This window comes from Bradyrhizobium sp., assembly GCF_027307225.1.
GTDB lineage: Bacteria > Pseudomonadota > Alphaproteobacteria > Rhizobiales > Xanthobacteraceae > Bradyrhizobium.
In genome coordinates this window covers 114,043-168,411 of the sequence record NZ_DAHUXJ010000015.1, presented here as the reverse complement: position 1 = coordinate 168,411, position 54,369 = coordinate 114,043, and the positions used below count along the sequence as shown (strand labels likewise).

The following is a 54,369-nucleotide window of genomic DNA, read 5'->3' as shown; positions in this document are numbered from 1 at the left end:
CGTGAGCTACGATGAAGTCGATCTCGCCGAGACTCTCGAAAGCCAGCTTGAGGAAGCCTGTGCCGTCGCCGCCGTAGTCCGATGGCCTGATCTCGAACTCGAAATCATGCAGTTTGGGATCGAGAAAGGGCAGGAGCTGCGCATCGGGCAGAAAGATATCGACGTCGTGGCTCTCGCGATGACCAATTTGCAGCATCATCGCCGTGCCGCCGCCGAACGACCATGTATCGATGATGAGCTGCTCGGAGTTGACCTGACGTATCAGCGAGCAGGCGATGCGAAAAAGACGCGCCCAGTCTGGTCCGTCTGCGCTCACGCGGCGAGTGGATAGGATTCGCCGGAGAATTGCGCGAATGTCTTTGCGGCGGTGACGAGCTCTGCTTCGCTGATGTGAAATGCGCCCGCAAAAGCCTTCTGCAACTCCGGGGCGACTTCGCCGAAAAACGCCGACATCTGCCCGGGCCAGGCCTTGGCGGCCTCAGGATGCGTCAGACAATGGGCAAGCGTCGGCGCGTCCAGCTTCTTGCTGTACGGCGCATTCACGGTCGTCAGAACCGACGCGGGAAACATGCCCATTACCTTCACCGTCTTAAAATACGTCCAAGCTGCAGCTCACACCTTAAAGATGGCTCGGCGCGGAACCAAGTCAACAGCTTGGCGGCTCGCCGTCAATAAAGCCTGAACCATTTGGCTTCTGGGGCTTGCGGGCTATAACGAATTGATTTGTAACGTGTAATTTGGCCGAAGGAAAAGCCAAAGCCGGCGGCAGCATGGGGAACCTGAACAAACCCCGGTGCCGCCTGGTGGTCCGGAAGGTTGGGCGTCTCCCTCCGGGACCGGGCCGTCGGCTGCGCTGAAACTCCGGCTTACGCCGGGTTTTCCCCCTTTCGGGCTCCATCCCTGACGCGGTGTTTGCGGCTTCGCTCGACCGCTTCGTAACCCGTCGTGGGCGCTGAGGCAGCGCTGAGCGAGAGGAAGAGTGCAGGCCGGGTTGGTCATGACGGGTCGAGGACCGGAGGAGAGTCTTCCGGTGCCCGTCATGGAGATTGCTCTCATGAACATGCAGAGTCTTGATGCCAGCCGCGACGCCAGCGGCGGTTACAGGGTGGACGTGAGCCGCGGCGAGCGCGTCGGTCGGGTATCCTCCGAGTGGTTTTCTCGGCCGGCGGACGAGCGCTATCTGTCGCTCAACGAGTTGGCGCGCACCGTGCGTGATCGCACGGACCGCAGCCGCACGCGCGTGATCGAAAGTGCGCTCATTCATGTCGAGGCGAGCCGCACCGATCCCGAGCGCTTGGCCCTGATGCTGCCCGGCTCGGACACGCCCGTCGCGCCGACCCACTGGAGCTTCGGCCAGCTCGCAAGCCATGTCGGTGCTCCGGCCGCTTACCTGCGGCAGCTCCCTGCGGCACTCGCCGGGATCAACCTGCAATATGGCCTGACCGCCAATCGCGCCGAACAGATCAAAACGCTCGAAACCGACGATGGTCGCGTTGAGCTTCGCGCCGTCACCAGCCCGGACTATGGCCGGATATTTGACCACGAACTGGTTGAGGCCGTGCAGCGCATCGCCGGCAACGGCACGGGCGATACGCGATGGAAGGTACCGGGCGTGCTCGACTGGTCGACCGGCATCTACAATCCCCGTGTCGACATCTCCAAGGACACGACGACCCTCTATGCATCCGACAGGGACGTTTTCCTTTTCCTGGTCGACGACCTGAACCCGATCGAAGCTGGCCGTCTCCGGGACGGCTCGCCCGACCTCTATTTCCGCGGCTTCTATTGCTGGAACTCGGAAGTAGGCGCCAAGACGCTTGGCATGGCGAGCTTCTACCTCCGCGCAGTTTGCCAAAATCGCAATCTGTGGGGCGTGGAAGATTTCGAGGAGATCATCATTCGCCATTCGAAATACGCGGCCTCCCGCTTTGCGCACGAGGCGGCCCCAGCGCTGCTGAACTTCGCCAACTCGTCACCCATGCCCTTCGTCAATGGCATCAAGGCCGCGCGCGAGCGGATCGTGGCGCATAGCGACGAGGATCGCACTGAGTTTCTGCGTCGCCGCGGCTTCTCCAAGGCCGAGACAGCCAAGGTGATTGACACGGTGCTGGCGGAGGAGGGGCGGCCGCCTGAAAGCATCTTTGATTTCGTGCAGGGCATCACCGCCGTCGCACGCGACAAGCCGCATCAGGATGCTCGCCTCGACATGGAGGCCAAGGCGAAGAAGCTGTTGGATCGCGCCGCCTGACCCCGCGAAGCCAGGACGATCTTTCGTGCCTTGGCTTCTTTCTTCACGCCTCCCGGTTCGTCCCCTGTGGCGCTGCCCTCTTGGAGTAAGAGGGCGGCGCTTCGCTCCGTGAACGGCTTGGAGGTCGAGAGAAAGGCTTTCGGCCGGCCGTTCTGGAGAAACTGACATGGCAAGTGCCGTTCAGAAGATCAAGCTATCGCCGTCGCGCGATATTCCGTTCAACAAGCTGGTGCTCTCGCAATCGAATGTCCGCCGCACCAAGGCCGGCATTTCGATCGAGGATCTCGCCGAGGACATCGCACACCGGAAGCTACTACAGAGCCTCAATGTTCGGGCCATTCTCGATGCCGATGGCCAGGAAACCAGCATGTGGGAAGTGCCTGCCGGAGGCCGACGCTACCGCGCACTTGAGCTTCTGGTGAAGCAGAAGCGTCTGGCGAAGACCGCTCCGGTTCCGTGCATCGTCAGCGACAGCACCGAGATCACCGCGGAGGAGGACTCGCTTGCCGAAAACGTGCATCGCGTCGCGCTCCATCCCCTCGACCAGTTTCGGGCATTTCAGACGTTGCGCGAGCAAGGCCGTTCCGAGGAGGAGATCGCGGCCATCTTCTTCGTCTCCGTCAATGTCGTGAAGCAGCGGCTCCGTCTCGCGGCCGTCTCACTGAGGCTGCTCGACGTCTATGCCGACGACGGCATGTCGCTCGACCAGCTGATGGCGTTCACCGTTACGGCCGATCATGTCCGCCAGGAACAGGTCTGGGGGAGCGTCAACAAGTCGGGCTACGACGAGCCGTACCAGATCAGGCGACTTCTGACCGAGCGCGCGGTGCGGGCCTCCGACAAGCGCGCGCGCTTTGTCGGTCTCGCAGCCTATGAGGCGGCCGGCGGCAACGTGCTGCGCGATCTCTTCGAGGAGGATGGCGGCGGCTGGCTCGAGGATGTCGCTTTGCTCGAACGTCTTGTCGCCGACAAGCTGCGGGCGGAAGCAGAAATCGTAGCCGCCGAAGGCTGGAAGTGGCTGGATGTCGCCGCCAGCTTTCCCTACGGCCATGATCACGGTCACCGCCGGCTCGAGGGAACGCCGCCTGATCTGACCTCCGAGGAGCAGGCGAGCTTCGATGCCCTTCAGGCGGAGTATGACACACTTCAGGCCAAATATGAAGACGCGGATGAATTGCCGGACGAGGTGGATGCTCGTCTTGGCGAACTCGAGGAAGCGCTCGAAGCCTTTGCTAATCGGCCGGACGTCTTCAAGCCTGCCGAGATCGTCCATGCCGGCGCCTTCGTCAGCATCGATGGCGAAGGCGGCTTGCAGGTCGAGCGGGGCTATGTTCGTCGCGAGGACGAAGCCGCCTTCGTTGCAGCGACGACCGAGCCTGATCCTGAACTGCGCCCAGCAACGTCCAGCTCCGATGGCGATGACGGTGGCGCGCCACCGGTCCAGCGCGCCACGATCACGGTCGAGGGGCAGACGGGCGCAGTCGAGGAGGAAGACGACGATGCCATCCGGCCGTTGCCCGACCGGCTCGTGACGGAGCTGACCGCGCATCGCACGCTGGCACTGCGCGATGCCGTCGCGTGCCATCCGCAGGTCGCGATGACAGCGTTGCTGCACAAGCTCTGTGTGGACGCCTTCTACCAGACCTATACGCCGGGATGTCTTGAAGCCGGCGTGCGCCACGTTCAGCTTCCCGGTCAAACGCCGGATCTGAAGGAAAGTGCGTACGCCAAATCCATCGCGGATCGGCACGCGGCTTGGCAGGCCGACATGCCGACCGACGAACAGGCGTTGTGGAACCGGCTCGCCGCGCTCGACGATGCCAGCCGGCTGGCGCTTCTCGCCCATTGTGCGTCCTTCGGCCTCAACGCGCTGTTCGAGAAGGTCGACCGCTATGGCGGCTCCGGCGTGACCGCCAATGGCCTGCAGCGTCGCCTCGACCAGGCGGATCGCCTGGTGCGTGCGGTCGATCTCGACATGGCAGAGGTTGGCTGGCGGCCGACGGTCGACAACTATCTCGGCCGCGTCACCAAGAGCCGGATCCTCGAAGCGGTTCGCGAGGCCAAGGGCGAGGGAGCCGCGCAGCTCATCGACCACCTCAAGAAGAGCGAGATGGCCAAGGAAGCCGAGCGTCTGCTCGCGGATACCCGCTGGCTCCCCGAGCCGCTACGGCTCGCCGAGTTGGCTTCGCCGTCGGACGCCAACGATGGTTCGTCAGAGCCGCTGCCGGAATTCCTGTCCGGCGACGAGGAACAGGCGAACGACGCTGGCGAGAATGAGCCGACACACGCCGTCGCCGCCGAATGACCCACTCCTGCGGGGCGGCAGATGCCGCCCCGCAGCCTCTCGCCACATCCTCTCATCTCTCACGCCCGGCCATCGCGCCAGGCTTCTTTTTTACAGGAGCACACTCATGACCGACGACAGCTCAACGCCGGGATCGGGTTTCGATTCTGCCTCCTGGCTCGCGCGAGACCAGGAATTCGTCAAACTCTGCAGATCGGTACTTGCAGAAAACAAGTCCGCGTTGTTCGACGTCCTCGCCGCCGCGCGTATCGACAGCGTGGAGATCACGTTCAACGGCTATGCCGACGAGGGACAGATCGACGGCGCGGTCGCGGACGGAGAGGGGAGTGATACGGATTTCCATTGCATCCATGTCGAGATTGGACGGGTTGAATGGGGCAACCAGATTGTCACGCGCCAAACCCTTTCCGTGAGGGACGCGATTGAGAAGCTGGTCCACGACCTCCTCGAACAGACCTATTCCGGATGGGAGAACAACCAGGGGGCCTACGGCGACTTCCTCTTCGACGTCGGCGAGCGAACGATCACGCTCAACTTCAATGAACGGATCGAGACCTCCGAATACACTCAGTATGTGTTTTGAGGGAGGAAGCAATGGCACATCCCTATCATCACTCGCTCTCCTCGATGAAGAAGTGGGGCGGGAAGGTCGACGATTACCTGGCGATCCATAACTGGTTCGACGCCAGCAAGCAGATCACCGCGGATTTCCGGCACCGCGCGCTTCGCCATCACGCCGAGGGTATCTTCATGGCCGAGACCATCTTCGGTGCGACCATCACATTGTCCTCCGGCCGCGTGATTCCGACGCGCTGGGTCGGTGAGCAGCACGTAATCGAGGATCTCGGATACATCCCGTCCTTCGCCGAGTGGGTGAGGTGCATCCGTCCCGAACCCTGGATGACCCGCACGCGGCGCCTCGCTGACGAGATCGAACCGCCGCTCTTGCCGAACACAGTTGCGGAAGGAGACTGACATGTATGGCACCTATCTACGCCTCGACATTACCGTGCATGACGGTTGGCGGGCCGTCATTCGTGCGGCATCCCGCAAGCTCGCCCGGCAAGCGCGACGCGATCCGAAGCGTCGGGCCGCACGCAAGCGCTTCTATCGCGAGATGCTCGACTATCACCGGCAGGAGCAAGCCATCGTGCGGATCTGGCGGCTCTGACACGTTCGTTGTCGGACGCTCTTTCTTATTTCATCTCATCCCGGCCCTGCACTTTGCGACGAAGTGTCGGGCCGTCGCAGTTCAGGAGAACCGACATGGCCGACTACTACAGCCCAACCGTGATTCAGCAGACGATATCTGAAGCGGACATGACCCCGCTTGAACGGCTGCTGTTGTCCCACATCTTTGACAGCCAGCGCGACGGAGAAGGTTGGTATTTCTTCTCCGAGGTCGCACCGGTCGACATGACAGCGATTGGGCGAGGGGCACTCGAGGCCGCGCTCGCCGCGTCCGAACCGGATGTAGATAGTACAGCCAACGTCTTTGCGAGGAAGCTGCTGGCCGGCCTGAAGGGCGAAGAGCTTCAGGACGAGACCTTGGCTCTCGATTTCAGCGAGACCTCCTGGGAGTCCATCTTGCAAGACATCGTGCGGCGTTCGCCGATGCTCAGATATGTGTCGGTGGTGTCGTCCTTCACGTGTTCGCGCATGCGAGCCGATGGCTTCGGTGGCGCCGTCGTCGTGATCTCGGCCGACGCCATCCTTGGCAAGTCCACCACCGATCTTCTCGAGGAGTTCATCGATCAGGTCGTACCTTGGAGCGATGGCTGACCATTCCCACGACGAGCGGGGCGGAGTTCGCTGTCGGCCAGGATCTTCGGATCAGCACAATATGCACCGCGACCCGACACACGGCGTCCACCTGCCGCCCGCGTGATACTTATTCCGAACCTCACACATCCTATTCGCCTCCCGATACGCGTTGCGTCGCGTCCTGTCTGGGCGCGGCGCATCTGATGTCAACGGGCAAGCCGTTCCCGCTTCGGCGAAAAGCGCCTCGCGTGACATCCGATGCTCAACCACGCCCCGCCCTCGGTCCGCCGCAACGCTAGGGATCAGGAGGCAAAGGGCGATGTGCAAGGTTCTGAACAAGCATCACGCGGGAGTTCCGGCCGGCGCCATCTACATCGGTCGCGGCAGCCAATGGGGCAATCCGTTCCGGATCGGCCAGGACGGCGACCGCGTGGCCGTCATCGCGAAGTACGAGCGGTGGCTGGCCGACCAGCACCACTTGCTGCGCGCGCTCGACGAATTGCGCGGACGCGATCTCGTGTGTTTCTGTTCACCGCGCGCCTGCCATGGCGATCTCTTGCTGCGGCTCGCCAACGCCACGCGCGACGAGCGCATCGCGTGGTGGCGAGCCATCAAGGCCGCGGCATGAAACCGAGACGGGCTCAGTCCTGACGCCTCGATGTCTGCAACCCTGACCTTCATCCAGTCAGAAGGTGTCGCCGCCGCCGCCGAAACGGGGTCACAGCGCTAGCTGTCGCCGCAGAGAAGGAGTATCGCAGCCAGCACGTCCGTGCACCGCGCCGCAATCGCGACGACCCATGTTACCCCTGGTTCTTTATGCATGAGCCCGTGGGAACCGAAAGTCAGTTACTTCAGATATCCCATCGTACCATGCTGGACCAGACCGCCTCGAGCACGAGCGGTACCCCCAAAATGCTGCGCATTTTGGCTCCCCCACTCGCCGGCTCCGCCGGTCGCCTCCGGCGATCCTCGACCCGATCTGGTCCAGCATCGTGCACGTCTCTCGTCTTCAAACAGAGGAGAGACACATGCTTACCATCTACGACGAAATCCAACAGTTACGCGCCGAGCTCACGGCCTGCATCTTCACACGTAGTGAACGCCGGGCAGCTCGAGCGAAACTCGAAAAGCTCCTCGCAGAGCAGGCGGCAATCGATCGAAAGTTCGACGCGATGGCCATCGAGAAGGAGCCGCCCGAATGAGGACTTCTTCTCACAAGCAGTCTGACGTCGACCTAAGCGCGCTATCCCAATTGTCAGCCGCCGCCTTGCAGATCGTCGTCAGAGATCGGCTCGCCGCCTTCGGCGATCCCTGGCCGCCCGCCTGTCGCGGCGATCTCTTGCTGCGGCTCGCCAACGCCACGCGCGACGCGCGCATCGTCTGGTGGCGGGCCATCAAGGCCGCGGCGTGAAGCCGAGATGAGAGGAAGAGGCGGGCCGGAAGCGGGCGAGCCCGGTGGCGGCGAGAGCGAGCCGCCGGGATGGTTCGCTCGCTCTCGGAGCCTCCCACATGTCCAGGACATCCAACGCCTTCGATTTTCGCAAGTCAGTCGCCTACGACACTGAGGCCAAGCGCCTCTTCCACAGCCGTGCGAGATCTCAGCTCCGCCGTATTGCCATAGCGCTGGGTCTTAAGGCCGATGCCTACGACCTCCGCTCCAACCAGGCCGGCATTGCCGTGTCCGGCGAAATTACCCTCCACGGCGATCATCTTTACGTGCAGGTCTCCCAATCGGCGATGGGTTACCACAGCGGCGTTTTGTTTCGGACCTGCAAGGGCCGGAAGGACTATGTCGGCGGCCCGAACAATTTCGCATCGCTCGACTTGCTCAACCGGCCCGACGAGCTCGCGCATTGGATCCGCGAGGTCTGCCATGTTTGACATTATTCGCCACATTGCTCGCATCCTCGGATCGCGGGCGCGCGTTCGCTGCTACCGCGCTTGCTATCGTCTTTCACGATGGCGACGAGGCTGGCGCTACGCGGCCGGTCGCCTCTCGGCCGATGAGGCCCAGCGCATCATGCTCGATTGCCGATATCCGGCAGGCTGGCATCCGCTGCTTGTCCTCACCGTTGAGGATGCCCTCGAACAGGCGCGCGAAGAGATCGCCGATCATCCCGATCTGGCGCGCCTGGTCGCGGACGGCTGCGCGCGCGTTGGCGATAAGTGGGAACCCTACTACGGCGAACTGTTGGAGGCGCGATGCTGGGCGATCAACCTCGCCAAGAATTACGCCGTCGACGAAGGCATCACATTCGTTCTGCTCAATGATGAGCTCGACTCCAACAAGTGATCGCCGCTTCGGATCATTCGCTCGAAGGGTCCGGCGCTGCATGCCGGACCCTTTTCTTTTTTGGCGGAGCTCAAGAGGGAGAGGCGGGCCGGGAAGGGTTCGAGCCGGCGGTTTCAGGAGAGTGCCGGGCGGCTCGATCCCTTCCGCTCTCCCGAGAAATCCTGCCATGACCGAATCTCTTGTCGGCGGCTCCGCCGTGCCGCTTCCGATCCGTGCGACCGCAATTGTTGTCTCCGGCGTCATCAAGGCTGCGCGACAGCTTTTCACCGATCTTGAACGAGGTCGGCGTATCGACGCCGCTGTCCTCCGCAACGCCATGGAGGCAGCGTTTGCCGCCTCCGATGCGACCGGCGCCTGGAACTGGAAGACGGCCTATGACGCCTGCGAGGCGGCGACCGTGCTGTTCCTTCGACGGTATGGCGCCGCCATGCGCGCCAAGGCGGCGTCGCCGGCCGCCATGCTGCCGATGCTGCTGAGGATTGCAAGCCTTCTTCCGACGCAGACACGGCGGTCAGAGGAAAGTGAATCCCTTCAGCAGTTCTCCACGCCGATTGGGCTGGCATACGTTGCCAGCATCGCTGCAGCGATCACCCCTGCTGACGTCGTTCTGGAGCCGTCGGCCGGCACCGGCCTTCTTGCCGTCCTCGCTGAACTCGCCGGCGCCTCGCTCATTCTCAACGAGTTCGCCGAGAGCCGTGCCGACATCTTGGCGCAGCTTTTTCCCGCGGTCTCGACGACCAGGTTTAACGCCGCGCACATCAACGACCACCTCGATGCCGGCATCGTGCCGAGTGTCGCGCTGATGAACCCGCCGTTCTCAGCCGCGGTTCATGTCGATCGCCAGATGCGAGACACGGCGTTACGGCACGTTGTCTCCGCGCTGGCCCGTCTTCCCGAGGGCGGACGGCTCGTCACCATCACAGGTGCCAACGTCGCCCCGGACAATCCCGCCTGGACCGAGGCCTTCGTGCGGCTGCAGGAACTGGGCCGTGTCGTATTCTCGGCGGCGATTGACGGCGCCATCTATGCCAAGCACGGCACGACCGTCGACACCCGCCTGACCGTGATCGATCGCGTGCCGGCCAGCGACGTCGCGTCATTTCCGGCTTCCCCCGGCATCGCTCCGGATCTGCCGACCTTGCTCGGCTGGGTGATGCAGCACGTGCCGCCGCGTGGCCCGATCGCGGGCACTCCGGCGGCGGCGGTGCCAGCGATTGCTGGCATTCCAACGCCCCGAACGGTCCGCGCTTACGTCAGCCAGCGTTCGCCAGCAGCGGTCGCGCCAGCCGTCGATGTCATAGCGACGGAAGTCGCCTACGAGCCAGTCGACTGGATGCCCACCGATGCCAGCAAGATCACCGATGCGCTTTATGAGGCTTACGCACTGCATTCGATCCGCATCCCCGGTGCGCAGGCGCATCCCACGAAACTCGTGCAGTCGGCAGCCATGGCTTCCGTCGCGCCGCCAAAGCCGTCCTATCGACCGCATCTGCCAGCCAATGTCGTCACAGATGGCATTCTGTCGGACGCCCAACTCGAGAGCATCATTTACGCCGGCGAGGCGCAGTCGGCATTTCTCGCCGGCTCCTGGACGGTCGACACGACTTTTGACGTCGTGGCCGCGGCGCCCGACGACGCAGAGAATGCCATTCGCTTTCGTCGCGGCTGGTTCTTGGGCGACGGCACCGGCGCGGGTAAGGGACGGCAGGTCGCGGGGATCCTGCTCGACAACTGGCTGAAGGGTCGCCGCCGCGCGGTCTGGATCAGCAAATCCGATAAGCTGATCGAGGATGCGCAGCGCGATTGGGCGGCGCTCGGCATGGAGCGCCTGCTCGTCACGCCGCTCTCGCGTTACCGGCAAGGCACGCCAATCCGGCTGTCGCAAGGTATCCTTTTTACGACCTACGCTACGCTGCGCACCGATGAACGCGGAGAAAAGCTTTCGCGCGTCCGTCAGATCGTCGAATGGTTGGGCTCCGACCCCGGCTCGCAGGCCGGGGCAGGTTTTGACGGAGTGATCATTTTCGACGAGTCGCATGCGATGCAGAACGCCGTTGGAGGCAAGGGCGAGCGTGGTGATCAGGCGGCCTCGCAGCAGGGACGCGCGGGGCTCAGGCTCCAGCATGCCCTGCCAAACGCTCGCGTGGTCTATGTCTCGGCGACCGGGGCCACCACAGTGCACAATCTCGCTTATGCCCAACGGCTCGGCCTCTGGGGTGGCGAGGACTTCCCGTTTGCCACGCGCGCCGAATTTGTCGAGGCGATCGAGGCGGGCGGCGTCGCGGCGATGGAAGTGCTGGCCCGCGATCTCAAGGCGCTCGGCCTCTATGCGGCCCGTTCGCTCTCCTACGAGGGCGTCGAATACGAACTGGTCGAACACCGGCTCACGCCGGAACAGATCCGCATCTACGACGCCTACGCCGGAGCGTTCTCCATCATCCACAACAACCTCGACGCGGCGATGCGGGCGGCGAATATCACCGGCGAGACCGGTACGCTGAATGCTCAGGCCAAGTCCGCCGCGCGTTCCGCCTTCGAAAGCGCCAAGCAGCGCTTCTTCGGGCATCTCTTGACCTCGATAAAGACGCCCTCGCTGGTCCGCTCGATCGAGTGCGATCTCGACGCCGGCCACGCCGCGGTGATCCAGATCGTCTCGACCGGGGAGGCGCTGATGGAGCGCCGGCTCGCGGAGATTCCGACCAAGGATTGGGGCGACGTCCAGGTCGACATCACCCCGCGCGAGTACGTGCTCGACTACCTCGCTCATTCCTTCCCGGTGCAGCTCTACGAGCCCTTCACCGATTCCGAGGGCAACCTCTGTTCCCGGCCCGTCTTTCGTGACGGCCAGCCGGTCGAGAGCCGTGAAGCCGTGGCACGTCGTGACCGATTGATCGAGAAGCTCGCCTCGCTGCCGCCCGTGCCGGGTGCGCTCGACCAAATCGTCCAGCGCTTCGGCACCGACATGGTTGCCGAGGTCACAGGCCGCTCGCGCCGCGTCATTCGCAAGCGCGATCGTCTGCTGGTCGAGAACCGCGCCGCCTCGGCCAATCTCGCCGAGACTTCGGCGTTCATGGACGATGTCAAGCGCATCCTCGTCTTCAGCGATGCCGGCGGCACGGGGAGGAGCTACCACGCCGACCTTTCGGCGCCGAATCGCAGGTTGAGAGTTCACTACCTGCTTGAGCCGGGCTGGAAGGCGGACGCCGCCATTCAGGGCCTGGGCCGCACCAACCGCACCAATCAGGCGCAGCCACCCTTGTTCCGGCCGGTTGCGACGGACGTGAAGGCGGAGAAGCGCTTTCTCTCGACCATCGCCCGCCGTCTTGACACGCTGGGCGCGATTACGCGCGGCCAGCGCCAGACCGGCGGCCAGGGCTTGTTCAGGCCCGAGGACAACCTCGAAAGCCACTACGCCCGCGACGCGCTGCGCCAGCTCTACCATCTGCTCGTGCGCAGCAAGGTCGAGGGTTTCTCGCTTGAGACGTTCGAGGACTCAACCGGCCTGAAGCTCACCGATACCAACGGCATCAAGGACGAACTGCCGCCGATCACCACCTTCTTGAACAGGCTGTTGGCGCTCACCATCGACCTGCAGAACGTTCTGTTCACCGTATTCGAGCAGTTGCTCACCGCTCGCATCGAAGGCGCGATCGCGTCCGGCACCTACGATGCCGGCCTGGAGACGCTACGTGCCGAGAGCTTCGTCGTCGCCGACCGGCGCGTCATCTACACCCACGCCGGGACCGGCGCGGAGACACGGCTGCTCACCATCACCGAACGCCGGCGCAACCGTCCGGTGACGCTCGACGAGGCGCTCGATCGGCTTTCCGGTTCGGGCGGTGTTCTGCTCGTCAACGAGCGCTCGGGCCGGGCTGCCGTTCAGGTGCCGGCGCCGAGCTTCATGCTCGATGACGGCGAAATCGAACGGCGCGTCCGGCTGATCCGGCCGATGGAGCATAACAGCCTCCCGCTGAAGATGATGGCGGAAAGCCATTGGGAGGAGGCCGACCGCGAACGCTTCGCTACGGCCTGGCAGGCCGAGCTCGGCGAGGTGCCCGAGTTCACCGACAGCACCATCCATGTGGTGGCCGGCCTGCTTCTGCCGATCTGGAAGCGGCTGCCGGACGAATCGACCAGGGTCTACCGGCTTCAGACGGATGCCGGCGAGCGCATCATCGGACGGAAAGTTTCGCCGGGCTGGGCGGCGGCCGCGCTGGCTGGCGACGCTCCGGCGCTGACGCCGGACGCCGCCTTCGCCGCGCTGCTCGAAGGGCGCACGGTTCTCGAGCTTGCCGAAGGCTTAAAACTTCGGCGCGTTCGCGTGATGGGTGTCGATCGCATCGAACTGTCTGGCTTTGCCGATACCATGCGCGATCGTCTACGTGCCTTTGGGCTCTTCTCGGAGATCATCTCCTGGAAGCTGCGCATGTTCGTGCCATCAGATGCCAATGGCGTCGGCGTCCTGGCCAAGGTGTTCGCACGCTATCCGGTTGAACGAGTCAGTGAACGGGAGGCTGCGTGATGCCACGCGACGCTTCCGAACTGGCACGCCGTCTCGCGCGTGAGGCCGAGGCCGTGTGCCGCCATTATCTCGCCAACGGCAAGCGCGAGGGGCGCTACTGGTTGGTGGGCGACGTCCAGAACACACCGGGCCGCTCCTTGTTTGTGCGGCTCTATGAATCTCCCAAAGGACCGGCCGGCAAATGGACTGACGCAGCGACCGGAGAGCATGGCGATTTGCTCGACATTATTCGCGAGCGCCTTGGTCTCAAACACTTCCGCGATGTCGCTGATGAGGCGAGGCGGTTTCTGAAGCTGCCTCGCCCGGTGCTCGAACTTTCCACGAAACCTCCTCGTCCAGCGGTACAGCGCGGATCTCGGGAGGCGGCCAGACGCCTCTTTGCGATTTCGCGACCGACCGAGGGGACTCTCGTGGAGCTCTACTTGCGCCGCCGCGGCATCGTCGAACTGCACCACGGTGGCAGTCTCCGCTATCAGCCACGCTGCTATTACCATGGGCCCGATGAAGACTCACCTCCCGAAATCTGGCCGGCGATGATTGCCGCGGTCACGGATCTCGATGGCACCATCACCGGGGTGCACCGCACGTGGTTGGATCCCGACGGCTTTGATCCCTACCGGCTCGGTAAGGCGCCGATCGACACCCCACGACGCGCGATGGGTGATCTACTTGGCAACGCCGTCCGCTTTGGTGTGGCCAATGATGTGCTCGTTGCCGGAGAGGGCATCGAGACCATGCTCTCGCTCCGTTGCATGCTTCCGACCATGCCCATGGCGGCGGCACTCTCCGCAAACCATCTTGCGGCCCTGCTTCTGCAGTTCACAGTCCGACGCCTCTATGTCGCGTGCGACGCGGACGCAGCCGGAATGCGCGCGGCGGCGACTTTGACGTCCCGGGCAGCGGAAAGCGGCATCGAGACGTTTCCACTATCGCCTACGCTCGGCGACTTCAATGAGGATCTGCGCACGGCAGGCATTGAGGATCTTCGGACGACCTTACGCCAGCAGCTTTTGCCGCAGGATATTGTCCGCTTCTTGCCCCTGACGACGACCGATACGGCCTGACGGAGGCCGCTTCGATCGCCTTTCGTCATCGCCGGTCGGCCCGAGGCCGGCATTGCCGGCCAGAGTCGCACCCCGGCCTTCTAGAGGGCGATCGGACGGCAAGCGTCCCGGCCCGGCAATGGCTACGGGGCGGCTATTTTCCGCCGCGCGCCACCGAATGGATACTCACATTATTTATGGGACGACGGCGCGCTTTGCATCGCGAAGCAAAATAGCCGCCCCTCCGCCATCCTCCGCTTCGCTCCGGCCCTGCGCGTTGCTCCGGGTTCTGGTCCGTTCCGCCTGCCGCCTGGTGATCGCCACGAAGGCCGCGATGGGCGCGGCCGATCCGGCAAAAGGACCTCGGGCCATGACGACCGACCAAGACGATACCGAATTCGAACCGCCGCACGACTCATCTCCGACCGATCATCTGCTGGGCGAGCTTCAGCTCCATGGACACCGTCCCTTCCAGGACGAGCCTGACCCGAGACCGCTACCTGAAGGCAAAGCCATCGCAGGCGCCATCGCCGACATCTTCGACGCCCTGGTCGCCACTCTGAGCGACACCCGGCTCGAGCCGGACCTGGAGGATCTGCTTTGGTCCACCGTCAACCTGTTCCATCGTGCCGCCGACCGCATCGGACGCCAGCTCGATGACAACGAACAGGCACAACGCAAGAGCCAGCGTGAGCAGAACGGTTCCGAGGTGCAGTCGGTCGAACTTGAGCGCTTGACGGCCGAAGGCATCACGTTGATCGAACGCCGAAACTGCCTGGAACTCTTCCGCGATCAGGCCATCGAACGCTTCGAGATTCACACCGGCTCATCCTGGCGCCCTCGGTCGGGGTCACTCGTCAACCATCGCACGCTCACCGCAGCAATGATCGACTCTCGCGAATTTATCGCAGCCAAACGCCGCGCCGAGACCGAGGTCATGTTGCCGGCAGGGCCAAAGGTCGCTCTTACCGGTGGCCTCGACTTCAATGACCACCGCCTGATCTGGGATAGCCTCGACAAAGTTCACGCCAAGCATCCCGACATGGTCCTCATCCACGGCGGTTCGCCAAAGGGTGCCGAGCTGATCGCCTCCAAATGGGCGACCAACCGCAAGGTACCGCAGATCGCTTTCAAGCCCGACTGGACCAAGCATGCCAAGGCAGCACCGTTCAGACGCAACGATGCCATGCTCGAACTGCTGCCGATCGGCGTCATGCATTTCCCAGGCACGGGAATCCAGGACAACCTTGCCGACAAGGCGAAGCGCCTTGGGATCGCCGTTTGGAAATTCGGCGCTTCGTGAGCGCCGACTTTCCATCTTCCACACCACCGAGACGGAGTTGCATCGCCGCAACTCCGCCTCGTTTCGATTGCATATCCAAAACTGCGCCGTGGTGGTGGTGGAAGGCGCAACCATTACATCCATGCACACGGAGCCACCACCATGTTCGCCCTTGGTCTTCTCCTCAATTTCGCTGGCATCGGCTTGTTCTGCTGGCTGATCTTCACGCTGGCAGTATATGCCTTGCCGTTTTTTGTCGGACTCTACGTCTTCATGCTGGCATTGCACGGCGGTGCCGGCATCCTTGGAGCGCCGCTTGTTGGCATTGCCGCCGGCGGGATCACTCTAGCGATCGGTCAAACGGCCTTTGCCATGACTCGCTCTCTGATCATCCGTGCTATCATTGCGACCCTGTTCGCCGTGCCGGCGACACTTGTTGGCTATCAGGCCGTATTTGCGATGTCGCAAATCGGCGTGCCGTCGTTGGTATGGCGCGAGATCTTTGCCTGTCTCGGCGCGGTGCTTATCGGCGGCGCGGCGTGGACGCGGTTGGCCATCTTCACCGAGACCGGCCAGCTCGATTCGGGCAGGGCAGTCGGCAGCAATCCTCAACCCGTTCTCACGGCCGCTGCGTACAGGCAATGATCCTGCCGCCATCTGCCTGCTGAACTCGTCGGTTAGAGCGGCGCGCCGAGCGTGGGCAGCGGGCCTGAGCGAGAGGTAGTCGCGACCTTCCTCGACGAACATCGATCAGACAGCATTGATTGCGGTCGACATACACACGGATGGGATGGTGAAGTCGTTCTCGCGGCTGGCCTTGCGCTGACGATATCGCCTTTTGTCTCCGTTCGTTTCTTTTTCTACGCTGAATCTCTTCGACTTCTTGCCTAACCAAACCGAAGCCCGCCATCTTCTCCCGGACTTGTGGTTCAGCACGCGACGCACGTGGCCTCTGTGATGGCTTGATCTGACCGAAGACCGGCTGCGCCTCGATCGTCTGAGCCGCAACGCCGTCGCTTAAGACTTTCTTCCCCTGGGCTAACGCCCATTCCTCGCGAGGCAAGAAAGTCTCTACGACAGCGTCCTCCGCTGCGCTTCGGCCCGCCGGGTGCGTCGCCGATCGTCTTCGGCCTGTAGATCGCCATCGAGGCCGCGGTGGTCGCGGGCTCGAAACACAAACAGGAGAAGTGACATGGCTACCATCGGTTCGTTCAAGAAGGTCGGTAACGATTTCCAGGGCGAGATCATCACCCTCAGCCTGCAGGCCAAAGGCGTCCGCATCGTCGCGGAATCCAGCCCCTCCAACGACAAGGCTCCGAGCCACCGAATCTTCGTGGGCCGGGCCGAGATAGGTGCCGCCTGGTCGAAGCGCTCCGAGGAAGGTCGCGACTATCTCTCGCTCAAGCTCGACGATCCCTCCTTCACGGCGCCCATCTACGCCAACCTGTTCGACGACGAGGGTGGCGAAGGATATACCCTGCTGTGGTCGCGGCCGCGGAAAAACGGCGAGTAAGGCTCGCCTCCCAAGCTGCCCTGTCCGGTCCTCCGGACGGGGCATTTCGCTTGTTGTACCTGAGTTCTCGCTCGGCAAGCCTATTTGCGCTTGCCGCTCCTTGCCCTCTCAGCCCGAGCTTCATCATCGGGCGCGACAAGATCAGCGTGGCTTATTCCAAGCGCACTCGCGAGTTCAAATAATGTCACCACCGTAGGATTACGTCGGCCTCTTTCGAGGCCGCTGATATACTGCTGGGTAAAGCCCGAGGCCTCGGCAAAGCTTTCCTGAGTAAAGCCTTTTGCTCTTCTATATCTCCCGAAATTGCGGCCGACCAACTTGCGCATGTCCATATGCGCAAGTTGCGTCTTTACATACTATGAGGTTTATCTCCTATAATATGTATTTTTCGAATTTGTCCCGTGTGCGCCGAGCGCGTCAGCATCTTGAGCGCGACGTCAAAGCGAGCATTTCAGAACGGATTCCATTACGGGATGTACTTCACCGTTTGTTTGGGTGTGAACTGTCCGGCTTCGACGAATTTATTAATCTTGTTGTCCACAAACCTGTAGACCAATGCAGAAGCTCGCGAGAAGATATTGGCCAGCGTTTGCGAGGTCGAAGCTTCTAGAGCCGTTAGGAGTTTCCTGTAATGCCGCCGCTCAATGCCAAATTGGCAGACGTAGCACCAGACGAGCCGACGCTGACACCATATGACGAGCAACACGCTGTCACTTATGTGCGTCTGCTCGATGCCGAAAAAGCCAATGCTGATTGGCGAGAAGTCGCGAGTATTGTTCTTCTTATCGATCCGATCTCGGAGCCGGACCGTGCTCGCCTTGCCTACGACAGTCATTTGGCGCGAGCGAAGTGGGTGGCGCGCCACGGTTATCGTCAGCTACTCAACCGTGGATGGCCAAAGGGCGAATGATGAAGCTTATTTGAAGCAAACGTGACGCCTTGCTGAAGACTCGTCGAAAAAGCAAACCAGCTTATCGAATGATAAATTGCCCGCAACTAGAAATGGTCACATTTGTCGTGCTGCAATTCCCTATCGTTTATGCAGTGGGGAAGCAGTCATGTTGGTTGTTGATTGGAGATCGGAGCAAGATTACGCAAACTTCGAAAAGGCAGAAACAGCCGACATCGCGTGGGAATGGCTCCGCCGTGATAGCGAATACGAGCAGGAATTCAGAAATCTGACATCGGCCGCACAATCAAGCGGGACACCTCACCAATTCCGAAAAAAATGGGGGCTCTCTTTTCGCAGCTGATCCCGAACAGGCGTTCGATCGGCAATCGATATTCTGGGCACCTGAAGCCCTCTCAACCGTCTTGTCGATCCGCCAATCCGGCGGGGCCAGCGATGCTGGGCAATATGCCATTGATTGGACCAGGCTTGCCGCTGGCGAATTTCGCCATGGGCCGGATGGTTGGCACGCCATTGTACCACTGGCAGGTGCCATCCACCGGCTCTACTTACCGGAAATGCCCGCAAGAGGTTCGCCGGTTCTTGCCGAATTGCCGTTCGACGCCAATTTCGACGTACGCCTGCTGGCGGCAAACCGATTTTGGTCCGCAATCGAAGGCCGCCGTCTTGGCAGGCCCCCGCTTGCACTCCCTCACCATCGTCGCCGTCGCTTCATATTGCGTATGCGGGCCCTGGACGCATGGTTGGCGGGCAATAGTTATCGCGAAATCGCGGAGGGCTTGTTCGGCAAGGAGCGCGTTCTTGGCCGCTCCTGGAAAGATAATGATCTTCGCAGCCTGATCATCCGCCTGGTCCAGAGCGGTATCGCTCTCATGCGCGGTGGTTACCGCGCATTGTTGCGTCCGTCATCTCGGAAGAAATAGCGTCGCCTTCAGGGGTGCCGAAAATGCACCCCCCAATCTTCGGCATCCCCCTTCGAGGCTCTCTTCCGCCATGGTGTCCGCCGACGCGCCGATGATTGCGCTGGCGTGCCGGACGACCATGGAGCCCCTCATATGCCTGATCCGAACGCCGCTCTGCCGCCACGGTACTTGCGAACTGCGGAGGCAGCGCGATTCCTTGGCCTTTCACCCCGCACCTTGGAAAAACATCGCATTTACGGGACCGGCCCTGCTTACCGGAAGATCGGCGCCCGTGTCGTCTACTCGGTGGCCGATCTGAACGCATGGGCTGACCGCGGCACCAGAACTTCAACGAGCGATCCCGGCGTCGGCACAGTGCTGCCGGCGAAGCGTCACGCTCCCATTCCTTATGCAGGAAAGGAGCGGCGCTGACCCATGAAGACACAACCTCATGCTCCCAACAGCCATTCAACGAACGAGGCCGACGCAGGTGATCTTACAACGGTCGAACTTCTCTGGCTCGAAAAGCGCATCGAGAACCGTATTCGGTTTGGGCGACCCGTTTCAGAGAAGGTTCTCGACCGCAATCGGCGCGTTCTGTCGTTTTCCCCCGGCAGCGTCTTCGCGTTCGTGCGTTGGACATCCAACGACTTCGGAACCGTCTTATCCCGTATCGATATCCTGCGCGCCGTGACACCCGGGCAACCGTACTCGACCGTGCCCTGGATCACGCCGGGCGGTGAGAGCCTGTTACGACTGTCCGGCTGGCCCAAGGTCGAACGTGCTCTGCAAATGATCGATGTTGTCGAGGCCCTCGGCATCGATCCTGCCGACGCCGCGCCTGATTATTGGCACCACGTTCACAACCGATTGTCGGTCAACGAAACACCTCGGCCATACACGCGATCCCGCCACCAAGCCTGGCTCCATCGACGAGGGGTGACGTCATGAACGCTCGGTGTCCGACACTTTTCACGGCAATTGTTGCGACAAGTCTTCTCCTTTCCACAATCGGGGGAACGACACCGCATTACATATGGAATGCATCAAACAGCGTCCCGATCGGCCTTTATCGTGTTCAAGCTACGACACGCTTGGCCGTTACTGAACTCGTTGCCGTGCAGCCCCCTGATCTGCTCGCTGCGTTTCTCGATCTCAACGGCTATTTGCCGATCGGCGTGCCCATGCTCAAGCGCGTGTTGGCGCTGCCAGGACAAACGGTCTGCAGGAATGGCTTGCAGATCGCCGTTGACGGCGTCGATGTAGGCGAGGCCCGCGAACGCGACGGGCAAAACCGTCCGCTTCCAGTCTGGCATGGGTGCTGCGTGATCGCGGATGGGGATGTCTTTGTCATGAACTGGCAGTCCGCGGACTCGCTCGACAGCCGATACTTCGGACCGCTGCCTGCTTCTGCGGTTATCGGCCGAGCGGTGCCTGTGTGGACTGACGAGGAGTGATCATGTACGACCGTCACGCTCACGCGGTCGGTGGCCGGTCCCACGAGCCGGCTCCGATTTTTCCTTCCCGGCCGTGCTCACCAATTGAAGAACCTGCCGACGATCCGCAGGGAAAAAGCCATACACCTGCAATAGCGGGCCCGATTGCATGGCCTGGTACGCTCCGCGTACTTATGCTTGTCATCGCCGCCATCGCGCCGTTTGTGTGCGAGGTCACCGGCTCGGCGTTCCTGGAATCGAGCGCGCGCGCTCAAACTGTGGCGCGTTCCGAAGCGGTCGATCGGTTCGCCAAATTGATCGAGGAGGCGTCCGGTCGCTTCGCCGTCCCGGCGTCCTGGGTCCGTGCTGTGATGCACGTTGAGAGCGGCGGAGACGAACATGCGACGTCGCCTCGCGGCGCCATCGGTTTGATGCAGCTCATGCCCGCTACTTGGCTCGAACTCAGTGTTCGCTATGGTCTCGGCGTCGACCCATTTGACGCTCACGACAATATCATCGCGGGTACCGCGTATCTCAAAGACATGCACGATCGTTTCGGTTCGGCAGGCTTCCTTGCAGCCTATCACGCCGGTCCGGCGCGATATGAACAGCATCTCGCGACGGGTCGACCGCTTCCGCAAGAAACCGCTGCGTACGTTGCGGCAGTCACGCCATTGCTCGATGACGAGCATACCGAACGCGCGCCAGTTCGCATCGGACGTGCCGTTCCTTGGCGGGAGGCTCCCCTGTTTGTTGAGCGGGCGGGCGTACCGTGACGGACATTCGGTTTGCATTCGAGCTCACGTGGCAAGAGTTCGCGGGGGAGTGCGATATTTATGTGCTAATGGCATACGGGCGATGCCTTCGGCCCGCGCTCTACTCGTCGCTTCGCTCCTCACCGAGCCACCCTACGGGTGTCTCGGCCCTCCGGGTTACGATCGCTATCGCAAGCGCTCGTTCCGCTCGCAAACGGTGGGGGGCTCGCACGTCAACTGCCAAAGTCGCGGGGGCTCTTTCGCAATGAATCGGCCACCAGCCGACGTGTTCGGGCAGGCGGTATTGGATGATCCACCGCAATGACCCGTACTGCATTTTGTCGCAAGTCGCCGCGAGCACCGAGAGTCTGTTCGCTTGGAAGTTGGGCCCTCGGAACCAGCGACCGAGGAGGGTGAGGAGGGCAAGATAAAGCGAACTGGCGTTCGCGAATTCGCCGACCCTCAGCGGTCGAGAAACCTTTGTCTGCACATTGGTTTTTAGAAGCGCGACGACTGGCGTTCGGCGACATTCGATCGAGACTGGATGGCGCCTTTCGGGCCTCTCGAATAATTTCAACGAGCTACGCGATGGCGCATGCGATTTTCGGCTCGAATGTCCCGCGTTTCATTCGATCTCTTGCGCGTCGCTGCGTTTTTGTACGATGAGCATATGGCGCTCTTGCGCGGCTCAGATTTGATGAAGATCGTCAGCCTCATGACGACGGATCAAGGCGACGAATTTGACGTACGTCCAGGGCGCGTGAGCAACCGGGGGACCCGGATCAATCCTCGTGGGAACCTGCAGTCCCAACCCTTCCTCAAGCAGGTCCAGGTGGCCGTCAGGAAAGCCGGAGGGAACCCCAGTACGATCGGGCGCGGACCGAACCCGGGTGACGGGCGCAAGGGAAACGGAAGCGGTCGGTTCAACGGACGCGGTCGTGGTGCCAAGCTAGTCCCGTTGTTTCTTCAGGCAGAGCGTAACGGCGGTTGGCAGCAGGACTCGAGCGGGCGCTTCCGCTCCCGGCGCGTCGCAGTCAAGGCCAGGATCGTCAGGCTCAATACCCCAGGACGGAAGCGGGCATTCGATGGTCCGGCAAAGGTCAGGGCGGCGAGCAAAGCGGTCGATGCGCACCTTCGCTACCTCGAACGAGATGGAGTCAACCGGGACGGCCAGAAAGGGAAGGCCTATTCTGCTCTTGAAGATCAGGTTGACAGCAAGGCCTTTATCGAACGGGGTCGCGAGGATCGGCATCAGTTCCGTTTCATTGTTGCGCCCGAAGATTCCAATGAAATGGCCGATTTGAAGAATTTTACGCGCGACTTGATGCGACAGGTGGAGAAGGATCTGGAGACGCGCCTCGACTGGATTGCGATCGATCATTACAACACCGGACATCCTCATACCCACATCATCGTCCGCGGTGTCTTGGAGGAGGGTGGCATCCTCAATATAGCCGGCGACTATATCGCCCACGGCATCCGCCATCGGGCCTCCGAACTGGTGACGCTAGAACTCGGAAACCAGAGCGAGATCGAGCTTCAATCCAAATTGAAGACGGAGGTCGAGGCGGAGCGATGGACCCGGCTCGACAAGATGCTCGCGACCGAACAGCACGAGAAGGGCATAGTCGACCTGCGACCGGGAGAGGCGACGACCTACGCGTTCCGCGAAAACCGCGGGGCACTACTCGGCCGGGTGAAATTCTTGGAACGTTATGGCCTGTCGAGCGAGATTGAGCCCGGGCAATGGGTGATTTCGGATCGTGCCGAAGTCACCTTGAAGGAGCTTTCCGATCGCAACGACATCATCAAGACCATGCACCGGGCGCTCGCAACCCACGGGTTGGAAGAAGCGCGCGGGGTCGATCAATACGTCCGCCACGGTGAGCGGCCGAGCGAGAACATCACAGGACGCGTTCTGGCCAAAGGGTTGGCCGACGATGAGATGGACGAGCGGGTCTATCTCGTGGTCGACGGGGTTGATGGCCGCGTCCATCACGTGAAATTTCCCGATGCGTCTCATCTGAAGGACATCGGGCGCGACATGATCGTGGAGGTGGGGCCGGCCATCTCCGGTCCACGAGCCGCTGATCGCAATATCGCCCTCAACACCGGCGAGAAGGACCAAATCTACCGGCCCAGCCGGCACCTGGAGCGCATTCGGGAACAGTTCGAACGAGAGGGGAAGGATCCCGAATCTTTCGTCCGCTCACATGTCCGAAGGCTGGAGGCGTTGCGTAGGGCGGGACACGTCGAACGTCTCGACGACGATCACTGGAAGGTACCGGTCGATATCATTGAGCGCGGCCAGACTTACGATCGCTCCCAAGGCGGTGACGGTCCGGTGATCAAAACTCTTTCGACACAAAACCTCGAACGACAGATCGCCGTTGATGGGGCCAGTTGGCTCGATCGGGAACTGACTGCTCGTCGGCCCCTCGTCATCGCTGACAGCGGCTTTGGCCACGATGTCAAGGACGCTCTCCTTCGGCGTACCAACCGCCTTGTCCAAATGGGCTACGCTATCGTGAAAGACGGCGCAATCCATATCCCCGCCCATACCGTCATGAATCTCGAGCAGCGAGAGGTGGAACATGTCGGTCGTCAGCTAGCGACAGAACGAGGGCTCACCTTTACCGCGAGCAAAGCAGGCGAATATGTCAGCGGCCGTCTTACTGGGGTTGCCTCTCTCGCTAGCGGCCGGTTTGCCATGATGGAAGATGGACTTGGCTTTCGGCTGGTGCCTTGGCAGCCCATCCTCGAGAATCGCATCGGCCAATTTATTAGCGGCATCCAACGTGAGGGGGGCGGCATTGAATGGGAGTTTGGAAGAAAGCGTGGGCTCGGATTGTAGCAGCGCACCTCGAAGAAATGTTCCTATTCCAAGCACGCCAAGAGAAGTCTGAGAGCTGCGTGGTTTGGAGAAAGGTTCGATTTTCTTGCGGCCACCTGAATGTGAGCTGTCCATTTTCTACGCCATGACCTTACAGCGTACCATCGATGTCGAACCCGCCTTGAACCGCGCCGAAGACTCCCCACCATGCCCGGATGTCTTCGACCAACCTACTTTGGGGTCAAGTTTGCGCTGCTCTCGGCATCGTGCTCGTTACGATGTGGACGGCGACACAATGGGTTGCCTGGAAGTTGGGGTTTCAGCCGCAGTTGGGCCCACCTTGGTTTGAGCTGGTTGGTCGGATGCCCATCTATTATCCACCGGCCTTCTTCTGGTGGTGGCTGGTCTATGACGCCTACGCGCCAAAGATATTCATGCAAGGGGCCTGCATCGCAGCGTCCGGCGGCGTCTTATCCATGGTTGTCGCGTTCGCGATGTCAATCTGGCGGGCCCGCGAGGCGAGGACGGCCGCGACCTATGGCTCAGCGCGCTGGGCGACCGCCTCAGAAATTCGCGCCGCGCAGCTCACGGGCCCGGACGGCGTTGTGCTCGGTCGGCTCGGCCGCCATTACTTACGCCACAATGGACCGGAGCACGTCCTGTGTTTCGCGCCGACGCGATCGGGAAAAGGTATTGGCCTGGTCATTCCGACCCTTCTGACCTGGCCAGGCAGTTGCGTTGTACACGACATAAAGGGTGAAAACTGGAATCTGACCTCAGGTTTCCGCGCCCGGCATGGCCGGGTGCTGCTGTTCGATCCGACCAACCGGAGATCGGCCGCCTATAACCCACTTTTGGAGGTCCGGCGCGGGGAATGGGAGGTGCGCGATGTCCAGAACATTGCGGACGTCCTCGTGGATCCAGAAGGAGCGTTGGAAAAGCGCAATCACTGGGAGAAGACCAGCCACTCGCTGCTGGTAGGTGCGATCCTCCATGTGCTTTACGCGGAAGAGGATAAGACCCTCGCCGGCGTTGCGAATTTCTTGTCTGATCCCAAGCGGCCGATCGAGGCCACTTTGAACGCCATGATGACCACGCCGCATCTTGGCGCTTCCGGTCCGCATCCCGTCATCGCGTCAGCCGCGCGAGAGCTCCTGAACAAAAGCGAAAACGAGCGCTCCGGCGTACTTTCCACCGCGATGTCATTTCTCGGCCTTTACCGAGATCCCGTCATCGCGCAGGTCACGCGACATAGCGACTGGTGTATCCGTGATCTCGTGGAGGGGAAACGGCCGGCTTCGTTGTATCTGGTGGTACCGCCATCGGACATCAGCCGGACCAAGCCTCTGATACGTCTGATCCTCAATCAAATCGGCCGACGTTTGACGGAGGATCTCGAAGCTCAAAGCCGCCGACGCCGTCTGCTGCTGATGCTGGACGAGTTTCCTGCTCTTGGGAGGCTGGACTTCTTCGAATCGGCGTTGGCCTTCATGGCGGGTTATGGACTGAAAAGCTTTCTGATTGCGCAATCGCTCAATCAAATCGAGAAGGCCTACGGCCCGAACAACTCGATCCTCGACAACTGCCACGTCCGCGTTTGCTTCGCGAGCAATGATGAGCGCACGGCGAGGCGCATCTCGGATGCACTTGGAATGGCGACCGAACTGCGCGCCATGAAAAATTATGCCGGTCACCGGCTCAGTCCGTGGTTAGGCCATCTCATGGTTTCACGGCAGGAAACCGCCCGACCCCTGCTCACGCCAGGCGAGGTCATGCAATTGCCGCCGGATGACGAGTTGGTCCTGGTCTCCGGATGCTCGCCGATCCGGGCGAAGAAGGCCCGGTATTTCGAGGACGAGCGATTTCGCGATCGCATTGTGCCACCTGTAAAGCTTCACGATGCACCAGTGCCTACCAACAAGCGCCGCGATGATTGGAGCGGCCTCCGAAAACCTATCGCGAACATCGCTGAACCGGAATCAACAGTTCAGTTCCAGGCGTCTGAAGCCATCAACGATCAAGCCAACAGTGGCATTCGGCGGGAGCCGGAGCTTCCCCAACATGAAGAAGTCATACCAGAGCTTGGTCCAGCAAAGGCCGAATTCGAGTTTGCTGACGACGAGACGGATGACGAGGTCCAGCGCGCGACAAGTTTGAGAAAGCAGGCGGCGGATCTCGCACGTCAGGCCTCGATGGATCCTGGTGATGGACTGGGCCTGTGACTTAAGAGATGCGAACCAAGCACACATTTCGTCTACCGCCGGAACTTGCACGGCAACTCGCTGACTATGCCGGTCGAAAGCGCTTGCATCAGGCGTTCGTCGTCGAAACAGCGCTCGCATCCTTTCTTTCGCCTGACAACTCTGAGCGCATGGAAGCCGCACTTGGCAAACGGCTAGATCGGCTGACACGCCAGGTCGAGCGACTCGAGCGGCAAATCACGATCTCCAATGAGGCGATGGCCTTGTTTGTACGGTTCTGGCTCACGGCGACATCGCCCGTACCAGACGCTGCTCTTCCAGCTGCGCAAGCCAAGGGACGGGAGCGTTATCAGCGGTTTATCGAAGCGCTGGGACGAAGACTGGCGAAGGGGCAGGGTCTTGCACAGGAGTTGTCCCTGGATGCCGAGCCGCAAGGCGAAAAGTCAAACAACTCCGGTTCGGTGTGAGCCGTCTTGCCATCTCTTTCTTTTTCTACGCCAGACTCTGCTCGGCATCATCGGCTGGTTGAAAACAAACTCAATGCGGTTCTTCTCTTATGTCGCTCAGAAATAATGATCTGATCACCGCGTCGGAAGTCGCGGCCCCGATCAGCGCGTTCGTAGCGATTGGAGAGAATGTTATGCAGCTCCACGGCGAAGTCGAAATGCAGGCGAGCCAAGCCGAGACCGAAGCGGCGTCGGCTTCCACGCGTAAACCTAAGCGGAGTCGCAAGGTAACCGTACGGTTGACCGAGGAGCTCTACAATCGATTTTCTACCGCAACCGAACGACCGGGGCTTGGCAAGAGCATGCTGGTCGAAGCCGCCCTTGAACGGTTTCTAAGTCCGGCCGCATCAGCTGAAGATATCATGCACGAGCGTTTTGACGATATGGACCACAGGTTCGATCGGCTCGAGCACGACGTTCGCATGTTGGCTGAAACCATCGCGCTACACGCTCGCTATCACCTCTCCGTTATGCCGCCGCTTTCGCCAGAGCGGCAGCAGGAGGCGGCAGCCCTGGGTGACGAACGCTTCAAGGTTCTTGCCGAACAGGTTGATCGGCGCGTTCGATCGGACCGTCCCCTGATGCAGGAGACGATCGGGCGTGTCAACTCCGCGGAGCGCAGTCATTCAAAGCCGACGATGAGTGAACGCGATCCCAAGCGTTCGGATATCGACCAAAATCCTCCGGCTCCGGGTGTTGTTCCTTCTTTTTCTGCTGCCGCCGGGGAGGGCGGCAGCAACTCCTACTTTCGCCGCCTCTCGAACTAGACCTTTCAAAGCGGCGAGCCACAATCCGCTGGATGAGGCTCTGCACCCTGATCATGCCGAATTGACAGGACGGCCGGCCTCGGAAGACCGCCAACATTCCAAATGGCGCCTGATACTCTCGGTGTTCTTGCCCTTCGCCGCCGGTTATTACCTTGCCTACCTTTTTCGGACGATTAATGGCGCAATCTCTCCGGCGCTGGCATCCGACTTCGGGCTCGATGCCGCCGAGCTCGGCCTGCTTGCTTCGGTGTACTTTCTGGTCTTTGGACTTTTTCAGATTCCCATAGGCGCCTTTCTGGATCGTTTCGGTCCGCGGCGAGTCCAAGGCGTGCTCCTGGTCATCGCGGCTGGGGGCGCTACGTTGTTCGGTAATGCGTCGAGCTTCCCGGAGCTTCTTATCGCGCGCGCTATGATTGGGCTTGGCGTTGCCGGCTCGTTAATGGCTGGACTCAAATCCATTGTCACCTGGTTTCCGAGAGAGCGCGTCGCGCTCGCCAACGGCTGGATGATCATGTTGGGTTCGCTCGGCGCAGTCACGGCAACGGCGCCAACAGATTGGTTGTTGGAGTCGGTGGGATGGCGCGGCCTCTTCGGCATTCTGACCTTGGCGACAGTTCTGGTGAGTGGACTCGTTTATATCGTCGCTCCCGAACCTGTCGCAGAATCCGAGACAGCTGCCATCGACCGCAAGCCGCTTACATTACGATTGATCTATTCGGATCCGCGCTTCCTGAGGGTTGCCCCGCTTTCCGCCGCCTGCATTGGTTCGTCCTGGGCTTTCCAGTCCTTGTGGGCGTCCGCCTGGCTTACCGATGTCGAAGGACTCGACCGTCAAAGCCGCGCCGCTCACATGTTTCTCATGGCTCTCGTCCTAAGCCTTGGAGCCCTGTTGCTTGGCGCTGCCGCTGATCGACTGCGCAAGCGGAGCATCCGGACGGAAAGTTTCTTGGCTTGCGTCGGTGGGTTGCTCATTCTCGCAGAATTCGTGCTGATTTTGCGTATCCCGTTGCCGTCAATTTTGCCGTGGTCGATGGTCTCGATCGCTGGCGCTGCCACCGTGCTGAGCTTCGCGGTCGTAGCCGATTATTTTCCCAAGGAGGTTGCCGCGCGCGCCAACGGCGGTCTGAACCTCCTGCACTTCGGCTGGGCGTTCCTCATCCAATACGGTATTGGTCTCGTCATCGAACAATGGCCGTCTCAGGACGGACATTACCCGATAGCCGCATATCAGGCCGCATTCGGTCTTAGCGCAGTTCTTCAACTGGCGGCTTTGGTCTGGTTCGCGCTTCCATCGATCCGGAGGCTCGGCAAACACCTTAGTCGGTTGGTTATCGGAGAGCGTGAACCTCCCACCGGCTCCATGATGCACGCGACGGACCTTCCCGTCCTGGAGCCGTGCGAAGGCATTGAATGGTGAGATACGCGAAAATTGGTTTCCCGCCGGGGTCACCGAGCGGCCCTGCTGGAACACGATCGAGAGTATGTTGTCAATCAGCCGCTCACGGCTGACGCCGGTCAGTTCAGCAAAGCGTGGACCTGTACAGCACCTGTCATACGGACGACCGCATCCGGGACTTTGCAGGATTCAGCCTCGATCGATCGACGGCAAGATACCCGCACCTGTTCTGTCGTCCGGTTCATTCCCGGGGCTCAACTATCATCGCTCAACATCGCTGGAGGACGTGATACGCAAGCCGCGGGATTTTGACGGGGAACTCAAAGCGCTGCAGGACAAGGCGCGCGACCTCAAGAGCCGCAAGATGCTTGGGCTCGGCGAACTGGTGATCGCCGCCGGGGCGGACGCGCTCAATCTCATCAAAGCGAAATTGACATAACGACACGTCAGCATCCAACCATTTTAGTTGAACGACCACTTGCGGAAGAGCAGCCCGCGCCGCGTCTCCGTTTGTCGTATTGCCTGACGCTTCTTTTTCTACGCCAGTCTACGAACCGGGTTAGCGTCTTGTTGCGTTAATCTGTTTGCTGCCTTTTCTATTCATCCCCATCAGAGGCCGCTCGAGACGGCCTCACTGGTTGGGGACGGCGATGACAATCCATTCCATTCAATCGGAGGCGATCTCGCGTGGCGCGCGCATGCTGCGCACGGCATTTGGACCGGCCATCGGCCGCTTCCTCGAAGATCCGGCCGTCATTGAGGTGATGCTCAACCCCGACGGCCGGTTGTGGATCGACCGCCTATCGAGCGGCTTGGCAGATACCGGCGAGTTCGTTTCTGCCTCGGACGGAGAGCGCATCGTTCGATTGGTCGCGCATCATGTGGGTGCCGAAGTCCACGCGGGCAGCCCGCGCATCTCGGCCGAACTGCCCGAGACGGGGGAGCGCTTCGAGGGTTTGCTGCCGCCGGTTGTTGCAGCTCCAGCCTTCGCCATCCGCAAGCCGGCGGTCGCGGTGTTCACGCTGGACGACTACGTCATCAAAGGGATCATGTCACCGGGGCAGGCAGCTGCTCTAAGGACTGCAGTTGAGGCCCGCAAGAACATCCTGGTCGCGGGAGGCACCTCCAGCGGCAAGACAACGCTGACCAACGCGCTGTTGGCCGAGGTCGCCAAGTCCTCAGATCGGGTCATTCTGATCGAGGATACGCGGGAGCTTCAGTGCAAGGCGCCGAATCTCGTGGCGCTACGTACGAAGGACGGCGTGATCTCGCTCTCAGAGTTGGTGCGATCATCGCTGCGCCTACGACCCGATCGCATTCCAATCGGCGAGGTTCGCGGTGCAGAGGCTCTCGATCTGCTCAAAGCCTGGGGCACAGGTCATCCAGGCGGCATCGGTACCATCCATTCAGGCACCGCTCTTGGCGCGCTGCGTCGACTCGAACAGCTCATTCAGGAAGCCGTCGTCACCGTGCCGCGCGCCCTGATTGCGGAGACCATCAACGTTATCGCCGTGCTTTCCGGGCGCGGTGCCGATCGTCGCCTTGCCGAACTCGCTGCGGTTACCGGGCTCGGTTCTTCGGGCGATTACAGCCTCGCAGCCATAGGGGATCCATCATGATTATTCGATTTCGGCTAGGTGTGATTTCGACCACGGCAATTGCTGCCACCTGCTTTGCCGTCAGTTCAGCGCAGGCTGCGGGCTCCAACATGCCGTGGGAGCAGCCGCTCAATCAGATCCTGCAGTCCGTCGAAGGTCCCGTCGCCAAGATCATCGCTGTCATCATCATCATCGTTACCGGGCTATCGCTCGCATTTGGCGATACGTCGGGCGGTTTTCGGCGGCTAATTCAGATCGTGTTCGGCTTGTCGATCGCCTTTGCCGCATCGAGCTTCTTCCTGTCGTTCTTCTCGTTCGGCGGCGGAGTGATGATCTGATGGACGGACAGATCCCAGGCTACGAGACGCCCATCCATCGCTCTCTCACTGAGCCAATCCTCATGGGCGGCGCGCCACGCTCCATCGCGATTCTTAACGGCACGCTCGCCGCTGCTCTTGGTATCGGCCTTCGCCTCTGGCTCGCAGGCCTCCTGCTTTGGTTTGTCGGCCACATGGCCGCCGTCTGGGCGGCCAAACGCGACCCTGACTTCGTCGAAGTCGTTCGCCGACACCTCCGTATTCCCGGCCATCTCAACACCTGAGGTCTTCCATGATGAATCTTGCCGAATACCGCCGTTCCAATACCCGCCTCGCAGATTTCTTGCCGTGGGCGGCCCTTGTCGATGAGGGGATCGTCCTCAACAAGGACGGGTCGTTTCAGCGCACTGCAAAATTTCGGGGACCGGACCTCGACAGCGCGGTGCCGGCCGAACTCGTTGCCGTTGCCGGCCGTCTCAATAACGCGCTGCGCCGCCTGGAATCCGGTTGGGCGATCTTTGTCGAGGCGCAACGTCACTCGGCAGGAAATTATCCGCCCGACACGTTTCCCGACGCGGCTTCCTCTCTGGTCGATGCAGAGCGGCGCGCGCAGTTCGAAGAGGCCGGCGCCCACTTCGAGTCGAGTTATTTTCTGACATTTCTATATCTCCCGCCGGCTGAAGGTACGGCGAAAGCCGAACGGTTGCTCTACGAAGGGAGCAACCGCTCCGTGGATGCTGATGCGCGCGAGATTCTCCGGTTGTTCGCCGATCGCACCAGCCGTGTGCTGCAGCTCGTTGAGGGTTTCATGCCGGAATGTGCCTGGCTCGACGACGAGGAGACGCTCACCTATCTGCACTCGACGGTCTCGACCAAACGGCATCGGGTCAGGGTACCAGAAATACCCATGTATCTCGACGCGTTGCTCGCCGATCAGCCTCTGACCGGCGGCCTTGAGCCGATGCTCGGGGCCGCGCATCTGCGAGTCTTGACGGTGGTGGGATTTCCGACAGCGACGACGCCCGGAATTCTCGACGATTTGAACCGCCTTCCGTTCGCTTACCGCTGGTCGACACGCGCCATCATGCTCGACAAGACGGATGCAACGAAACTCCTGACCCGGATCAGGCGACAATGGTTCGCCAAACGAAAGTCGGTGGCCGCAATCCTCAAGGAAGTCATGACCAATGAGGCTTCCGCTCTTCTCGATACCGATGCCCACAACAAGGCCATGGATGCCGACGCGGCGCTGCAAGAATTGGGCTCGGACCAGATTGGAGAAGGTTTTGTTACAGTGACAATATCAGTCTGGGATGACGACCCTGCCACCGCCGATGAGAAGCTCCGCCTCGTCGAGAAGGTCATTCAGGGGCGTGATTTCACCTGTATGGTCGAGACGGTCAACGCGGTCGAGGCTTGGCTCGGCAGCGTCCCCGGTCATGTTTACGCCAATGTGCGCCAACCACCGCTCTCGACTTTGAATTTGGCGCACATGATCCCGCTGTCCGCCGTGTGGGCGGGCGAGGCGAGGGATCACCACTTCAAGGCTCCGCCTCTGTTCCTGGCCAAAACGGAAGGATCAACGCCGTTTCGCTTTTCACTCCATGTCGGCGATGTCGGCCATACGCTAGTGGTCGGACCGACAGGGGCCGGCAAGTCGGTGTTATTGGCGCTGATGGCGCTGCAGTTCCGCCGCTATCCCGGATCTCAGATCTTTGGCTTCGATTTCGGCGGATCGATCCGGGCCGCTGCGATCGCCATGGGCGGCGATTGGCATGACCTCGGTGGCGCGCTCGCCGGCGAGAGCTCTGAATTCGTTTCTCTCCAGCCCCTCGCCGGAATCGATGATGTCGCGGAACGCGGCTGGGCGGCTGATTGGATCAGTTCGATCCTGAGCCGTGAGCGGATCGAGGTCACACCGGAGGCCAAGGAGCACCTCTGGTCAGCGCTGAGCTCGTTGGCCTCCGCTCCCGTGGAGGAGCGCACACTTACCGGCCTGTCCGTTCTTTTGCAGTCGAACGTTTTGAAACGGGCTTTGCAGCCCTATTGCATCGGTGGACCCTACGATCGCCTGCTCGATGCCGAAAGCGAACGGCTGGGAGAATCATCCGTCCAGGTCTTCGAGACGGACGGCCTGATTGGGACCGCCGTTGCGCCCGCAGTCCTTGCCTATCTGTTTCATCGGATCGAGGCGCGCTTTGACGGCCGGCCGACGCTGCTCGTGATCGATGAGGGGTGGCTGGCGCTGGACGATGCGGACTTCGCTGGACGGCTGCGCGAATGGTTAAAAACCTTACGCAAGAAAAATGCGTCCGTCATCTTCGCAACCCAGTCGCTCGCCGATATCGACGGTTCGGCGATCGCTCCAGCCATCATCGAGAGCTGTCCAACCCGGGTGTTGTTGCCGAACGACCGCGCCATCGAACCTCAGATCATGGCGATCTACCGGCGCTTCGGGCTGAACGACCGGCAGATCGAAATCCTGGCTCGGGCCACCCCGAAGCGCGATTACTATTGCCAGTCGCGCCGCGGCAATCGTCTGTTCGAACTCGGGCTCGGCGAAGTCGCGCTCGCTTTTACCGCCGCTTCCTCCAAGTCCGACCAACTTTTGATCGAACAGGTCCTTACCGATCATGGCCGCGACGGCTTTGCGTCCGGCTGGTTGAAGGCCCGCGAGATCGAATGGGCCACAGATCTCATCCCGCATCTCAATGACCTGGAGGCGTCGAAATGAAGCGCTTCCATCGTCTCGTTAGCGGCAGCATCGTCGCCATCACACTCTCCCTCGGCGTCGAGCCTGCCCCGGCGCAGTTGGTAGTCTTCGATCCTAACAACTATGCGCAGAACGTGCTGACAGCGGCTCGCGCTTTGCAGCAGATCAACAACCAGATTGTGTCGCTCCAGAATCAAGCGCAAATGCTGATCAACCAGGCGAAGAACTTGGCGACCTTGCCGTTCTCATCCTTGTTGCAGTTGGAGCAGTCGATCCTGCGAACCCAGCAGCTTCTCGCCCAAGCCCAGCGCATCGCCTACGACATCGGGCAGATCGACCACGCATTCTCGACGACCTACGCGGCGGCGTCATCCAGCCTTTCGGATCAAGCGCTGATCGCGAATGCCCAAACGCGCTGGCAAAATGCGATGGCGGGCCTCCAGGATGCCATGCGAACCCAAGCGACCGTCGTCGGCAACATCAATACCAATCGTACCCAGATGTCGGCGCTCGTCACCTCGAGCCAGGGCGCGACTGGTGCTTTGCAGGCAAGCCAAGCCGGCAATCAGCTCCTGGCGCTGGCAGCACAGCAACTCGCCGATCTCACGGCCGTCGTCGCCGCCCACGGGCGCGCGCAAAATCTGGAGTCCGCGCAACATGCCACAGCGCAGGACCAAAGCAGGGAGCAACTGCGCCGGTTCATCGCCCCAGGGCAAGGCTATCAACCCATAACTGTGCAGATGTTTCACTGATGAAGAAAACAAAGCTCGAGAGATTGTCGATGGCAGCGGCCATGCTGCTCGTCGTCTTCATTGTCGCAGCCTGCGCAATTCGACTGCGCGATGACGAAGGCCAGACTCCATCAGCCACATCCACTGCCCAGGCATCCGATCCGCTGGCAACAAAGCTGGCGGAGTGCCGCTCCGTAACCGATGAGCAGAAAGACGCGCTGTCGGAATGCCGCAAGGCCTGGGCCGAGAAACGCCGCCAATTTCTCGGAAAGACACCATCTGCATCGTCTGACAGCGGGGCTCCTCAAGGAGGCTCTTCATTGTTCGTTCCGCCAAAGGACGAGGATCGCCTGCCGGCTGGATACCCTTCGCTTCAGCAGTCCGGAAAGGAGTAGCCCATGGGTGGCACAGGCATTATCGATCAGTTTCTGGCGACGTTCACCCAGTACATCGATTCCGGGTTCGGGCTGCTCGGAGGTGAGGTTGGATATCTCGCTACCACGCTAGCCGCAATCGATGTCACACTGGCTGGCCTGTTCTGGGCATGGGGAGCGGATGAGGACATTCTCGCGCGTCTTGTCAGGAAAACCCTGTTTGTCGGTGTTTTCGCCTTTCTGATTGGCAACTGGAACACGCTGGCGCGCGTCATCTTCGAGAGTTTTGCCGGTCTGGGGCTGAAAGCTTCCGGAACAGGACTTTCCTCAGCCGATTTTCTGAGGCCGGGAAAGATCGCACAGGTGGGGCTGGATGCTGGGCGGCCGCTGCTCGAGTCAATTTGGAGCATGATGGGTTATGTCGGCATCGTCGAGAACTTTGCGCAGATCGCGATTCTGCTGTTTGCCTGGATCGTGGTCCTGCTCGCGTTCTTCATTTTGGCGATCCAGCTCTTCATCACGCTCATCGAGTTCAAGCTGACGACACTCGCGGGCTTCGTGCTCATCCCGTTCGGGCTGTTCGGCAAGACCGCTTTTGCCGCCGAGCGTGTGCTAGGCAATGTGATTTCGTCCGGCATCAAGGTTCTAGTGCTAGCCGTCATCGTCGGCATTGGATCGACGCTATTTGCGCAATTCACAGCGGGATTCGGTGGCAATCAGCCGACGATCGATCAAGCCATGGCGCTGGTGCTGGGAGCGCTTTCCCTTCTCGGCCTCGGTATTTTCGGACCCGGTATTGCCAATGGCATTGTGTCGGGCGGGCCACAGCTCGGTGCGGGTGCCGCGGTCGGCACTGGCCTCGCCGCGGGGGGCGCCATCGTCGCTGGCGCCGGTCTCGCAGCCGGCGGTGCCGGACTCGCCGGTGGCGCGCTTGTGGGCGGCGCCCGCGGCGCTGCCTCGGTCGCAAGCGGAGCGGCAAGTGCCTACCGCGCTGGAGGGCTGTCGGGTGTCGCGAGCGCGGGCGGCTCTGCCATCGTCAGCCCGCTGCGGCGGATGGCTGCCAAATTCGCAAGTGGTTCGCCGGCTGCGGAAGCGCCCCCGGCTTGGGCGCGTCGCATGAAGCGTGCGCAGTCGGTCAACCAAGGTGCATCCGCTGCCACCCACGCCGTCAGGAGCGGTGATGGCGCAGGGGGCGGAGCTTCGGTCGATCTGTCCGAGGGAGGGCAGTGATGTTCAAACGACCATCCGTCCACTATGGCCGCACGCCCCACGCCGTGACACCCTATCAGAAAGCCGCGCAGATCTGGGACGAGCGCATCGGCTCTGCGCGCATTCAGGCCAGGAATTGGCGACTGATGGCGTTCGGATCCCTGTTGCTGTCCGGCGGGCTCGCCGCGGGCCTCGTTTGGCAGTCTGCCCAGGGCACCATCACACCCTGGGTCGTGGAAGTTGATCATCTCGGTCAAGCTCAGGCGGTCGCGCCAGCGAGTCCCTATTATCAGCCGGCCGATCCGCAGATCGCGTTTCATCTCGCGCGTTTCATCGAGGATGTTCGGGGATTGCCGGCCGACGCTATCGTCCTGCGACAGGACTGGTTGCGTGCCTATGACTTCACGACCGATCGAGGCGCAGCGGCGCTGAACGATTACGCCCGAACCAATGATCCCTTCGCCAAGCTCGGGAATACACAAATTTCGGTTGAGATCTCCAGCGTCATCCGCGCCTCCCCGGAAAGCTTTCGGGTCGCATGGACCGAACGCCGATACGACGGCGGTCAGCTCGCCGCGACTGAACGCTGGACCGCCATTCTCTCTATCGTCATCGAAACTCCTCGCATTGCCGACCGCCTGCGTAAGAACCCGCTTGGCATCTACGTCAACGCCATCAATTGGTCGAAGGAACTCGGATAGTGAGAAGCTTTGAACCAAGATCGGTTGGCTTGAAACGCGTGGCCTTACTCATTGCCCTGGCGCTCTCTGGCTGCACAACCTTCAAACCGCCCCAGATCAGTTATGATGACGATGTACCGCCGTCTCCCGATCTACCGATGCCCGCGGACGATCATGCGCGGCCACTAGATGTCCCTCCCGCTTGGACACCAGCCCGTGGCGGCAAGAAGGGCGAGGCAGAGGCGAAGGATCCGACCGATCGCATCGAGATCGCAAACGACGTTGCGCGGGTTCAGCCGCGGCGCGCCGGGTATTTCAACGCCGTCCAGGTGTTTTCCTATAGCCCCGGTGCGCTCTACCAGATCTATGCTTCGCCAGGCCAGATTACGGATATCGCGCTTGAGCCGGGCGAACAGCTGATCGGTTCAGGGCCATTGGCCGCGGGTGACACCGTGCGTTGGATAGTCGGCGATACCGAAAGCGGAAACGGCGAAACCAGGCGCGTGCATATCATGGTGAAGCCGACGAGGCCCGCCATCGAGACCAACCTGGTCGTCAACACGGATCGACGAACCTACCTGATTGAACTCCGCTCTCGCGAAAAGCCGTACATGCCGTCGGTCGCCTGGTTCTACCCGGAAGGCCGGAGCGGACGTGCAAAGGCCCTTCCTCCGACACCCATCATCCCGGAAGTCAATCAACGCCGGTATCGCTACGTGATCGAGGGTGACAATCCGCCGTGGCGCCCAGTCAGCGCGTATGACGACGGCCGCAAGGTCTATATCGAATTCTCGCCCGGAATCGGGCAGGGCGAAATGCCACCGCTGTTCGTTATCGGCCAGGACGGCAAGCCTGAGCTCGTCAACTATCGCGTGTACAGGAATATCCTGATTGCCGACCGCTTGTTCGCCGCCGGCGAATTGCGCCTTGGTGGGGAGAAGCAACAAAGAGTCCGAATTGTCAGGAACGACGGGAGGTGATCGTGACGGACAATGGCGCAAACGAGAGCATGGCTCCTTCCACCGAACAGCAGCGTTCTGCTGATAGCACGCAGCCCTTGCGTCTGGGTGCAGAGCGCCCGAAGATCACGCGGCTCTCTCGCAAAGTCCTTGCCGGTGGCACCGCCCTGACTTTGCTTCTTATTTCTGGCGCGGTGATGTGGGCACTGCGGAGCAACCGCCCGCATAATCCGGCACCGGACGAACTCTACAGCACGGATCATCACAATGTCGCAGATGGCCTGACAACGTTGCCACAAGACTATGCGGGGATTGCCCCCAATATCCCAAAACTCGGGCCGCCTTTGCCCGGCGACCTTCGGCACCCGACCGGAATAGCAGAAGGCCAACCCGCGCCGCTCGGTCTTGATGCCGAACAGCAGCGCGCCAATCAGGAAACCGAGACTGCTCGGACCAGCAAGCTATTTGCGTCGACAACGGCATCCGCCGCGCCACCGCATGCCGCGTCCCAGGAAACGGCGACCAAGACCGCGCCATCTTCAGATGAAACCTTCACTCAAAACGGGCAGGACAGTAAACTCCTCTTCGTCAACGCCCCCGTCGATCGGCGAATGACGGCGCCTGACAGGCTTTCGGGTCCGGTGTCTCCGTTTGTCATCCAGGCGGGAACGATTATTCCTGCGGCTCTCATTACCGGGATCAGGTCAGATCTACCAGGACAGATCACCGCGCAAGTCACAGAGACGGTCTATGATTCTCCTACCGGCCGCGCCAAACTCGTACCGCAAGGAGCAAGGCTAATAGGCATTTACGACAGCCAAGTGGCATTCGGACAATCACGCGTGTTGTTGGTTTGGACGCGCCTCATCATGCCGAATGGCCGTTCGATCGTGCTGGAGAGGCAGCAGGGTGCGGATGCAGGAGGATATTCCGGTCTCGAGGATGAGGTAGACAATCACTGGGCCGAGCTGTTCAAGGCCGCGCTCCTCTCAACGATTCTTGGCGTGGGAGCGGAGCTTGGCTCTGGCGCGGATACGGGCAGCAACACGGATATTATTCAAGCGCTCCGCTTGAGTGCTGCGAATTCGCTAAACCAGACAGGGCAGCAGGTCGTTCGAAGGAACCTAAATATTCAACCGACGCTGACAATCCGTCCGGGATTTCCGGTCAGAGTCATCGTCAATCGCGACCTGATCCTCGAACCGTACAGGGGCTGATCCTCGTGACTAAGCTCAAACTCGTGCCCGTAGTGACGGAAAAGCCTGTGAGGATCACGTTCGAGCTTCCGGCAGAGATAAACCGGGATCTCAGGTCTTATGCGGAGCTGATGAAACGACAGAACGAGCTGCAGATAGACGATCCAGTCAACCTGATTGCTCCCATGCTCAAGCAATTTATGGCTACAGATCGCACATTCAGGAAGTTACGACGACAACTGTCTCAGGAAAAAGCGGGATAACGCTCTTGGAGGAGGTGGAGGAATTTTATGAGAGTTGGATTATCAGCCGGTTCCTGCCAAAACGCCGAGAACTCGACGCGTGCAGGCCCCATGCCGTCGCGTAGCTCCTTGAACACAATCGACGGAACGCGTACGCCGACGTCAGACTCGAGCATCAACCCTAATCCGAGTTTCATGCTAATCAGGCTTTTCAAGATACTGCGACTTACATCGTGACGTTCGAGGTCGGGACGATCGTGAGGCAAGACAAGCGTAGAAGTTACAAGGTCTTCGAACTCCCAGTATGGGTCGTATTGGCTCATCAACAGCGTTTGGGATCTTAGATCAGTCCAATGGATAATGTCTCTCTCTGCTGGGGGATGGTCTTCTGGTAGGGCGATCAAAACGCGTTCGCTCCAAAGTGCGGTGCTCTTGCACTCGGCCGGCAATCTTCCAGGCGCGATAATGACGTCCAGCGTGCCATTTTGAAGCTTCCTTGAGAGACGAGATCTTCGCCGCTCAAAAAGCTCGAACCGCAATTCCAGATGATGGCAGCCGCGTGTTAAAAAGTTTGACGTTGGGACTTTGTTCATCGCAGTTTTACCGACGCGCCGCCTGCTCATTCGTTAAACGATACACGTCAATCGCCTTTCGCGCGGGTGGTATTGACTCGTCGAGGCAACCGGGCTTGTCCAATATTGTAAGAGGAATCTTTGCCTTCCCGATATTGTGGAACATCGCGGCTGAAGACAATCCAATCTCTCAATATCAGCTCTTGTCATGCCAAGGCTCAGCTCGAAGTCGATGGCCACCCCCCGTCACCGGCACGCAGTGCTAGAAGGTCTCCTCGTGGTGCTGACGGACCGTCGCCAACCACTCCGCCAAGCCATGTTCCGCGATGCTTTCGGCAAGGCGCAGCCCGCGCTTCTGGTGCTCCCTACATCGATCGCTGATCCGTTCAGCACTGCGGAAAACATCGCCGCCACACAGGCTGCACGGTTCGCGGCTGCTTCATGCCCCTCAGAAAGTGCGTCCTCACGCCGTCTGTCCGCTCGTGGGTCAACAAGCGCGGTGCGCAATTTGGCGGCACCGGCAGAGAGTCCAGAACCTTCGTTGCTCCCAGCGCATGGGCCTGAACGATCAGCATGCGGGATTGTTGATCGACGAGGAAGACTCGTTTCGGTATGCGGCCCCATTCGTCGGATAGCTTTCTTGTTTGCCACATCGCGCAGATCCGCCGCCACTACGACCGAGTCGGTCCCTTTGCCATCAATCCGCGCTTCGGCAATCAGGCTCCTTTTGAAGTGCCTCGGCCTTTTAAAGTGCCTTGACAAGGAGAAATGCGATGATCGAGAGTCGCAAAGAATCGCCAAAGCACTCCGAGCGGGCCATCGAACTCAGCGACAACACGTTCCTGATTGAGCCGCACTCAACGGCGAGCTTCTGCACATACCACCGACCCGCGTGCCGGCCCTGATGCGCGAAGAGCATATCAGCAGCGCTTGCGAGCGCGGAATGATGAGTACGCGGGGTGAATTCCGCTCGAGTTTCTTCTACCGAAATCGCCGTGCGCGGGTGAGCACTGACCTGGCGGGTCGCATCCTTCGGAGGTCGGCGATCGATTTCGGCGACCGGCCTATTCTGGATGCTATGCGTCGTGCTGGCGCCTGACGAGAAGACGTTTGCTTCCGAAACAGGAGATTTGCAGATGACTGACTTTCATTCCGTCCAAACCGTGGATCTGCCGGGCAGCGATCTCGATGTGACGAAAATGCCGGGGCATTGGCTGCTTGCCCGCCTCTGCAAGCGCGGGCTGCGTCCCGGCGGTCTCGGGCTGACGCGCGCGATGCTGCGCCATCTGGCGATCGGACCGGCCGACGAGATCGTGGAATTCGCTCCTGGTCTCGGTGTAACCGCCCGCTCGATCATGCAGCGCCGTCCACGGTGCTACATGGCGGGCGAGCGGGACGCGAAGGCGGCGCGATGGACGGCGGGGCAGCTTCCGTCAAATCCTGAAATATCCGTTGTGGTCGGGCAAGCCCATCACACGGATCTGCCGGCTGCATCCTCAACCGTAGTCGTCGGCGAGGCGATGTTGAGTATGCAGACAGCCGAGCCTAAGCGCCTCCTGATCGCCGCGGAGGCATTCCGGCCGCTCCGTTCGGGCGAACGCTATGGCATTCACGAGCTTGCCGTCGTTCCGGGCGACATTCCGTCCGTGCAGCAGCGCGAAATCGATCGCGCCCTCTCTTCGGTCATTCATGTCGTCGCTCGCCCGCTTACCGCTGCCGCATGGAAGACGCTGCTGGAAGGTGTTGGTTTCCGTGTCATTGGCATCGGATATGCGCCAATGCACCTTCTCCGGCCCCTGCGTCTCATCCAGGATGAGGGGATTCTCGAGGCTCTGCGACTGGCAAAGAATATCATGGTCGACGATGCCGCGCGAGAACGGGTTCTGGCGATGCGATGGGTGTGCGAACGCTATCGTCGAAACCTGAGTGGTATCTACCTCATCGCGAAAAAAGGACTAGGGCCGAGAGCAGAGGCAGGGGCGCCCCAGCGCTCCCACTCCTGGATAATCTTGTCCATTTAGCGTCGCTGCGGACTGCCGCGATGCCCAGCTATTGCGCTGGCTTGTCCGCTTCATCCATGGCCGCCAGCGAGACGGCCGAATGCGCATAAGCGCCTCCCGCGCGCATCTCGGCCGCCACCCAGATTGCTTCCATCAGCTCCTGGCGTGTTGCGCCATGACGTAGCGCGGCCTTGGTGTGACCTTTGATGCAATAGGGGCATTGCGTGACGTGTGCCACGGCGACGGCGATCAGTTGCTTGGTTTTTGCCGGCAAGGCGCCGTCGGCGAACACCTGGCGGCTGAAGGCTTGAAATGCCTTTTCGGTCTCCGGCGCAAGATCTCGGCGTTTCTCAGCAAGCTCGCGCGACGCCGGCGGGCACAAGGTATCGGTCATTTGCGCACTCCTCGTTCTCAACGAGGTCGGAACCGGCTGCCCATCCTGGGCCCGGCATGACCTCTCGCAGCTAATGGTAACCGACGCACATCACATACTCCCGCAACAGAACCTCCTCATATTCAAGCTCCCTGAGGAGCGCCTCCAGCGCGTCGCGGGCATTGAGCACGCCTATGGGCCGGGACTCGCGATCCAGGATCGGAACGTTCTTCAGATGCCGCTCCTTCATGACCATCCAGATCTCGTGCAACAGGTTGTCGGGGCGGCAATAGATGACGGCCTGCGTCATGACGGCTGATACCGCCACCACGCAGCCGGCTCCTTGGCAGTGGCTGATCTGCCGGACGATGTCTGTCTTGGTGATAATGCCGGCGAGCACGCCCTCGGCGTCACGCACCACCACGATGTCCTTATCGAGATCACGCAAGAGAGTTGCGGCGGCGATGAGCGTGGCATCGGCGCCTATGGTGATCAGCCGCTCGCGTGCGGCCGGTAAGATTCCTTCGACGATCATTGAAGACTCAAACTCCTACAGCGGCATCTGAATCCTTGATCTCAGGCACCCAAGGCGATTTTCAGGATTGCAACAAGTCCCGCGACCCCCAGCGCAAGGCAGCCCAGGCGCATTCCGACCAGCACCGGGATCTTGATCCTCGAGTGGACGTAATCTTCGATCACCACCTGGAGGCCGAACGCGATGTGATGGAACAATGCGACCAGGAGGAGCGTCATCAGCGTCGTCGTGACGGGCATTTTGAGCCACGCCACCACCGCCGCGTAACCCTTGTCCGCACGCATTAAAATCGAAACCGTAAGCCACACGGTGAGGGGCGCAAGCGCCACGGCCCAAACGCGCTCGCGCCACCAGGCTTCGACCCCATCCTTTGCGGAACCGAGTCCGAGCGCGCGGCCCAGCGGTGAACGCATCCGAGCGTTGCTCATGGGCCGTATCCTGCCAAAATGGCTCCTACGACATAGGTGAGAGCCGTAAGCGCTATGCTCGCCGCAACCACCGCCCATCCGGAGGCGTAAATCGCGCGGAGGCTGAAGCCGTAACCCGCGTCCCAGACGAGGTGTCGAATGCCGCCGCAAAAATGGAAGAAAAGACAGAAGGTGCCGCCGAACAGCACTATCCGGCCAACCCATGAGCCGATGAATGCATCAACCGCGGCATAGGCGTCCGGTCCGGCCGCCGCTGCAACCAGCCATATCACCAGCGCGACGGCGTAAGCGCTCAGGGCAATGCCGGTGATCCTATTACCGATGGACAGGACCGAGGTGAGCTGAGGCCTATAGATCTGGATGTTGGGCGAAAGTGGCCGCTGACGGTCCGACGGAGCCCTCGTCATGTCCCACTCCTCTCTTTTTCATCAGCTCCGACGTTCGATCGGCATCTTCTTGACATCGGCGATCGCTTTCCCGCGGTTCAGTCCCTTGGGACAGGTTCGCGTGCAATTCAGAATCGTGTGACATCGATAGAGCCGGAACGGATCTTCGAGGTCGTCGAGCCGCTCCCCGGTCGCCTCGTCGCGGCTATCGACGAGCCAGCGGGTCGCCTGGAGGAGAACCGCCGGGCCGAGAAAGCGGTCACCGTTCCACCAGTGACTTGGGCAGCCCGAAGTGCAGCAGAAACAGAGAATGCACTCGTACAATCCGTCCAACTGGGCCCGTTCTTGAGGTGATTGAAGGCGTTCTCGCTCGGGCTCCGGGCTCTTCGAACGAAGCCACGGCTCGACGAGCCTGTGTTGCGCGAACAAATGGGTGAGGTCTGGAACGAGATCCTTGATGATTCTCATATTCGCCAGCGGATAGATGGTCGCGGGCGTTGCCAGATCGGCGTTGAACTTCGTGCACGCCAGCCAGTTCGTGCCATCGATGTTCATCGCGCATGAACCGCACACTCCCTCGCGACAGGAGCGGCGGAAGGTAAGGCTCGGGTCGACCGTGTTCTTGATCCAGATGAGAACATCCAGGACCATCGGCCCACAGTCGTCGAGATCGACCTGATAGGTGTCGATGCGGGGGTTTTGCCCGGACTCGGGATCGTACCGATAGACGTCGAAGCGTTTGATTCGGGTCGCGCCGCGCGGCGCCGGCCACGTCCGCCCCCGGTTGATGCGTGAGGCTGCGTCGACGCCAAAATTCCTGGGCACCGGAAAGCGTTTGAGCACGGTGGTCCGCGGGACCTCGTCTGAGGATCGAATGATCACAGCCTGCTTCCGTGTAATTTTACCCGTTTTCTGCTTCGATGAGCGCTGCTCGGGATCGGGCTGTCCGGAAGCGAGTGCTTACTCGTCGTAATTGTTCCAACAGGGCGTCGCCTCTGGCGAGCATGAACGCCGTTGCGGCTACTATCACAGCGACTCGCCAGTTTGTCCAGCCGACAAGGGATGGTCAACGACACCGCAAAACCACGCGCCTGAGGCGGCATCCCACAGCCGCTCCCATCTGCTCTGCAGACGACTTTTGGACGCAATCCTAGACGAAAGTGCGAGGAGGTGGCGAAGATGTGTTGTGTGTTTGCATCGCCATTCATTCTCAATCAGCTCCTAAGTCGCCTCGACGCGTCAATCTAAATGGCTGTCAGGTTGATAGTTCCAGTTAAACCTGAAAACTGCAGCGGATTTCGCTTTCGCCTCCGAAAGGGACGAATGTGCAGGAAGCTCGAACAATCACTTGGCCTATAATCAAATCATTGCCAATGAATATAAATTCGACCGGCACTCGAAGAAGCCGACAATTTCGTCGAAGCGCAGACGCACGAGAAGCTTGCGCTTTAAATCCAAAGAACCGCAGCGACCATCCCAATCAGCGTTAGGACCAGGCCTGCGACCAACATTGGCGCAAGGCTGCTCCCGGAATAAGGGTCGGCAGAGGCCTTTTCAGTCACGAGATGCGCTCGATATTTCATGGCATGATCCCTCCTGCTCTCGCTTGAACCTTGTCACTCAAGGTTGAGGCCGAACAGGCCTGGCGCTAGAGCTCGATGCACGCGCATAAACAGGTATTCTGAATACATATTTATAAGAGTATAGTTCGTTCGCAAAGTCAATTTTTTTCGAGGACTCCACAATGACCGATGTCTGGCTCCCATCGTTGAAGACTGATACACCCCAGGCGGCCTTTGAGCTTGCCGACAGGCTCTCGCGAATGGGCGTAAAGCTCACACAGCCCTCCGACTAGATGAGGTCGCATTTGCGCGCTGCCTACGAGCAGGATTCCGCACAGCTCATGACCGCCCCCATGTCATTGCCGTACACTTCCAAACGGTCGCCGCTGCCAACAACTGGTGGCGGTAGACGCGGGCAGCCTACCGTTCTGGCCGCGCCCACTTTGGAATGCGCTACGGCTGGTCTGCATCAACGGAAGCTGTCCGCAGTACATGATCCGGCCGCGAAACGCTTGAGGAGAGGCGGTTGGCCTGAACAGCGGGCCGAAGAAAGCAATTGTTTCCTCGGATGGCCACCGGCAGCATCACGAAGTTTTGCGAAGATCGTCAAAAACATATATTTGAAATATTGCTTTGTTAGGTCAAACCGCCTAAGCATTCGAGTATGCTTAGTGGATCGATCCGAGTCCTGGTGCTGAAGAAGCGGCGCACGTTGTCATGTTCATCCAGACTGAAGCGACGCCGGACCCGGCACGACTGAAGTTTCTGCCCGGCCGGGTGGTTCTCGCCGAAGGCGTCCTTAATTTACTCGACAAGACGCAGGCTGCCGCCTCGCCACTCGCGGAACGGCTGTTCGCGATCCCGGAGATATCGGCGGTGTTCCTGGGAAGCGACTCTATTACCGTTACTAAGGTCAGCGGCAACTGGCAGCTACTCAAGCCGGCGATCCTCGGCGCGATCATGGAACATTTCCTGTCGGAGGCGCCGGTATTGCGCCAGGGGAAGGAAGCGAAGGGGCCTTCCTCTTCCCGTCCGACCGAAGGCCGTCCCGATCTGGTCGAGCGCATCAGAGAAGCGCTACGTCAGGTGATCGACCCTGAGGTCGGCTACAACATCTTCGATCTCGGCCTCGTCTATGACGTCGCTGTCGAAGAGGGGGGCGTAGTTTGCCTCACGATGACCACGACGACGCCGGGATGCCCGGCTACGAACTACTTGAAGGACGGCGCCGCACGGAGTGCGAGCAATGTGCCGGGCGTCGAGTTTGTCGATGTGAAGCTCACCTATGAACCGCGCTGGACGCCGGAGATGATGAGTCCGGAAGCCAAGGCGCATCTGGGGATCAGATGACCGAGGTGAATGGGGCGAGCCGGAATGGTGGAATTCCACAAAGCTTCGTCCACCCGCGGCATATCAGGATCAGAAAGGAAGCGAATGATGGGTGTCGAGAGCTCGTTTGGAAACCGTACCATCGGCGAAATTGCTGCGACACTTCCCGGTGCGACAGCCGTTTTTCGGAGGTTCAAGCTCGACTTCTGCTGCGGCGGCGATGCGTTACTCGCCGACGCCATCCGCAAGCACGGGATGGACATCGGACTTGTCGAAAGGACACTTGCCGCGCTTGATCCGAGCAGGTCGGCTTCTGCGCCCGAAGCAACCGACGCGCTAATTGATTACATCATCGGCCGCTATCACGAGACACATCGGCGTGAACTGCCTGAGCTCGTTCGTTTGGCCCGAACAGTCGAGGTCGTCCACGCGGGTCACCCCGAGGTGCCGCGCGGTCTCGCCGACACACTCGAAGCGATTCAGGTCGAACTCGGCGAGCATATGCAGCAGGAAGAGACAGAACTCTTCCCGTTGCTGCGACAACAGCGCATTGTCGCAGCCGAGCTTCCGATAGCCCAAATGCGTCACGATCATGATCGCCACGGCGAGCTGCTGCGCCGACTGGAAGCCTTTGCACAAGGCTTCGCCCTGCCGGAAGGGGCGTGTCGATCATGGGAGGCGCTCTATGTCGGCACCGATAAATTGGTCGATGACGTGATGGAGCATATTCATATCGAGAACAATGTGCTGTTCCCGAGATTCGACCATCGCGAAGCGGCGTGATCCGACGGCGCCGCTTGGGTGGCCTAGGATCCCGATTTCGGGTTGGCTCTGACTTACACGGTCCTATCGTCGTGCCGGCGCAGCCGGAAGCCCAGATGAGACACGCATGAGCGCTTTTTCGAACGAGCACTATTTTATCATCCAGGCCATCCATCTTCTGTGTGCCATGACGTTCGGCGGCGTCGTGATCTTCGAGGTCTGATCCTCGAATCCTTGCACAAGCGCCTGTCGAAGGATGTCATGATGGAAATCGAGTCCGGCATCATCCACCGCGCTCGAAAATTCATGCCGATCGTCGTCGTCCTGCTTTATGCGACCGGCATCCTCATGTTGCGAGCCCATTTTCCTGATCTTTCGACCATGCCCGAGAGCAGCTTTGGGCGGCTATTGATGGTCAAGGTCGCGCTTGCTGGCATCGTTCTCGTTTGCTTCATCAGCGCCATGACGCTGCATTTCCAGGGAAAAATGAAACCGGCGATCTTCAAGGCCATCCACCTCATCGTCTTCACATGCATCGTTGGCATTGTCGTCCTCGCCAAGGCGATGTTCTACGCATAGCGGCAGACGGTCCGACCCGGCCAGCCAGGATTCAGAGTTAGAACGCCGAGGCGGCATGTTCGCGTCCGTCCTCGGAAGAAGCCCGCTTGTCGGTTTTCTGGAGTGCGGCGACCGGCGGCTGCGGAGCGGTCTGACGAAAGGTCGCGCTAAAAGATATATTTTATATATTGCTTTTATGGATCGAGATGCTTACACATCGACCATCGAAATACCCGGTTACGCCGTGCAGCCAGTGTGCGGCGGAAAGGCTCGCTGATGACCCACGTCGTCACCGACAACTGCATCAAATGCAAATACATGGATTGCGTCGAGGTCTGTCCCGTCGACTGCTTCTATGTCGGCGAGAATATGCTCGTCATTCATCCCGACGAGTGCATCGACTGCGGCGTTTGCGTGCCCGAGTGTCCGGCTGAAGCCATCTTCGCTGACAGCGACATTCCGTCCGACTCGCACTGGCTCGGCCTCAATCGCAAGTATGCCGGGCTTTGGCCGAACATCGTCGCCAAGAGCGAACCGCCGCCCGATGCGGACGCGTGGAACGGCGCCCCCAACAAATACGCCGAACATTTCAGTCCGCAACCCGGCGAGCACGAAGGCTCAGACGAGCGGCCTGACCCCCGATCCGCTACCGAGGTCGCCGGCAGCGGACGATCGGACATTCGAGCGGCCAAAGGAGAAGTCTGAGCATGTCCACTGTCCCCAACGACGCATCGGTCATCGATGTGCGCGAACTCCCACCGGCCCAGCGCCATCAGAAAATTTTCCAGCTCGTCAACGAGCTGGCGGCCGGGCGCTCCTTCATTCTTGTGAACGATCACGATCCGAAGCCGCTCTATTACCAGCTTGAAGCCGAATATCCGAAGCAGTTCTCCTGGACTTATCTCGAGAGCGGCCCAACCGTGTGGCGGGTCGAGATCGGAAAACTCGCGAAGGCCGCCTGAACGTGCGCTTAGTCGGGAGCAGGGCATATCAGCTTCGCTCCTGACTGGCCTGAGGACGAGAGCAAGCCATGATCGGCGCATCCCTCTCCAAGTGGACGATGAGCTATTTCGGGGTCGCGCTCCTCGCGCTTCTCGGAGCCGAGTTGCTGATGGTTGTGGGTTTCGGCTTTCCCAGTCAGCCTGTGGCGGCCCCTCAGACCCTGGTCCTTGTTCATCTCGTTGCGATCGGTTGGCTCAGCCTGCTGCTGTCCGGAGCGCTCATTCAGTTCGTGCCGGTTCTTGTCGCCAAACCACTCTCCCATCCCGATTTGCCCGCTGTCGCGCTCGGCCTTCTGGTCGCCGGTCTCGCCGCCCTGATGGCCGGCTTTCTCGGCATGGCCGGTTTCCACTTGGACTCCACATTGTGGCTACCTCTCGGAGCCATCGGACTCATCGCCGGCTTCACGCTGATTATATGGAATCTCGGCCGGACTATCTGGTCGGCGTGGCCCATCAATTTGCCCGCGTGGTTCGTTGTGGCCGGGCTCGCGAGCCTCGTCGGCGTGGTCGTATTGGGAACAATCTTCTCCCTTGTGCTGAGTGGGTTGACGAGCAACGCGGCGCTGCTCCGCCTCACGGCGGAGGGGATTCCGCTTCACGCCGCGCTGGGCCTCGGCGGTTGGCTGACCTTCACCGCCATGGGAGTGAGCTATCGATTGCTCGCGATGTTCATGCTGTCTCCTGAAGCCGAGCACCGCACCAGCCGTGTTGCCCTTGTGGCAGGCGTCGGGGCTATCGCGGTTATCGCGATCGGCGGTCCGGTCTGTCTGTTGGTCTTTGGGCAAGCGGTCAGTCACCCGTTGCTCGCTGCGCTTGTGCTCGGGATCGTTGGTCTCGGTCTCTACGGCTACGACATCGTCCGGCTCTATCGGAACCGCAAGCGCCGGAACATAGAGCTCAACGCGCTGATGGCAGCCTGGGCGCTGGCCGTTCTCGGGCTTGCAGGCCTTCTGCTGTTGATATTGACGGCGGTCGGCGAGATCGATCGATTTGCCGGCGCGGTGATGTTTCTCTTCGCCTTCGGCTGGCTCACTGGCCTCGGTCTCGCCAAGCTATACAAGATCGTCGCGTTTCTTACGTGGCTCGAATGCTACGGAGGCCTTCTCGGCAAGCGTCCGACGCCACGTGTGCAGGATCTCGTCAACGAGCCGCGCGCGATGCCATGGTTTCGAATCTACTTCGCAAGCGTCGGTATCGCCGCGATCGCCGCGTTCTTGACAGCTCCGCTTGCCTTTCGGATCGCCGCATTCGGAATGCTCGTCGCAACGATCGGAATATGTGTTCAACTTGCGTCGATCCGCATGCTGAGATCGGTGCCGACACCGCTATTGCACGGCGAGAAGCATCCAAGGCCGCGACTGCTTCTTCCCAGCCTACAATCACGAAGATGAGGAGATGACAATGATCCAGGTCCAACATGAACTCGACGTACGGCCGATCCTGCGCGCTGGCGGAGAGCCGTTTACGGTCATCATGGATGCGGTCAAGAAGCTCGGCTCCGGCCAGGCTCTGCGGCTGCTCGCCACATTCGAGCCCATCCCCCTGTACGGCGTGCTGGCAAAAAAAGGCTTCGCCCACGCGGCGCGAGAGATCGGCGACGGCGACTGGGAGGTGGTATTTACGCCGACCGCTGCCCTTGCCAGTCCTCAAAAGGCCCAGCCCGTCGGGTCGACCGGAGGCAGCGCCGCATCGCCCGGATGGCCCGAGCCTTCGTGTCATCTCGACAATCGCGATCTCGAGCCGCCGGAGCCCCTGGTGCGCACGCTTGCCGCGGTCGAGGAACTGCGGCCAGGCGAGGTTCTCTCGGCGTTGCTCTGCCGCGAGCCCGTCTTCCTCCTGCCGAAACTCAATGAACGCGGGCACGAATGGCGAGGAGGCTTCGAAGCGGACGGTAAGACCTATAGGCTTGTGGTACGCAAAGGCGCAGGCAAGGAGGCGGCAGCATGAGGGAGGCAGATCGCCGGACGGCCCGAGATATCGCCGGCGCCGGCTTCGATTATTCGCAGCTCACGCCCGTCACGACGCCCCACGAACAGGTCATCGAGTTGTTGCTTGAGGCCTTGCAGAGGCTTGCTGACGCCAGCGAGGTGGATACGGCCTGCCGCATCGCGGGGAGGGCTTGTGCTGTACTGCGGCGGAGCGACGCGAAGGGCGAACGCCGGTTCAACGCCCTGCTCCATCGTCTCACGCGTAAGCTCGGACCGGTCGAGCAGGTGAACAATTGTAAGCCGTCCTGGCCATGAAGCTCACCCCAGAGCAGGAAGTTCGGGATTGGCGAATCCCGGATGATCTTGCAAAATATGCATCTGCCGTATACCTTTACGCTGACATGCCCGCCAACATTTTGCGGCCCTCGACCAGCAGCGCAGGGATGATCCATGAGATTGACGAACTTTACCGACTTCGCGTTGCGACTGCTGATGTACGCGGCGGCTCACGAAGATAGGCTGATCACCGTCGATGAGGCGTCCGAAGTCTATGACATCTCGCGCGCACATCTGATGAAGATCACGAATACCCTCACCAGGGCCGGATTTCTGAAGGCGGTGCGCGGACGCTCCGGCGGTCTGATGCTGGCAAAATCACCTCGCAAGATTTGGCTTGGCGATGTGGTTCGCCTCACGGAGCCCGACTTCGCGCTGGTCGAATGCTTCAACGCCGGCAATCAGTGCATTATCACGCGTAGCTGCCGATTGCGCGGCATCCTGCACGAGGGGCTCGAGGCCTTCAGCGCCGTCCTCGACAAGTACACGCTCGCTGACCTGATGCTGAAGCCAAAGGATTTTGGCGTGCGGCCAGCGGCGTGATCGGGAGCCCGAAACGCGCGGTCATGCGGCGTGGGCAGACGGTGCCTTGATACGACCGGCTGCCGCGCGAATCGCCGTGACCGGCATCCAATCGCGAAAAGTCCCTTGTCTTCCCCCGAGAACGGCGCCTGGTGCCTGACATCCTCGAGCGTTTCGTCGGGATAGCATCGCTCAAAGTCCTTGTGGATCAGCGACTTGAGGTAGGTTTGTTCTGTCTCGTCTGCCGGCTGCACGTAGTGATAGGAATTGCTTAGCATTTCATTCCTCCATTCTCGGATTCTGATCGAACCCCTCGCGCTCCAGCATCGGGACCAGCTATGCGGAGGATTCGGTGTCTCCGACCGCCGCGACAAGGGAGATGATTTCCATCCGCTCGGCGCGTGATAGGCAGCGGTCATCCGCAGATCGGGTGAATTCGCGATGCGTCAGAGTGACGGTCGGCGCATCGGGATTCGAAGTTAACGACTTAAGCAAGTTCTGGACTCCTGTCGGGTAGCAGGCGCAAACGAACCCGCCAGACATCGGGACCATTCTCAAGATACGACCAGGCGCAGCGCGATCCGTGTTTCGCTTCGAGCTGCAGGCGGAGCCGCCTGGGATCGTGATCCACGACGATCTGCAGCGATTGATCCGGCGCGAGATGCTCGAATAGCCGGGAAAGGATCGTGTGCCGGTAACGCGGTCGATTTCCGCCACATGAATCACGCGTTCACTGGGATTGGGCTCCGCGGTCGGCATCCTCCGTAGGTTCGCTCCAAAGCGGCCCGGGCGTCGGATGCTGGGATCGACGATCTCTTCGGACATTCGACTGTCGACACGGTCCTGCGTCAGGTCTCGCGGGGCTCGAATTGGCGGTGACGAGCTCGTCGCGATTACCGAGCAGGAGCCGCTGCCGTCGACCGCGGAATTGCTCGCTGCCCGGCTGCAAGCCACGCTTCACGACGACATCGAGGTCGAGGTGCATCTCTTCGAGCTCGGACTGAGCATCGGAATATCCGTCTACCCGCGAGACGGCGAGGACATCAGGTCGCTCTTTACCAACGCCGATGCCGCGCTCTATCGAGCCAAGCACGACCGGCGCGGTGCTGTCCGATTCTTCACCGCGACCATGGACCTGCAATTGCGCGACCGGCGCGCTGGTGCGCGACCTCAGATCGACGATTGTAAACGGAGAGCTGTCGCCTGAATGCCAGCCGCAGCAGCACGCCGACGGCAGAATCATCGGATTCGAGGCCTTGGCGCGTTGGCTTCACCCCAGCGCGGTCGCGTAAAGCCTGCAGAGTTCATTCCGATCGCGGAGGAAAGCCGGTTGATCGCGGAACTCGGTGAATGGGTTCTGCGCGAGGTACCGCAGCAACGATAGCGGCGCGATCGACGTACGGCGGCTTGATCCCGCTGATCCCGATAACACGCCGCGAAGGGCCGATTGCTCGTGCCGGACCGCGTAGTGATGCCGCGCCCTGGGCGCCAGGCCTACGCTTTTATGCGCTGACTACGATTTTGTGCGATAGCGTTGCGTGAGCGCTGGCCTGTGGGTCTATTACAGCGCGCGTCGCCATCGCGTTCTTCGTGTCGTGGACGCATCAATTCTTAGGTCCCTGGGTCTCTTGTTGGCACCAATGCGAGGTGCAGCGATGTTCGCTATTTGGTCGCTGTCAAGGGAAATGTGGACCTTGCGGACCTGGCGTTTTTGTAGCTGCGGAGGTCATACGAAGTGGGCTGCAGATAGAGGTGGCGGAGCACGGTAGGGAAGTTTGGCGAGCCGCCCCAGGTTCCGCGCGGTTGCTGTGAGCAGCACTTCGTCCCCGTACTCAATGCGCAGGCGGCGTTACCACGTCAGAAATTTATATGCGACAATCAGAGCCACCATGCTCGCGAAAATCAGCAGTGCCGGGAGGGATCTTCGGATCATGGGCATCGTCGAATGGCGCGCAGCCGATTGACCGGGCTGAGGTTTCGGCCCTCTCTGGAACCGCGTGACTTTGCCTTCTGTCGTTGGTGCGCGAGCCCTTGGTTCCGGCGCCGAGCCCACGCCTCCCATCTCGCTGTAATAAGCGCCGTAGACCTCCCGAATGGCCACGGCCGTGGACTCGGCCTCGCTCATCGTCTCGAGCCGGGTGCGATAGTTAGTTAGAAAGCTCTGTGCGTTTGACGGAAGGTCATCGAAACCACCGAGCTTGGCCATCATGAGCCAGGTGGCAAAATCCACCTCGGCTTTCGTGCGAGCTTTCTTAGCGATACTAGCGTTGGAGTGAGAGGACATGGTGGTCCGATTGGCTCGCCGGCCCAAACTGGCCGGCGTTCATGGCGATCGTTGGACAGTTCGCTTGGGCTTAGTGGTCGGCCGCGTCTACCAATCTTAGCCATTCCGTTGCCATCTCGTGCAGAATCTCACGCGATTCCCGGCCATTTGTTTGTCTCGCTAACTTCACGCAATGCTCGGCGTAGCCTTTTTCAATTGTCGGAATTGCCGTGGATAACCTCGCTCGATCTTAGGCGCGCAATACGCTGCCAAGTTTCTCAAACTCCATCAGCATCCTTCGAGCCCCTACAGCTGAATGTGTGACATCGGACGCTCAATGTTTGTCTCCCTGATGTCTACCCCGGTTCACGTCGCATGATGAGCGATACATTTTGGCCTCCGAAGCCGAACGAATTCGACATTGCTGTTGCGACGCGGGCGTCTCTTGCCTTGTGCGGCACGACGTCAAACGGGATTGCCGGATCCGGAATATCGTAGTTGATGGTAGGCGGGATGCGTTGGTACTCAAGTGTAAGAAAGGTGAATACCGCTTCGATGATGCCGGCGGCAGAGAGGGTGTGCCCGATCATTGATTTGTTGGATGAGACCGGAATCTTGCGAGCATGATCGCCAAACACAGCGGCGGTGCCAAGATATTCCATCTTGTCGTTCTCTGGGCGTGCTGGTTCCGTGCGCGTTAATGTAGTCGATCTGATCGAAGGTCATGCTTGCATCGGCGAGAGCGTTGCGGAGGCAATCGGCGATAGGAACCCCGTCCGGTTTGGGACGGGTACGATGGAAAGTGTCCGCCAATTCGCCGCAGCCGGCGATCACGCCCAAGATCTTCGCGCCGCGCGATTGCGCGGCGTCCAGGCTCTCCAGCACAAGCGCGCCGGCACCTTCAGCCATCACGAAACCTTGCCGGTTCTTCGAAAAGGGCTTCGATGCGCTGCGCGGGTCGTCGTTGTGAGTAGAAAGAGCCGACAGGAGGGAAAATCGCACCATAGCCTCTGCATTGACGGAACCGTCGGTCGCTACGCATAGGGCAGCATCGGTTCCTCCGCGCTGAATTGCCTCGACGCCGAGCTGGATCGCTGTTGCGCCTGACGCGCAGGCCGT

63 protein-coding genes and 3 pseudogenes (2 of these 66 cut by a window edge) are annotated in these 54,369 nt (G+C 60.7%); 54 read left to right on the top strand and 12 right to left on the bottom strand.

Features of this window, described 5'->3' with window-relative positions; genetic code table 11:
- Positions 1–316 carry the start of a nucleotidyl transferase AbiEii/AbiGii toxin family protein gene (locus M6D32_RS02985; protein WP_298253159.1) on the bottom strand. The gene continues 341 nt to the left of window position 1, outside the view, so only the first 316 of its 657 coding nucleotides appear in the window; the start codon lies at positions 314–316; its stop codon lies beyond the left edge, outside the window.
- The gene (locus M6D32_RS02980; protein WP_298253278.1) at positions 313–576 is read right to left on the bottom strand and encodes a hypothetical protein; all 264 of its coding nucleotides are present in this window, start codon (positions 574–576) and stop codon (positions 313–315) included. The genes M6D32_RS02985 and M6D32_RS02980 overlap by 4 nt, the downstream gene beginning before the upstream one ends.
- Positions 577–1,054: 478 nt before the next feature.
- Between M6D32_RS02980 and M6D32_RS02975 the strand changes: the two genes are divergently transcribed.
- The 16 genes from M6D32_RS02975 (at position 1,055) to M6D32_RS02900 (ending at position 16,970) form a co-directional block, all read left to right on the top strand.
- Positions 1,055–2,248 (top strand): DUF932 domain-containing protein, encoded by a 1,194-nt coding sequence (locus M6D32_RS02975; RefSeq protein WP_298253157.1) that lies wholly within the window; start codon positions 1,055–1,057, stop codon positions 2,246–2,248.
- Positions 2,249–2,414: 166 nt separating this feature from the next.
- Entirely contained in the window at positions 2,415–4,553 is a 2,139-nt protein-coding gene (locus tag M6D32_RS02970) for a ParB/RepB/Spo0J family partition protein (protein WP_298253155.1), read from the top strand.
- Positions 4,554–4,659: 106 nt separating this feature from the next.
- Positions 4,660–5,136: a DUF6878 family protein gene (locus tag M6D32_RS02965; protein ID WP_298253154.1), complete on the top strand. Its 477-nt coding sequence runs from the start codon at positions 4,660–4,662 to the stop codon at positions 5,134–5,136.
- Positions 5,137–5,147: 11 nt separating this feature from the next.
- Positions 5,148–5,528, top strand: a complete 381-nt coding sequence (locus M6D32_RS02960) for a hypothetical protein (protein ID WP_298253152.1) — start codon at positions 5,148–5,150, stop codon at positions 5,526–5,528.
- Between the two features lies 1 nt (position 5,529).
- Positions 5,530–5,724: a hypothetical protein gene (locus M6D32_RS02955; RefSeq protein ID WP_298253150.1), complete on the top strand. Its 195-nt coding sequence runs from the start codon at positions 5,530–5,532 to the stop codon at positions 5,722–5,724.
- Between the two features lie 95 nt (positions 5,725–5,819).
- Positions 5,820–6,335, top strand: coding sequence for a hypothetical protein (locus M6D32_RS02950; protein WP_298253148.1), 516 nt, complete (start codon positions 5,820–5,822; stop codon positions 6,333–6,335).
- 301 nt (positions 6,336–6,636) lie between these two features.
- Complete coding sequence (locus tag M6D32_RS02945; RefSeq protein WP_298253146.1) at positions 6,637–6,945, top strand: DUF4326 domain-containing protein; 309 nt, start codon at positions 6,637–6,639, stop codon at positions 6,943–6,945.
- Between the two features lie 400 nt (positions 6,946–7,345).
- Positions 7,346–7,519: a hypothetical protein gene (locus M6D32_RS02940; RefSeq protein ID WP_298253145.1), complete on the top strand. Its 174-nt coding sequence runs from the start codon at positions 7,346–7,348 to the stop codon at positions 7,517–7,519.
- Positions 7,516–7,728 (top strand): hypothetical protein, encoded by a 213-nt coding sequence (locus tag M6D32_RS02935; protein ID WP_298253144.1) that lies wholly within the window; start codon positions 7,516–7,518, stop codon positions 7,726–7,728. The genes M6D32_RS02940 and M6D32_RS02935 overlap by 4 nt, the downstream gene beginning before the upstream one ends.
- A 98-nt stretch (positions 7,729–7,826) precedes the next feature.
- Entirely contained in the window at positions 7,827–8,198 is a 372-nt protein-coding gene (locus tag M6D32_RS02930; RefSeq protein ID WP_298253142.1) for a hypothetical protein, read from the top strand.
- Positions 8,191–8,610 (top strand): hypothetical protein, encoded by a 420-nt coding sequence (locus tag M6D32_RS02925; RefSeq protein WP_298253140.1) that lies wholly within the window; start codon positions 8,191–8,193, stop codon positions 8,608–8,610. The genes M6D32_RS02930 and M6D32_RS02925 overlap by 8 nt, the downstream gene beginning before the upstream one ends.
- Before the next feature lie 166 nt (positions 8,611–8,776).
- A complete protein-coding gene (locus M6D32_RS02920; protein WP_298253138.1) occupies positions 8,777–13,132 on the top strand; it encodes a strawberry notch-like NTP hydrolase domain-containing protein in 4,356 nt (1,451 codons plus the stop codon).
- Complete coding sequence (locus tag M6D32_RS02915; RefSeq protein WP_298253136.1) at positions 13,132–14,196, top strand: toprim domain-containing protein; 1,065 nt, start codon at positions 13,132–13,134, stop codon at positions 14,194–14,196. The genes M6D32_RS02920 and M6D32_RS02915 overlap by 1 nt, the downstream gene beginning before the upstream one ends.
- A 349-nt stretch (positions 14,197–14,545) precedes the next feature.
- A complete protein-coding gene (locus M6D32_RS02910) occupies positions 14,546–15,478 on the top strand; it encodes a DUF2493 domain-containing protein (protein ID WP_298253134.1) in 933 nt (310 codons plus the stop codon).
- Between the two features lie 183 nt (positions 15,479–15,661).
- Positions 15,662–16,102, top strand: a complete 441-nt coding sequence (locus M6D32_RS02905; protein WP_366145811.1) for a hypothetical protein — start codon at positions 15,662–15,664, stop codon at positions 16,100–16,102.
- 547 nt (positions 16,103–16,649) lie between these two features.
- Positions 16,650–16,970 carry a DUF736 domain-containing protein gene (locus M6D32_RS02900; protein WP_211375943.1) on the top strand — a complete coding sequence of 107 codons (321 nt, stop codon included), beginning with the start codon at positions 16,650–16,652 and terminating at the stop codon, positions 16,968–16,970.
- An 80-nt stretch (positions 16,971–17,050) separates the two neighbouring features.
- On the opposite strand, the gene M6D32_RS02895 is transcribed toward M6D32_RS02900, so the two are convergent.
- Positions 17,051–17,302: a helix-turn-helix transcriptional regulator gene (locus M6D32_RS02895; RefSeq protein ID WP_298253129.1), complete on the bottom strand. Its 252-nt coding sequence runs from the start codon at positions 17,300–17,302 to the stop codon at positions 17,051–17,053.
- A gap of 299 nt (positions 17,303–17,601) precedes the next feature.
- Here M6D32_RS02895 and M6D32_RS02890 point away from each other — a divergent pair, with 299 nt between their 5' ends.
- From M6D32_RS02890 to M6D32_RS02780, 24 genes and pseudogenes are all read left to right on the top strand, one after another.
- Entirely contained in the window at positions 17,602–17,880 is a 279-nt protein-coding gene (locus tag M6D32_RS02890; RefSeq protein WP_298253127.1) for a DUF2285 domain-containing protein, read from the top strand.
- Positions 17,881–18,028: 148 nt separating this feature from the next.
- Complete coding sequence (locus M6D32_RS26920; RefSeq protein ID WP_366145809.1) at positions 18,029–18,223, top strand: DUF6499 domain-containing protein; 195 nt, start codon at positions 18,029–18,031, stop codon at positions 18,221–18,223.
- A gap of 61 nt (positions 18,224–18,284) precedes the next feature.
- The gene (locus M6D32_RS02885; protein ID WP_298253126.1) at positions 18,285–18,803 is read left to right on the top strand and encodes a DUF2285 domain-containing protein; all 519 of its coding nucleotides are present in this window, start codon (positions 18,285–18,287) and stop codon (positions 18,801–18,803) included.
- A 132-nt stretch (positions 18,804–18,935) separates the two neighbouring features.
- Positions 18,936–19,214, top strand: coding sequence for a helix-turn-helix domain-containing protein (locus M6D32_RS02880; protein WP_298253124.1), 279 nt, complete (start codon positions 18,936–18,938; stop codon positions 19,212–19,214).
- A 3-nt stretch (positions 19,215–19,217) separates the two neighbouring features.
- The gene (locus M6D32_RS02875) at positions 19,218–19,733 is read left to right on the top strand and encodes a DUF2840 domain-containing protein (protein ID WP_298253122.1); all 516 of its coding nucleotides are present in this window, start codon (positions 19,218–19,220) and stop codon (positions 19,731–19,733) included.
- Positions 19,730–20,239, top strand: coding sequence for a S26 family signal peptidase (locus tag M6D32_RS02870; RefSeq protein ID WP_298253120.1), 510 nt, complete (start codon positions 19,730–19,732; stop codon positions 20,237–20,239). Before M6D32_RS02875 ends, M6D32_RS02870 begins: the two co-directional genes overlap by 4 nt.
- Before the next feature lie 2 nt (positions 20,240–20,241).
- Positions 20,242–20,994 carry a lytic transglycosylase domain-containing protein gene (locus M6D32_RS02865; RefSeq protein WP_298253118.1) on the top strand — a complete coding sequence of 251 codons (753 nt, stop codon included), beginning with the start codon at positions 20,242–20,244 and terminating at the stop codon, positions 20,992–20,994.
- 592 nt (positions 20,995–21,586) lie between these two features.
- Positions 21,587–23,827, top strand: a complete 2,241-nt coding sequence (locus M6D32_RS02860) for a DUF3363 domain-containing protein (protein WP_298253115.1) — start codon at positions 21,587–21,589, stop codon at positions 23,825–23,827.
- A gap of 194 nt (positions 23,828–24,021) precedes the next feature.
- The gene (locus M6D32_RS02855) at positions 24,022–26,028 is read left to right on the top strand and encodes a conjugal transfer protein TraG (protein ID WP_298253113.1); all 2,007 of its coding nucleotides are present in this window, start codon (positions 24,022–24,024) and stop codon (positions 26,026–26,028) included.
- A gap of 8 nt (positions 26,029–26,036) precedes the next feature.
- Positions 26,037–26,474 (top strand): CopG family transcriptional regulator, encoded by a 438-nt coding sequence (locus M6D32_RS02850; RefSeq protein WP_298253111.1) that lies wholly within the window; start codon positions 26,037–26,039, stop codon positions 26,472–26,474.
- A 173-nt stretch (positions 26,475–26,647) separates the two neighbouring features.
- Entirely contained in the window at positions 26,648–27,280 is a 633-nt protein-coding gene (locus M6D32_RS02845) for a hypothetical protein (RefSeq protein ID WP_298253109.1), read from the top strand.
- Positions 27,210–28,697, top strand: coding sequence for an MFS transporter (locus tag M6D32_RS02840; RefSeq protein WP_366145808.1), 1,488 nt, complete (start codon positions 27,210–27,212; stop codon positions 28,695–28,697). Before M6D32_RS02845 ends, M6D32_RS02840 begins: the two co-directional genes overlap by 71 nt.
- 268 nt (positions 28,698–28,965) lie before the next feature.
- Positions 28,966–29,091: pseudogene (locus M6D32_RS02835) on the top strand (conjugal transfer protein TraC); the annotation flags it as partial.
- Positions 29,092–29,326: 235 nt separating this feature from the next.
- Entirely contained in the window at positions 29,327–30,295 is a 969-nt protein-coding gene (gene trbB / locus M6D32_RS02830; RefSeq protein WP_298253274.1) for a P-type conjugative transfer ATPase TrbB, read from the top strand.
- A complete protein-coding gene (locus M6D32_RS02825) occupies positions 30,292–30,612 on the top strand; it encodes a TrbC/VirB2 family protein (RefSeq protein ID WP_298253107.1) in 321 nt (106 codons plus the stop codon). Before trbB ends, M6D32_RS02825 begins: the two co-directional genes overlap by 4 nt.
- The gene (locus M6D32_RS02820) at positions 30,612–30,875 is read left to right on the top strand and encodes a VirB3 family type IV secretion system protein (protein WP_298253105.1); all 264 of its coding nucleotides are present in this window, start codon (positions 30,612–30,614) and stop codon (positions 30,873–30,875) included. Before M6D32_RS02825 ends, M6D32_RS02820 begins: the two co-directional genes overlap by 1 nt.
- 8 nt (positions 30,876–30,883) lie before the next feature.
- On the top strand, positions 30,884–33,325 hold the full coding sequence (gene trbE / locus M6D32_RS02815; protein WP_298253103.1) for a conjugal transfer protein TrbE: 2,442 nt from the start codon (positions 30,884–30,886) through the stop codon (positions 33,323–33,325).
- Positions 33,322–34,056 carry a P-type conjugative transfer protein TrbJ gene (gene trbJ, locus M6D32_RS02810; RefSeq protein ID WP_298253101.1) on the top strand — a complete coding sequence of 245 codons (735 nt, stop codon included), beginning with the start codon at positions 33,322–33,324 and terminating at the stop codon, positions 34,054–34,056. The genes trbE and trbJ overlap by 4 nt, the downstream gene beginning before the upstream one ends.
- Before the next feature lie 29 nt (positions 34,057–34,085).
- On the top strand, positions 34,086–34,430 hold the full coding sequence (gene trbK-alt, locus M6D32_RS02805) for a putative entry exclusion protein TrbK-alt (RefSeq protein WP_298253099.1): 345 nt from the start codon (positions 34,086–34,088) through the stop codon (positions 34,428–34,430).
- Between the two features lie 3 nt (positions 34,431–34,433).
- Positions 34,434–35,639 carry a P-type conjugative transfer protein TrbL gene (trbL, locus tag M6D32_RS02800; RefSeq protein ID WP_298253097.1) on the top strand — a complete coding sequence of 402 codons (1,206 nt, stop codon included), beginning with the start codon at positions 34,434–34,436 and terminating at the stop codon, positions 35,637–35,639.
- A complete protein-coding gene (gene trbF, locus M6D32_RS02795; protein WP_298253095.1) occupies positions 35,639–36,319 on the top strand; it encodes a conjugal transfer protein TrbF in 681 nt (226 codons plus the stop codon). The genes trbL and trbF overlap by 1 nt, the downstream gene beginning before the upstream one ends.
- A gap of 38 nt (positions 36,320–36,357) precedes the next feature.
- Positions 36,358–37,278, top strand: coding sequence for a P-type conjugative transfer protein TrbG (trbG, locus tag M6D32_RS02790; protein WP_298253093.1), 921 nt, complete (start codon positions 36,358–36,360; stop codon positions 37,276–37,278).
- Between the two features lie 29 nt (positions 37,279–37,307).
- Complete coding sequence (locus M6D32_RS02785) at positions 37,308–38,474, top strand: TrbI/VirB10 family protein (RefSeq protein WP_298253272.1); 1,167 nt, start codon at positions 37,308–37,310, stop codon at positions 38,472–38,474.
- A gap of 5 nt (positions 38,475–38,479) precedes the next feature.
- Positions 38,480–38,716 (top strand): DUF2274 domain-containing protein, encoded by a 237-nt coding sequence (locus tag M6D32_RS02780; protein ID WP_298253091.1) that lies wholly within the window; start codon positions 38,480–38,482, stop codon positions 38,714–38,716.
- Here the strand turns inward: M6D32_RS02780 and M6D32_RS02775 are convergent.
- Positions 38,698–39,288 carry a LysR substrate-binding domain-containing protein gene (locus tag M6D32_RS02775; RefSeq protein WP_298253089.1) on the bottom strand — a complete coding sequence of 197 codons (591 nt, stop codon included), beginning with the start codon at positions 39,286–39,288 and terminating at the stop codon, positions 38,698–38,700. The genes M6D32_RS02780 and M6D32_RS02775 overlap by 19 nt on opposite strands.
- A gap of 883 nt (positions 39,289–40,171) precedes the next feature.
- On the opposite strand from M6D32_RS02775, the gene M6D32_RS26915 reads away from it, so the two are divergent.
- Both M6D32_RS26915 and M6D32_RS02770 read left to right on the top strand, forming a co-directional pair.
- Positions 40,172–40,366, top strand: a complete 195-nt coding sequence (locus M6D32_RS26915) for a DUF6522 family protein (protein ID WP_366145806.1) — start codon at positions 40,172–40,174, stop codon at positions 40,364–40,366.
- Positions 40,353–41,288, top strand: coding sequence for an SAM-dependent methyltransferase (locus tag M6D32_RS02770; protein WP_298253087.1), 936 nt, complete (start codon positions 40,353–40,355; stop codon positions 41,286–41,288). The genes M6D32_RS26915 and M6D32_RS02770 overlap by 14 nt, the downstream gene beginning before the upstream one ends.
- 28 nt (positions 41,289–41,316) lie before the next feature.
- Here M6D32_RS02770 and M6D32_RS02765 read toward each other — a convergent pair whose 3' ends face one another.
- The 5 genes from M6D32_RS02765 to M6D32_RS02745 all read right to left on the bottom strand — a co-directional run bounded on the left by M6D32_RS02765 (position 41,317) and on the right by M6D32_RS02745 (position 43,814).
- Positions 41,317–41,661 carry a carboxymuconolactone decarboxylase family protein gene (locus M6D32_RS02765; RefSeq protein WP_298253085.1) on the bottom strand — a complete coding sequence of 115 codons (345 nt, stop codon included), beginning with the start codon at positions 41,659–41,661 and terminating at the stop codon, positions 41,317–41,319.
- A gap of 70 nt (positions 41,662–41,731) precedes the next feature.
- On the bottom strand, positions 41,732–42,175 hold the full coding sequence (locus M6D32_RS02760; RefSeq protein ID WP_298253083.1) for a CBS domain-containing protein: 444 nt from the start codon (positions 42,173–42,175) through the stop codon (positions 41,732–41,734).
- A 41-nt stretch (positions 42,176–42,216) separates the two neighbouring features.
- Positions 42,217–42,603, bottom strand: a complete 387-nt coding sequence (sdhD, locus tag M6D32_RS02755; protein ID WP_298253081.1) for a succinate dehydrogenase, hydrophobic membrane anchor protein — start codon at positions 42,601–42,603, stop codon at positions 42,217–42,219.
- The gene (gene sdhC, locus M6D32_RS02750) at positions 42,600–43,010 is read right to left on the bottom strand and encodes a succinate dehydrogenase, cytochrome b556 subunit (protein ID WP_298253080.1); all 411 of its coding nucleotides are present in this window, start codon (positions 43,008–43,010) and stop codon (positions 42,600–42,602) included. The genes sdhD and sdhC overlap by 4 nt, the downstream gene beginning before the upstream one ends.
- 21 nt (positions 43,011–43,031) lie before the next feature.
- Positions 43,032–43,814 (bottom strand): succinate dehydrogenase iron-sulfur subunit, encoded by a 783-nt coding sequence (locus M6D32_RS02745; RefSeq protein WP_298253270.1) that lies wholly within the window; start codon positions 43,812–43,814, stop codon positions 43,032–43,034.
- 919 nt (positions 43,815–44,733) lie between these two features.
- Here M6D32_RS02745 and M6D32_RS26910 point away from each other — a divergent pair.
- The 11 genes and pseudogenes from M6D32_RS26910 to M6D32_RS02695 all read left to right on the top strand — a co-directional run bounded on the left by M6D32_RS26910 (position 44,734) and on the right by M6D32_RS02695 (position 51,008).
- Entirely contained in the window at positions 44,734–44,844 is a 111-nt protein-coding gene (locus tag M6D32_RS26910; protein WP_366145805.1) for a hexameric tyrosine-coordinated heme protein, read from the top strand.
- 65 nt (positions 44,845–44,909) lie between these two features.
- Positions 44,910–44,960 carry a hexameric tyrosine-coordinated heme protein gene (locus tag M6D32_RS02740; RefSeq protein WP_298253268.1) on the top strand — a complete coding sequence of 17 codons (51 nt, stop codon included), beginning with the start codon at positions 44,910–44,912 and terminating at the stop codon, positions 44,958–44,960.
- Positions 44,961–45,268: 308 nt separating this feature from the next.
- Positions 45,269–45,901, top strand: a complete 633-nt coding sequence (locus tag M6D32_RS02735) for a NifU N-terminal domain-containing protein (protein ID WP_298253079.1) — start codon at positions 45,269–45,271, stop codon at positions 45,899–45,901.
- 84 nt (positions 45,902–45,985) lie between these two features.
- The gene (gene ric, locus M6D32_RS02730) at positions 45,986–46,663 is read left to right on the top strand and encodes an iron-sulfur cluster repair di-iron protein (RefSeq protein WP_298253078.1); all 678 of its coding nucleotides are present in this window, start codon (positions 45,986–45,988) and stop codon (positions 46,661–46,663) included.
- A gap of 243 nt (positions 46,664–46,906) precedes the next feature.
- The gene (locus M6D32_RS02725; protein WP_298253077.1) at positions 46,907–47,221 is read left to right on the top strand and encodes a hypothetical protein; all 315 of its coding nucleotides are present in this window, start codon (positions 46,907–46,909) and stop codon (positions 47,219–47,221) included.
- Positions 47,222–47,476: 255 nt separating this feature from the next.
- Positions 47,477–47,809, top strand: a pseudogene (fdxA, locus tag M6D32_RS02720) (ferredoxin FdxA); the annotation flags it as partial.
- Positions 47,810–47,907: 98 nt separating this feature from the next.
- Positions 47,908–48,162 (top strand): DUF2249 domain-containing protein, encoded by a 255-nt coding sequence (locus M6D32_RS02715; protein ID WP_298253076.1) that lies wholly within the window; start codon positions 47,908–47,910, stop codon positions 48,160–48,162.
- Between the two features lie 68 nt (positions 48,163–48,230).
- A complete protein-coding gene (locus tag M6D32_RS02710) occupies positions 48,231–49,592 on the top strand; it encodes a hypothetical protein (protein ID WP_298253075.1) in 1,362 nt (453 codons plus the stop codon).
- Between the two features lie 4 nt (positions 49,593–49,596).
- The gene (locus M6D32_RS02705; RefSeq protein ID WP_298253074.1) at positions 49,597–50,148 is read left to right on the top strand and encodes a DUF2249 domain-containing protein; all 552 of its coding nucleotides are present in this window, start codon (positions 49,597–49,599) and stop codon (positions 50,146–50,148) included.
- Complete coding sequence (locus M6D32_RS02700) at positions 50,145–50,444, top strand: hypothetical protein (RefSeq protein WP_298253072.1); 300 nt, start codon at positions 50,145–50,147, stop codon at positions 50,442–50,444. The genes M6D32_RS02705 and M6D32_RS02700 overlap by 4 nt, the downstream gene beginning before the upstream one ends.
- A gap of 135 nt (positions 50,445–50,579) precedes the next feature.
- Entirely contained in the window at positions 50,580–51,008 is a 429-nt protein-coding gene (locus M6D32_RS02695; protein WP_298253070.1) for an Rrf2 family transcriptional regulator, read from the top strand.
- 466 nt (positions 51,009–51,474) lie between these two features.
- Here M6D32_RS02695 and M6D32_RS26905 read toward each other — a convergent pair whose 3' ends face one another.
- Complete coding sequence (locus M6D32_RS26905) at positions 51,475–51,630, bottom strand: DUF2249 domain-containing protein (RefSeq protein WP_366145812.1); 156 nt, start codon at positions 51,628–51,630, stop codon at positions 51,475–51,477.
- A gap of 153 nt (positions 51,631–51,783) precedes the next feature.
- Here M6D32_RS26905 and M6D32_RS02685 point away from each other — a divergent pair, with 153 nt between their 5' ends.
- A complete protein-coding gene (locus M6D32_RS02685) occupies positions 51,784–52,194 on the top strand; it encodes a GGDEF domain-containing protein (RefSeq protein WP_298253068.1) in 411 nt (136 codons plus the stop codon).
- A gap of 642 nt (positions 52,195–52,836) precedes the next feature.
- Here M6D32_RS02685 and M6D32_RS02680 read toward each other — a convergent pair.
- Entirely contained in the window at positions 52,837–53,271 is a 435-nt protein-coding gene (locus M6D32_RS02680; RefSeq protein WP_298253066.1) for a hypothetical protein, read from the bottom strand.
- Positions 53,272–53,606: 335 nt separating this feature from the next.
- Positions 53,607–54,369, bottom strand: a pseudogene (locus M6D32_RS02675) (beta-ketoacyl-ACP synthase); it runs 510 nt beyond the window's last position.

Bases quoted from the DNA above. Each gene is read 5' to 3' on its own strand.
- M6D32_RS26910 (WP_366145805.1), top strand. From the start codon at position 44,734: ATGACCGATGTCTGGCTCCCATCGTTGAAGACTGATACACCCCAGGCG.
- M6D32_RS02900 (WP_211375943.1), top strand. From the start codon at position 16,650: ATGGCTACCATCGGTTCGTTCAAGAAGGTCGGTAACGATTTCCAGGGC.
- M6D32_RS02825 (WP_298253107.1), top strand. From the start codon at position 30,292: ATGATTATTCGATTTCGGCTAGGTGTGATTTCGACCACGGCAATTGCT.
- M6D32_RS26915 (WP_366145806.1), top strand. From the start codon at position 40,172: ATGCGCGAAGAGCATATCAGCAGCGCTTGCGAGCGCGGAATGATGAGT.
- M6D32_RS02890 (WP_298253127.1), top strand. From the start codon at position 17,602: ATGCCGCCGCTCAATGCCAAATTGGCAGACGTAGCACCAGACGAGCCG.
- M6D32_RS02710 (WP_298253075.1), top strand. From the start codon at position 48,231: ATGATCGGCGCATCCCTCTCCAAGTGGACGATGAGCTATTTCGGGGTC.
- M6D32_RS02915 (WP_298253136.1), top strand. From the start codon at position 13,132: ATGCCACGCGACGCTTCCGAACTGGCACGCCGTCTCGCGCGTGAGGCC.
- sdhD (WP_298253081.1), bottom strand. From the start codon at position 42,603: ATGAGCAACGCTCGGATGCGTTCACCGCTGGGCCGCGCGCTCGGACTC.
- M6D32_RS02860 (WP_298253115.1), top strand. From the start codon at position 21,587: ATGTCCCGCGTTTCATTCGATCTCTTGCGCGTCGCTGCGTTTTTGTAC.
- M6D32_RS02715 (WP_298253076.1), top strand. From the start codon at position 47,908: ATGTCCACTGTCCCCAACGACGCATCGGTCATCGATGTGCGCGAACTC.
- trbE (WP_298253103.1), top strand. From the start codon at position 30,884: ATGATGAATCTTGCCGAATACCGCCGTTCCAATACCCGCCTCGCAGAT.
- M6D32_RS02980 (WP_298253278.1), bottom strand. From the start codon at position 576: ATGGGCATGTTTCCCGCGTCGGTTCTGACGACCGTGAATGCGCCGTAC.
- M6D32_RS02925 (WP_298253140.1), top strand. From the start codon at position 8,191: ATGTTTGACATTATTCGCCACATTGCTCGCATCCTCGGATCGCGGGCG.
- trbL (WP_298253097.1), top strand. From the start codon at position 34,434: ATGGGTGGCACAGGCATTATCGATCAGTTTCTGGCGACGTTCACCCAG.
- M6D32_RS02685 (WP_298253068.1), top strand. From the start codon at position 51,784: ATGCTGGGATCGACGATCTCTTCGGACATTCGACTGTCGACACGGTCC.
- M6D32_RS02870 (WP_298253120.1), top strand. From the start codon at position 19,730: ATGAACGCTCGGTGTCCGACACTTTTCACGGCAATTGTTGCGACAAGT.
- M6D32_RS02735 (WP_298253079.1), top strand. From the start codon at position 45,269: ATGTTCATCCAGACTGAAGCGACGCCGGACCCGGCACGACTGAAGTTT.
- M6D32_RS02695 (WP_298253070.1), top strand. From the start codon at position 50,580: ATGAGATTGACGAACTTTACCGACTTCGCGTTGCGACTGCTGATGTAC.
- M6D32_RS02880 (WP_298253124.1), top strand. From the start codon at position 18,936: ATGCCTGATCCGAACGCCGCTCTGCCGCCACGGTACTTGCGAACTGCG.
- M6D32_RS02955 (WP_298253150.1), top strand. From the start codon at position 5,530: ATGTATGGCACCTATCTACGCCTCGACATTACCGTGCATGACGGTTGG.
- ric (WP_298253078.1), top strand. From the start codon at position 45,986: ATGATGGGTGTCGAGAGCTCGTTTGGAAACCGTACCATCGGCGAAATT.
- M6D32_RS02945 (WP_298253146.1), top strand. From the start codon at position 6,637: ATGTGCAAGGTTCTGAACAAGCATCACGCGGGAGTTCCGGCCGGCGCC.
- trbB (WP_298253274.1), top strand. From the start codon at position 29,327: ATGACAATCCATTCCATTCAATCGGAGGCGATCTCGCGTGGCGCGCGC.
- M6D32_RS02895 (WP_298253129.1), bottom strand. From the start codon at position 17,302: ATGGACATGCGCAAGTTGGTCGGCCGCAATTTCGGGAGATATAGAAGA.
- M6D32_RS02700 (WP_298253072.1), top strand. From the start codon at position 50,145: ATGAGGGAGGCAGATCGCCGGACGGCCCGAGATATCGCCGGCGCCGGC.
- M6D32_RS02875 (WP_298253122.1), top strand. From the start codon at position 19,218: ATGAAGACACAACCTCATGCTCCCAACAGCCATTCAACGAACGAGGCC.
- M6D32_RS02760 (WP_298253083.1), bottom strand. From the start codon at position 42,175: ATGATCGTCGAAGGAATCTTACCGGCCGCACGCGAGCGGCTGATCACC.
- M6D32_RS02960 (WP_298253152.1), top strand. From the start codon at position 5,148: ATGGCACATCCCTATCATCACTCGCTCTCCTCGATGAAGAAGTGGGGC.
- M6D32_RS02705 (WP_298253074.1), top strand. From the start codon at position 49,597: ATGACAATGATCCAGGTCCAACATGAACTCGACGTACGGCCGATCCTG.
- M6D32_RS02965 (WP_298253154.1), top strand. From the start codon at position 4,660: ATGACCGACGACAGCTCAACGCCGGGATCGGGTTTCGATTCTGCCTCC.
- M6D32_RS02970 (WP_298253155.1), top strand. From the start codon at position 2,415: ATGGCAAGTGCCGTTCAGAAGATCAAGCTATCGCCGTCGCGCGATATT.
- M6D32_RS02910 (WP_298253134.1), top strand. From the start codon at position 14,546: ATGACGACCGACCAAGACGATACCGAATTCGAACCGCCGCACGACTCA.
- M6D32_RS26920 (WP_366145809.1), top strand. From the start codon at position 18,029: ATGTTGGTTGTTGATTGGAGATCGGAGCAAGATTACGCAAACTTCGAA.
- sdhC (WP_298253080.1), bottom strand. From the start codon at position 43,010: ATGACGAGGGCTCCGTCGGACCGTCAGCGGCCACTTTCGCCCAACATC.
- M6D32_RS02975 (WP_298253157.1), top strand. From the start codon at position 1,055: ATGAACATGCAGAGTCTTGATGCCAGCCGCGACGCCAGCGGCGGTTAC.
- M6D32_RS02950 (WP_298253148.1), top strand. From the start codon at position 5,820: ATGGCCGACTACTACAGCCCAACCGTGATTCAGCAGACGATATCTGAA.
- M6D32_RS02940 (WP_298253145.1), top strand. From the start codon at position 7,346: ATGCTTACCATCTACGACGAAATCCAACAGTTACGCGCCGAGCTCACG.
- M6D32_RS02935 (WP_298253144.1), top strand. From the start codon at position 7,516: ATGAGGACTTCTTCTCACAAGCAGTCTGACGTCGACCTAAGCGCGCTA.
- M6D32_RS02930 (WP_298253142.1), top strand. From the start codon at position 7,827: ATGTCCAGGACATCCAACGCCTTCGATTTTCGCAAGTCAGTCGCCTAC.
- M6D32_RS02865 (WP_298253118.1), top strand. From the start codon at position 20,242: ATGTACGACCGTCACGCTCACGCGGTCGGTGGCCGGTCCCACGAGCCG.
- trbF (WP_298253095.1), top strand. From the start codon at position 35,639: ATGTTCAAACGACCATCCGTCCACTATGGCCGCACGCCCCACGCCGTG.
- M6D32_RS02850 (WP_298253111.1), top strand. From the start codon at position 26,037: ATGCGAACCAAGCACACATTTCGTCTACCGCCGGAACTTGCACGGCAA.
- trbK-alt (WP_298253099.1), top strand. From the start codon at position 34,086: ATGGCAGCGGCCATGCTGCTCGTCGTCTTCATTGTCGCAGCCTGCGCA.
- trbJ (WP_298253101.1), top strand. From the start codon at position 33,322: ATGAAGCGCTTCCATCGTCTCGTTAGCGGCAGCATCGTCGCCATCACA.
- M6D32_RS02845 (WP_298253109.1), top strand. From the start codon at position 26,648: ATGCAGCTCCACGGCGAAGTCGAAATGCAGGCGAGCCAAGCCGAGACC.
- M6D32_RS02775 (WP_298253089.1), bottom strand. From the start codon at position 39,288: ATGAACAAAGTCCCAACGTCAAACTTTTTAACACGCGGCTGCCATCAT.
- M6D32_RS02725 (WP_298253077.1), top strand. From the start codon at position 46,907: ATGGAAATCGAGTCCGGCATCATCCACCGCGCTCGAAAATTCATGCCG.
- M6D32_RS02765 (WP_298253085.1), bottom strand. From the start codon at position 41,661: ATGACCGATACCTTGTGCCCGCCGGCGTCGCGCGAGCTTGCTGAGAAA.
- M6D32_RS02680 (WP_298253066.1), bottom strand. From the start codon at position 53,271: ATGTCCTCTCACTCCAACGCTAGTATCGCTAAGAAAGCTCGCACGAAA.
- M6D32_RS02855 (WP_298253113.1), top strand. From the start codon at position 24,022: ATGTCTTCGACCAACCTACTTTGGGGTCAAGTTTGCGCTGCTCTCGGC.
- M6D32_RS02820 (WP_298253105.1), top strand. From the start codon at position 30,612: ATGGACGGACAGATCCCAGGCTACGAGACGCCCATCCATCGCTCTCTC.
- M6D32_RS02785 (WP_298253272.1), top strand. From the start codon at position 37,308: ATGGCTCCTTCCACCGAACAGCAGCGTTCTGCTGATAGCACGCAGCCC.
- M6D32_RS02920 (WP_298253138.1), top strand. From the start codon at position 8,777: ATGACCGAATCTCTTGTCGGCGGCTCCGCCGTGCCGCTTCCGATCCGT.